Source organism: Vibrio qingdaonensis (assembly GCF_026191675.1).
GTDB lineage: Bacteria > Pseudomonadota > Gammaproteobacteria > Enterobacterales > Vibrionaceae > Vibrio > Vibrio qingdaonensis.
In genome coordinates, this window is the sequence record NZ_JAKRRY010000012.1 from 1 (window position 1) to 57,671 (window position 57,671).

Annotated in this window: 45 protein-coding genes and 1 pseudogene (1 of these 46 running past the window's edge); 27 read left to right on the forward strand and 19 right to left on the reverse strand. The window is 44.6% G+C overall.

Annotated features, from left to right (window positions below; all coding sequences use genetic code 11):
- Positions 1-267, reverse strand: a pseudogene (locus MD535_RS10630) (diaminopimelate decarboxylase family protein); the annotation flags it as partial.
- Between the two features lie 709 nt (positions 268-976).
- Between MD535_RS10630 and MD535_RS10635 the strand changes: the two are divergent.
- The 3 genes from MD535_RS10635 (at position 977) to MD535_RS10645 (ending at position 4,525) form a co-directional block, all read left to right on the forward strand.
- Complete coding sequence (locus MD535_RS10635) at positions 977-1,912, forward strand: bifunctional enoyl-CoA hydratase/phosphate acetyltransferase (RefSeq protein ID WP_250616992.1); 936 nt, start codon at positions 977-979, stop codon at positions 1,910-1,912.
- 38 nt (positions 1,913-1,950) lie between these two features.
- Positions 1,951-3,015: a butyrate kinase gene (gene buk, locus MD535_RS10640; RefSeq protein ID WP_265675017.1), complete on the forward strand. Its 1,065-nt coding sequence runs from the start codon at positions 1,951-1,953 to the stop codon at positions 3,013-3,015.
- A 133-nt stretch (positions 3,016-3,148) separates the two neighbouring features.
- Positions 3,149-4,525, forward strand: coding sequence for an aldehyde dehydrogenase (locus MD535_RS10645; RefSeq protein ID WP_265675018.1), 1,377 nt, complete (start codon positions 3,149-3,151; stop codon positions 4,523-4,525).
- A gap of 141 nt (positions 4,526-4,666) precedes the next feature.
- Here the strand turns inward: MD535_RS10645 and MD535_RS10650 are convergent, their stop codons facing one another.
- Complete coding sequence (locus MD535_RS10650; RefSeq protein ID WP_265675019.1) at positions 4,667-5,548, reverse strand: LysR family transcriptional regulator; 882 nt, start codon at positions 5,546-5,548, stop codon at positions 4,667-4,669.
- Positions 5,549-5,895: 347 nt separating this feature from the next.
- On the opposite strand from MD535_RS10650, the gene MD535_RS10655 reads away from it, so the two are divergent.
- Both MD535_RS10655 and MD535_RS10660 read left to right on the forward strand, forming a co-directional pair.
- Positions 5,896-7,149 (forward strand): MFS transporter, encoded by a 1,254-nt coding sequence (locus tag MD535_RS10655; protein ID WP_265675020.1) that lies wholly within the window; start codon positions 5,896-5,898, stop codon positions 7,147-7,149.
- Between the two features lie 400 nt (positions 7,150-7,549).
- Positions 7,550-8,782 (forward strand): MFS transporter, encoded by a 1,233-nt coding sequence (locus MD535_RS10660; RefSeq protein ID WP_265675021.1) that lies wholly within the window; start codon positions 7,550-7,552, stop codon positions 8,780-8,782.
- A 111-nt stretch (positions 8,783-8,893) separates the two neighbouring features.
- Here MD535_RS10660 and MD535_RS10665 read toward each other — a convergent pair whose 3' ends face one another.
- Complete coding sequence (locus MD535_RS10665; protein WP_265675022.1) at positions 8,894-10,066, reverse strand: DUF1887 family protein; 1,173 nt, start codon at positions 10,064-10,066, stop codon at positions 8,894-8,896.
- A 287-nt stretch (positions 10,067-10,353) separates the two neighbouring features.
- Positions 10,354-12,345 carry a methyl-accepting chemotaxis protein gene (locus MD535_RS10670; protein WP_265675023.1) on the reverse strand — a complete coding sequence of 664 codons (1,992 nt, stop codon included), beginning with the start codon at positions 12,343-12,345 and terminating at the stop codon, positions 10,354-10,356.
- Positions 12,346-12,734: 389 nt separating this feature from the next.
- Here MD535_RS10670 and hinT point away from each other — a divergent pair, with 389 nt between their 5' ends.
- From hinT to MD535_RS10705, 7 genes are all read left to right on the forward strand, one after another.
- On the forward strand, positions 12,735-13,085 hold the full coding sequence (gene hinT, locus MD535_RS10675; RefSeq protein ID WP_265675024.1) for a purine nucleoside phosphoramidase: 351 nt from the start codon (positions 12,735-12,737) through the stop codon (positions 13,083-13,085).
- Positions 13,086-13,176: 91 nt separating this feature from the next.
- A complete protein-coding gene (locus MD535_RS10680; RefSeq protein ID WP_265675025.1) occupies positions 13,177-14,574 on the forward strand; it encodes a COG3014 family protein in 1,398 nt (465 codons plus the stop codon).
- On the forward strand, positions 14,574-14,966 hold the full coding sequence (locus MD535_RS10685) for a YcfL family protein (protein WP_265675026.1): 393 nt from the start codon (positions 14,574-14,576) through the stop codon (positions 14,964-14,966). Before MD535_RS10680 ends, MD535_RS10685 begins: the two co-directional genes overlap by 1 nt.
- A gap of 108 nt (positions 14,967-15,074) precedes the next feature.
- Complete coding sequence (gene lpoB, locus MD535_RS10690) at positions 15,075-15,665, forward strand: penicillin-binding protein activator LpoB (protein WP_250617003.1); 591 nt, start codon at positions 15,075-15,077, stop codon at positions 15,663-15,665.
- A 15-nt stretch (positions 15,666-15,680) separates the two neighbouring features.
- Positions 15,681-16,580, forward strand: coding sequence for a phosphotransferase (locus MD535_RS10695; protein ID WP_265675109.1), 900 nt, complete (start codon positions 15,681-15,683; stop codon positions 16,578-16,580).
- Between the two features lie 97 nt (positions 16,581-16,677).
- A complete protein-coding gene (gene ycfP / locus MD535_RS10700; RefSeq protein WP_265675027.1) occupies positions 16,678-17,217 on the forward strand; it encodes an alpha/beta hydrolase YcfP in 540 nt (179 codons plus the stop codon).
- 456 nt (positions 17,218-17,673) lie between these two features.
- Positions 17,674-18,963: an NAD(P)/FAD-dependent oxidoreductase gene (locus tag MD535_RS10705; RefSeq protein WP_265675028.1), complete on the forward strand. Its 1,290-nt coding sequence runs from the start codon at positions 17,674-17,676 to the stop codon at positions 18,961-18,963.
- A gap of 103 nt (positions 18,964-19,066) precedes the next feature.
- Here MD535_RS10705 and MD535_RS10710 read toward each other — a convergent pair whose 3' ends face one another.
- From MD535_RS10710 to MD535_RS10725, 4 genes are all read right to left on the reverse strand, one after another.
- Positions 19,067-19,612: a GNAT family N-acetyltransferase gene (locus MD535_RS10710; RefSeq protein WP_265675029.1), complete on the reverse strand. Its 546-nt coding sequence runs from the start codon at positions 19,610-19,612 to the stop codon at positions 19,067-19,069.
- Positions 19,613-19,665: 53 nt separating this feature from the next.
- Entirely contained in the window at positions 19,666-20,508 is an 843-nt protein-coding gene (locus tag MD535_RS10715) for a peptidoglycan binding protein CsiV (RefSeq protein WP_265675030.1), read from the reverse strand.
- A 149-nt stretch (positions 20,509-20,657) separates the two neighbouring features.
- Positions 20,658-24,116, reverse strand: a complete 3,459-nt coding sequence (gene mfd / locus MD535_RS10720) for a transcription-repair coupling factor (RefSeq protein WP_265675031.1) — start codon at positions 24,114-24,116, stop codon at positions 20,658-20,660.
- 5 nt (positions 24,117-24,121) lie between these two features.
- Positions 24,122-24,706 carry a PilZ domain-containing protein gene (locus tag MD535_RS10725; RefSeq protein ID WP_265675032.1) on the reverse strand — a complete coding sequence of 195 codons (585 nt, stop codon included), beginning with the start codon at positions 24,704-24,706 and terminating at the stop codon, positions 24,122-24,124.
- A gap of 173 nt (positions 24,707-24,879) precedes the next feature.
- Between MD535_RS10725 and lolC the strand changes: the two genes are divergently transcribed.
- From lolC to lolE, 3 genes are read left to right on the forward strand one after another with little or no spacing between them, the layout of a single operon-like run.
- The gene (lolC, locus tag MD535_RS10730; protein ID WP_265675033.1) at positions 24,880-26,088 is read left to right on the forward strand and encodes a lipoprotein-releasing ABC transporter permease subunit LolC; all 1,209 of its coding nucleotides are present in this window, start codon (positions 24,880-24,882) and stop codon (positions 26,086-26,088) included.
- Entirely contained in the window at positions 26,081-26,770 is a 690-nt protein-coding gene (gene lolD / locus MD535_RS10735) for a lipoprotein-releasing ABC transporter ATP-binding protein LolD (RefSeq protein ID WP_265675034.1), read from the forward strand. The genes lolC and lolD overlap by 8 nt, the downstream gene beginning before the upstream one ends.
- A gap of 3 nt (positions 26,771-26,773) precedes the next feature.
- Positions 26,774-28,018 carry a lipoprotein-releasing ABC transporter permease subunit LolE gene (gene lolE, locus MD535_RS10740; protein ID WP_265675110.1) on the forward strand — a complete coding sequence of 415 codons (1,245 nt, stop codon included), beginning with the start codon at positions 26,774-26,776 and terminating at the stop codon, positions 28,016-28,018.
- Between the two features lie 167 nt (positions 28,019-28,185).
- Here lolE and MD535_RS10745 read toward each other — a convergent pair whose 3' ends face one another.
- Positions 28,186-28,695 carry a DUF2062 domain-containing protein gene (locus MD535_RS10745; protein ID WP_265675035.1) on the reverse strand — a complete coding sequence of 170 codons (510 nt, stop codon included), beginning with the start codon at positions 28,693-28,695 and terminating at the stop codon, positions 28,186-28,188.
- Between the two features lie 8 nt (positions 28,696-28,703).
- On the opposite strand from MD535_RS10745, the gene MD535_RS10750 reads away from it, so the two are divergent.
- The 5 genes from MD535_RS10750 to kdsB are packed head-to-tail and all read left to right on the forward strand — an operon-like array spanning position 28,704 to position 34,785.
- Positions 28,704-31,058, forward strand: coding sequence for a DNA internalization-related competence protein ComEC/Rec2 (locus tag MD535_RS10750; protein ID WP_265675036.1), 2,355 nt, complete (start codon positions 28,704-28,706; stop codon positions 31,056-31,058).
- 32 nt (positions 31,059-31,090) lie between these two features.
- The gene (gene msbA, locus MD535_RS10755) at positions 31,091-32,845 is read left to right on the forward strand and encodes a lipid A ABC transporter ATP-binding protein/permease MsbA (protein ID WP_265675037.1); all 1,755 of its coding nucleotides are present in this window, start codon (positions 31,091-31,093) and stop codon (positions 32,843-32,845) included.
- Positions 32,842-33,843 (forward strand): tetraacyldisaccharide 4'-kinase, encoded by a 1,002-nt coding sequence (gene lpxK / locus MD535_RS10760; RefSeq protein WP_265675038.1) that lies wholly within the window; start codon positions 32,842-32,844, stop codon positions 33,841-33,843. Before msbA ends, lpxK begins: the two co-directional genes overlap by 4 nt.
- Positions 33,833-34,012: a Trm112 family protein gene (locus MD535_RS10765; protein ID WP_250617016.1), complete on the forward strand. Its 180-nt coding sequence runs from the start codon at positions 33,833-33,835 to the stop codon at positions 34,010-34,012. The genes lpxK and MD535_RS10765 overlap by 11 nt, the downstream gene beginning before the upstream one ends.
- Positions 34,012-34,785 carry a 3-deoxy-manno-octulosonate cytidylyltransferase gene (gene kdsB, locus MD535_RS10770; protein ID WP_265675039.1) on the forward strand — a complete coding sequence of 258 codons (774 nt, stop codon included), beginning with the start codon at positions 34,012-34,014 and terminating at the stop codon, positions 34,783-34,785. The genes MD535_RS10765 and kdsB overlap by 1 nt, the downstream gene beginning before the upstream one ends.
- Before the next feature lie 43 nt (positions 34,786-34,828).
- Here kdsB and MD535_RS10775 read toward each other — a convergent pair whose 3' ends face one another.
- Positions 34,829-35,542: a pseudouridine synthase gene (locus MD535_RS10775; protein WP_265675040.1), complete on the reverse strand. Its 714-nt coding sequence runs from the start codon at positions 35,540-35,542 to the stop codon at positions 34,829-34,831.
- Between the two features lie 309 nt (positions 35,543-35,851).
- On the opposite strand from MD535_RS10775, the gene MD535_RS10780 reads away from it, so the two are divergent.
- Complete coding sequence (locus MD535_RS10780) at positions 35,852-38,074, forward strand: NADP-dependent isocitrate dehydrogenase (RefSeq protein ID WP_265675041.1); 2,223 nt, start codon at positions 35,852-35,854, stop codon at positions 38,072-38,074.
- Between the two features lie 98 nt (positions 38,075-38,172).
- Here MD535_RS10780 and MD535_RS10785 read toward each other — a convergent pair whose 3' ends face one another.
- The 5 genes from MD535_RS10785 to pflA all read right to left on the reverse strand — a co-directional run bounded on the left by MD535_RS10785 (position 38,173) and on the right by pflA (position 44,703).
- Positions 38,173-39,705, reverse strand: coding sequence for a SpoVR family protein (locus MD535_RS10785; RefSeq protein ID WP_265675042.1), 1,533 nt, complete (start codon positions 39,703-39,705; stop codon positions 38,173-38,175).
- A 12-nt stretch (positions 39,706-39,717) separates the two neighbouring features.
- Positions 39,718-40,989 carry a YeaH/YhbH family protein gene (locus MD535_RS10790; RefSeq protein WP_265675043.1) on the reverse strand — a complete coding sequence of 424 codons (1,272 nt, stop codon included), beginning with the start codon at positions 40,987-40,989 and terminating at the stop codon, positions 39,718-39,720.
- Between the two features lie 79 nt (positions 40,990-41,068).
- Positions 41,069-43,003, reverse strand: a complete 1,935-nt coding sequence (locus MD535_RS10795; protein WP_265675044.1) for a PrkA family serine protein kinase — start codon at positions 43,001-43,003, stop codon at positions 41,069-41,071.
- A gap of 276 nt (positions 43,004-43,279) precedes the next feature.
- Complete coding sequence (locus MD535_RS10800) at positions 43,280-43,780, reverse strand: YfbU family protein (protein WP_265675045.1); 501 nt, start codon at positions 43,778-43,780, stop codon at positions 43,280-43,282.
- A 182-nt stretch (positions 43,781-43,962) separates the two neighbouring features.
- Positions 43,963-44,703, reverse strand: coding sequence for a pyruvate formate lyase 1-activating protein (gene pflA / locus MD535_RS10805; protein WP_265675046.1), 741 nt, complete (start codon positions 44,701-44,703; stop codon positions 43,963-43,965).
- 258 nt (positions 44,704-44,961) lie between these two features.
- Here pflA and MD535_RS10810 point away from each other — a divergent pair, with 258 nt between their 5' ends.
- Positions 44,962-46,842 (forward strand): methyl-accepting chemotaxis protein, encoded by a 1,881-nt coding sequence (locus MD535_RS10810; protein ID WP_265675047.1) that lies wholly within the window; start codon positions 44,962-44,964, stop codon positions 46,840-46,842.
- 78 nt (positions 46,843-46,920) lie between these two features.
- On the opposite strand, the gene MD535_RS10815 is transcribed toward MD535_RS10810, so the two are convergent.
- From MD535_RS10815 to MD535_RS10825, 3 genes are all read right to left on the reverse strand, one after another.
- Positions 46,921-47,925 carry a lipid A deacylase LpxR family protein gene (locus MD535_RS10815; protein WP_265675111.1) on the reverse strand — a complete coding sequence of 335 codons (1,005 nt, stop codon included), beginning with the start codon at positions 47,923-47,925 and terminating at the stop codon, positions 46,921-46,923.
- 271 nt (positions 47,926-48,196) lie between these two features.
- Positions 48,197-50,473 carry a formate C-acetyltransferase gene (gene pflB / locus MD535_RS10820; protein WP_265675048.1) on the reverse strand — a complete coding sequence of 759 codons (2,277 nt, stop codon included), beginning with the start codon at positions 50,471-50,473 and terminating at the stop codon, positions 48,197-48,199.
- A 265-nt stretch (positions 50,474-50,738) separates the two neighbouring features.
- The gene (locus MD535_RS10825) at positions 50,739-52,286 is read right to left on the reverse strand and encodes a DUF3360 family protein (RefSeq protein ID WP_265675049.1); all 1,548 of its coding nucleotides are present in this window, start codon (positions 52,284-52,286) and stop codon (positions 50,739-50,741) included.
- Between the two features lie 466 nt (positions 52,287-52,752).
- Here MD535_RS10825 and MD535_RS10830 point away from each other — a divergent pair, with 466 nt between their 5' ends.
- The 3 genes from MD535_RS10830 to hisIE all read left to right on the forward strand — a co-directional run bounded on the left by MD535_RS10830 (position 52,753) and on the right by hisIE (position 56,227).
- Complete coding sequence (locus tag MD535_RS10830; protein WP_265675050.1) at positions 52,753-54,306, forward strand: hypothetical protein; 1,554 nt, start codon at positions 52,753-52,755, stop codon at positions 54,304-54,306.
- A 524-nt stretch (positions 54,307-54,830) separates the two neighbouring features.
- A complete protein-coding gene (hisF, locus tag MD535_RS10835) occupies positions 54,831-55,604 on the forward strand; it encodes an imidazole glycerol phosphate synthase subunit HisF (RefSeq protein WP_265675051.1) in 774 nt (257 codons plus the stop codon).
- The gene (hisIE, locus tag MD535_RS10840) at positions 55,601-56,227 is read left to right on the forward strand and encodes a bifunctional phosphoribosyl-AMP cyclohydrolase/phosphoribosyl-ATP diphosphatase HisIE (RefSeq protein WP_265675052.1); all 627 of its coding nucleotides are present in this window, start codon (positions 55,601-55,603) and stop codon (positions 56,225-56,227) included. The genes hisF and hisIE overlap by 4 nt, the downstream gene beginning before the upstream one ends.
- 216 nt (positions 56,228-56,443) lie before the next feature.
- Here the strand turns inward: hisIE and cspD are convergent, their stop codons facing one another.
- On the reverse strand, positions 56,444-56,665 hold the full coding sequence (gene cspD / locus MD535_RS10845) for a cold shock domain-containing protein CspD (protein ID WP_265675053.1): 222 nt from the start codon (positions 56,663-56,665) through the stop codon (positions 56,444-56,446).
- Positions 56,666-57,201: 536 nt separating this feature from the next.
- On the opposite strand from cspD, the gene clpS reads away from it, so the two are divergent.
- Both clpS and clpA read left to right on the forward strand, forming a co-directional pair.
- A complete protein-coding gene (clpS, locus tag MD535_RS10850) occupies positions 57,202-57,522 on the forward strand; it encodes an ATP-dependent Clp protease adapter ClpS (RefSeq protein ID WP_265675054.1) in 321 nt (106 codons plus the stop codon).
- A gap of 41 nt (positions 57,523-57,563) precedes the next feature.
- Positions 57,564-57,671: the 5' portion of an ATP-dependent Clp protease ATP-binding subunit ClpA gene (clpA, locus tag MD535_RS10855; protein WP_265675055.1), read on the forward strand. It continues 2,169 nt past the right edge of the window; the window shows 108 of its 2,277 coding nt (coding positions 1-108); its start codon is at positions 57,564-57,566; its stop codon lies beyond the right edge, outside the window.

Consider the following 57,671-nt stretch of genomic DNA (forward strand, 5'->3'; position numbering starts at 1 on the left):
TTTAACACGACGTAGGTTGTTACGCAGTGTGTCTTCGCTTAGCACGAAAAGCGGGCTACCGTATTGCTCGATAAGGTCAGTGGCTTTACAGCCTCCGATTAGTAGGTCGTCGCCTTGAGTGCTTAGCTCGTCAGTAGGAGTAAGGATGTTCTCTAGACGCTCAGCGTAGTTCATTGTTGCTTTTTGCTCTGCAAGCAATTGTTTTTGCTCTTCAAGAACAGTGCTTAGGCGATTTACGCTTTCTTCTAGGCGGTTTTGATATTTCATCTTCGACCCTTATTGGTAGTCAACTTTATATGTAATGAGATTCAGGCACTTAAGGCCGAACGCTCTTTATTGTTTCGTTGATATTCAGTCTAGAGAAAGTCGCGTTTAAAGCACTTCACTGAGCGTCAATAAATCTTACGCTAAAAGGGGAATTAGAGTTGCAAACAAGAGGTGGGTCATTCACGAGGTGAATACTTGTGTCGCCTAACACTGAGGTGGCACTAATAAAAGTGGTGAGCATAATAGGTATTGGCGGTAAAAGTGACGAGGTAAATAGCACAAGGGTTAAATACTCTAATAAAGTTACTAGCGTGTTACCTTTATTTATAAGTAACTTACCACCAGTGCTATTGCTCTTACTGGATCGAACCACGTTAATTCTTGTTTTAATATTAATGACGTCATATCGCTTTAATTCAGTGAAAGTGTGACTTGAATAACGATATATAACAGTGATCAATGTTGATTCACCTGAATTATAACGGTTCAAGTGAAGTTACGGTAAAACGTTCAAAAAAATTGACTCTCAGTGAAGTTAAAACCGATACCAAGTGGGCTAAATTAATTCCATCCTTTGAAAGGAATGAAAATTAAGCCGATATATTGCTCCACAGTATTAAGCGCTTTATTCCTGATAAGAATCTATCGAAATAGATAAATAGAGAGCTACATATTGAGCTCGTCTATCTAATTAAAAGGTATCGCCCCTATGTACAATAAAGACTTCTTTATTAAGCAAGCTCAGAAATTCGGTAAAAAGCAACGCATGGTTGTTGCAGCAGCTCACGATGATGCAACATTAGATGCAGCGAATAATGCATTTAAAGAAGGTATGGCTGACGTCATCCTTGTTGGTGAGCGTGCGCTAATCAATGCAGCGGCTGAGAAAGCGAACGTTGACTTGGCTAATTTCGAAATCATTGAAGCTGACGGCCTTGAAGCAACTGCAGCAGCAGCTGTAACAGCAATTGCTGAAGGTAAAGGCGACTTACTAATGAAGGGTCTAATTGACACTTCAATCCTTCTTAAAGAAGTACTTAAAAAGGAACACGGTCTACGTACCGGCAATGTTCTTAGCCACGCAGGCGTACTTTTCAAAGAAGGCGGCGATAGCTTCCACGTATTTACTGATGCAGCAATGAACATTGCTCCAACACTTGAGCAAAAGAAAGGCATCATTAAAAACGCCGTTCAACTTGCACACTCTGTTGGCATCGAAGAGCCAAAAGTAGCGAACCTATGTGCGAAAGAAAAGCCGTACGACAAAATGCCAGCAACGATGGACGCCGCTGAACTTCAAAAAATGAACCAGAATGGTGAAATTGAAGGCTGTATCGTTTCAGGTCCTATCTCTCTAGATATCGCCGTATCTCAGTATGCAGCAAACCTCAAAGGTTGTACCGATGCGGTTGCCGGTCAAGCTGACATTCTAATGGTTCCAAACATCGAAGTAGGCAACGTGTTTGCTAAAGCACTTCAGTACATGGCTGGTTTCAGCATGGCGGGTGTTTTACTTGGTGCTCGTATCCCAGTTGTTCTCGTTTCGCGTGCAGACGGCGAAGCTGAGAAAACCGTTTCTATCGCGCTTGCGTGTTCTGTTGCTGCTCTAAGCCAACAGAAAGAAGCTGCAGAAGTCTCTGCGTAATTACAAATAGAAAGTCACTAATTCAGGTTAACGAAGAAATGAAAATTCTAGCTATCAACCCAGGTTCTACCTCTACAAAAATCGGTGTTTTCGAAGGCACTACTGAGCTTTTCGAAAAAACGCTACGTCACAGCGCTGAAGAATTAGCGCCATTTGGTGCGGTTGTTGCACACCAAAAAGCGTTCCGTAAAGAAGCAATTCTAGCGGCACTTGAAGAAGCTGGCGTTAAAGCGTCTGAGCTTGCAGCGGTAGCATGTCGTGGTGGCGTACTTAAGCCAATCGCTGGTGGTACTTACAAAGTTGAAGATGCCGTAATCGCAGACCTTCTAGAAGCTCAAATCCAACATCCAGCTAGCCTAGCTGCGATCATTGGTAAAGAGATTGCAGACGAGAACGGTATCGACGCGTTCTTCACTGATGCGCCTGTTACTTACGAGCTATCTGAGCTTGCATCTTTCTCTGGCCACAAAGCGATTAAGCGTAAGGGTCGTTTCCACGCACTTAACCAAAAAGCTATCGCTCGCCAGTTCGCTGAAGAGCAAGGCAAAAAGTATGAAGACGTAAACGTCATCGTATGTCACATGGGTGGTGGTATCACTGTTGGGGCTCACATGGGCGGCCAAACTGTTGATGTAAACGACGCAGTTTCTGAAGGTCCTTTCACTCCAGAGCGTTGTGGTGACCTTCCTACTCGTGAGCTTATCGACCTTTGTTTCAGCGGCGAGTACTCGCACGCAGACATGAAAGCATTCATCCAAGGTAAAGGCGGCGCATTTAGCTACACAGGTAGCATCGACATGCGTGAAATCGAAGAGAAAGCAGAAGCTGGCGATGCTGAATTCAAGCTTGTTACTGACGCAATGGCTTACCAAGTGTCTAAGCAAATCGCTTCTATGGGTGCAGTGTTCGGTGGCGAAGCTATCGACGGTATTTTGCTAACGGGCGGCATTGCTTACAGCAAGTACATTACGGCTGAAATCGCTAAGCGTGTTGCTTTCGTAGCACCAGTGAAAACGTACCCAGGTGAAGTAGAGCTAGAAGCGCTTGTACTAGGTACATTGCGTGTAGTAAACGGCGAAGAAGCTGCTCAAACTTACGCGTAATAAAAACTGACGCTTAATAAAATGGCAGCGCTTAATGATTGAGCGACGCCTAACTAAATAAAGATTAGAGCAGGCTCTAGTGCCTGCTCTGCGAAAGTGGACAACCACTTAATACTTTACAGAGGTAATAAACATGTCTTTTGATATCGATAATGCACAAGGTGTATTCACAACTGTTGAAGCTGCAATCGCTGCAACTCACAAAGCTCAAGTAGAATTCTACGCAACTTCAACTAAAGAAGGTCGTGAAGCAATCCTGACTGCTATGCGTGGCGCGGTTCTAGCTAAAGCTGAAGACTTCGCAAAAATGGTTCGTGAAGAAACGAAACTTGGCCGTGTTGAAGACAAAATCGCTAAGCACCAACTGACTGCTGCTAAGACTCCAGGTACTGAAGTTCTAGAAACTAAAGTATGGTCTGGCGACAACGGTATTTCTCTAGAAGAGCGCGCACCATACGGTGTGATTGGCGCGGTTACTCCAGTAACTAACCCAACTGAAACTATCGTTAACAACGCTATCTCTATGCTAGCATCTGGTAACGCAGTAACGTTCAACGTTCACCCATCTTCAAAAGTTGTTTCAGCGGTTATGATTGACATGCTAAACAAAACTATCGTTGAAGCTGGCGGCCCTGCTAACCTAATCACTATGGTTAAAGAGCCGACTCTAGAAACGCTTAACGAAATCGCTAAATCTCCACTAATCAACATGCTTGTTGGTACAGGTGGCCCTGGTCTAGTGAAAGCTATCCTACAATCTGGTAAAAAAGGCATCGGCGCTGGCGCTGGTAACCCACCAGTAATCGTTGATGCTTCTGCTAACCTAGACCTAGCAGCTGCTGGCGTATACGGCGGCGCATCTTTCGATAACAACCTACTTTGTATCGGTGAGAAAGAAGTATTCGTTGAAGACGCAGTGGCTGACGAGTTCCTAGCTAAGCTAGAAGCGACGGGCGCATACGTACTTTCTGCTGAAGAAGCTGAGAAGCTAACGGCACAAATCCTGACTATGGACGAAATTGACGGTGCTAAGCCTTGTACTGCTCAAGAAATCGCTCGCGTATGGCACCCAGTTAAGCAACACGTAGGTCAAGACGCTGGTGAAATCCTGAAGTCTATCGGTGTTGAATCTGACACTCGTCTAGCGGTAATGGTTGTTGAGAACGATCACCCACTAGTACACGTTGAGCAAATGATGCCAGTACTTCCAGTGGTTCGTTGTGCAAACATCGACGAAGCTATCGAGCGCGCAGTAGCGGCAGAGCGTGGCAACAAGCACTCTTCTTGCATCTACTCTGGTAACATTGAGAACGTGACTAAGTTTGGTCGTGCAATCAACACAACTATCTTCGCTCACAACGGCCCAACACTATCTGGTGTAGGTTACAACGCTGAAGGTACGTCAACGTTCACTATCGCTGGTCCAACTGGCGAAGGCATCACGAACGCACTGTCTTACACTCGTGCACGTCGTTTTGCTATCGCTCAAGGCGGTCTACGTATCGTTTAATCAATTTACCCCGATTGATGACAACGAAAAAGCCGAAGCATTTTGCTTCGGCTTTTATCGTTTAAGAGGGGAAGAGCGGTTCTATGGTTCTAGGTTCTAGGTTCTAGGTCAGAGTGGTGCCTGGTTCCTAGGTGGTGTCATCTAGAACAAATCGTAAATGCCTTCTTCTATTCCGTCGATCAGTGATTGGCGTGTCTCAACTGTGTGATCATTCGGGCGCGACATCTCGCCAAAACTTTCGAAATACATTCCGTTGGGGTGTTTCACCACAACTAAGTGTTCTTGCCTTAATTGATGCTTTACCAATGTTTCAGGAATAATCGCCCATCCTAAGTTATCAACAACGGCTTCTAATACCTCTTGGTGGTTAGAAAAGCTAATTGTGCTACTTGAAATTGGTCGGAAGTCCTCGTGGATCTCTTCAAATAAATGCGACAAAACGATTTGGCGATGAGCACTAATGTCAGTAGACGTGACGTTATTTAATTGCGCTAAGGGGTGCTTAGGAGAGCAGACCGCCATCATTCGAATTCGATGTAACGAGCGAACTTTGATTTGAGGATCATCACCAGAGCTAAAGACTAACCCGTAGCCAAGTTCGACATGCCCATCTTTTACTAGCGTTGGAATATCCGCGCTTGACGCTTTGATGGCCGTTAGTGATAAATGGGGAAAGTTGTCCGATAGGGCAACGAGCTGCTGACGCCAAAAGGTAGAGGGTAGCGTATCGTCATAGGCAATACGTATTTTGTCGCTGTCCCCTTGGCGAAACTGTTCTGCTTTGGAATATAGGCTTTCCGCCATGTTTAATATATTACGGCAGTCGGGAAGTAAGGCTTGTCCGGCGTCGTTGAGCACGAGCCTATTACGGGTTCTTTCAAATAGTTCAACACCAAGCTCATCTTCTAGACTAGATAGAGCCATGCTTAGTGAAGTGCGGGTCTTGCCCATCATGGTGGCAACTTTGGTTAACGAGCCATGTTCGGCAGTTAATGCAAATACGCGCAGTTTAGTTAGGTTCATAAGGTAGGCTCCAGCCTTAAATGTAGCGATATTCTGATCCGCTACTATTATTTTTATCATCTCTTTTTAGAGTATAGCAATATTGGCACTGAGTGAAGCGTTATGTTGACAGTGGCGTCCGGACCCTATATCACTTTATAGGTAGAGTCACTATGATGAATTTGATTAATAAGCTTACCAATTAAATGGCTATTAATTTGGCTTTGATGATAACGATAAGCGCCAGATTATAAGTTCAAAAAACGAAATTGTTAAGCTTACTTATAAAGTGTAAAAAATGGATTTTTTTTTGCGGTTTATTTTTGTCTATTCACACTACATAGTGATTTACCTACGAGGTCTGTAATATGTTGAAAAAACTTGGCTTAGAAGGCTGGTTCTCAGCGCATTTTGCTTATGGCATAGTTCAAATCGTATTTATACCAATGATGGTGCCGTCTTTTATTCTTGCGCGCACGGGGAGTGCGACTCAAGCCGGCCTTGCAATGGGGTTATTTGGTATTGCGGGGTTATTAGCGCCGTTAATTGGTTTAATGGCTGATAAATTTAAAGCACACCGACTCACACAGGCATTAGGCTTGATTGCTTATATGCTAGCGGGTGGTTGTTTTGTCATTGCTGGCGAAAACTTCACATTAATGGCGGCCGGTTCTGTACTTTTTGGTGCTGGCTCTGCGATTATGCTGATGCTTAACCCTGTATTTATTACCTTTGCTGGTCATGATGCGAAAACAGAAGCTATGAAGCTGGGGCGTATGTCTCAGGTTCTGATTGTTGGCTCTTTGCTTTCTGGTATCGGGCTTGCAGCAGTCACTGACGCAGGCTGGACGTACGAAGCACGTTTCATTGCGATGATTATTGCGGTAGCGGTACTTTTCGTCATCACCATTGCGACTAACAAGGCCGCCGCTCAACGCATTATTGATAATGCAGATGCGATGGCAGCAGAGGCGGCGAAAGAAGACGCACCGAAAGTGAGCTTATTTAAAGTCCTATTTTCTAACTTCGGTCTGTTTTTAGTTGCGGTTGGTATTTTATGTGCTGGCCAAGGGGCATTTCAGGCTCAATATCCAAACTTGATGGAAAATGGCTACGGTGTAGCACAGTCTCTATCTGCAGCAACCTTGTCTGTTGCCGCTGTACTTGGTTTGTTCGTTCTAGTACTTGCTGAAAAATTTGTTGCCAAATATGGCTCTATTAGCTTGTTTAAGCTGTGTGCTGTAATTTCTATCGCGGTGATTGGTGCGCTTTACTTCATTGCTGAAGCCGCTATGGTTCTACCGTACCTCATTCCACTGGCTTTGGTGTTAGTGTACTTACAAGGCATTACTATTACAGATATGATTTCTCCTGCAATCGCAGCTCGTTTAACACTTGTTGGCGGTGGTTACACTCAAGGTTTGATGATGTTCTTTATCTCACTAGGTTTTGGCTTAGGGAGTGTGGTAAGTGGTGTAGCCGTTGATGGTTACGGGTGGTCAGCGCTTCCTCTTGCTATATTAGGATTGACGGTCATTTCTTATGTTTGCATCTTGATCGTTGCTAGTAAGCAAAAAAAGCAATTGGCTGATGAGCAAGCAAGTCACCAAGCTACGGCTTAATACTTAATACTTAATACTTAATACTTAATACTTAATACTTAATACTTAATAGCTAAGTAGCTTGTGAGAGAAAAGCGTGGTCTTATGACCACGCTTTTTTTTTGATCTAACGAAGGCATATGCACACCGTTAGGTTAGCAAAGTGTTTTTAGTGTGCGGTTAGTGTTAATTTATCGTTGGATTATGTTGTGTCGGGGTTGTGGGTTATGTAGGTAACATACTAATCGTACTAGCGCGCTTCCCTCGTGTTACTTCTATGGATAATAAAGACAATTATAATCGCGATCATATAGAAGATGGACCGCTTTGATAGTGGGTCTGAATTAGTATTGTTCGTCATTTTTGTTGTGCGGTTTATTCGCCGTTACCTAAAGTGGACAATGACATTAGAGGTCGTAACATGTTGAAAAAACTCGGTCTAGAAGGGTGGTTTTCTGCCCATTTTGCATACGGTATTGTTCAAATCGTATTTATTCCTATGATGGTTCCATCATTTATTCTGGCCCGGACAGGTAGTGCCACTCAAGCTGGTCTTGCTATGGGCTTGTTTGGTCTCGCGGGTCTATTCGCTCCTCTTATCGGAATTCTCGCCGACAAATTCAAAGCACATCGTTTAGCGCAAGGTTTAGGCCTAGTGTCCTACCTACTGGCAGGTGCAGCTTTTTTGGCAGCAGGTGAAAATTTCGCATTTATGGCGGTGGGTTCGGTGCTATTTGGTACAGGCTCTGCGATTTTGTTGATGCTTAATCCTGTGTTTATCACGTTTGCTGGCTACGATGAAAAAACGGAAGCGATGAAATTGGGCCGAATGGCGCAAACGCTTATTTTTGGTTCTCTGATTTCTGGAGTTGCGTTGGCTGCGGTTACGGGAATGGGTTGGAGTTTTGAATTACGTTTCATTGCGATGATGGTTCTTGTCGCGGTATTGTTGGTTGTAACAATGATGAGCAATAAGCAAGCCGCTCAGCGTATTGTTGATAACGCGGAATTAGTTGCTCAGCAAAATCGTGAAGATGAGGCTGAAAAGGTCGGTTTCTCTAAAGTACTATTTTCTAACTTTGGTCTGTTTTTATTGGCGGTTGGACTGCTATGTGCAGGTCAAGGGGCCTTCCAAGCCCAGTATCCGAATTTGATGGAAAATGCATACAGCGTTGCACAATCAATGTCGGCTGCGAACCTTTCAATTGCATCTGTGCTTGGTCTAATCGTTTTAGTCGGTGCAGAAAAATACGTCACCAAGTTTGGGGCGTTGAGCCTGTTTAAGCTTAGCTGCGTAGTATCGATTGTTGTGATCGCAGGTCTGTACTTTATTGCGGAAGCTGGATTGTCTATTGGTTTTATTATCCCACTGGGTCTCGTTTTAGTGTACCTGCAAGGTATTACTGTGACGGATATGATTTCGCCAGCTATTGCCGCTCGACTGACGTTTGTTGGAGGCGGATTTACTCAAGGGTTGATGATGTTCTTCATCTCGCTTGGCTTTGGTTTAGGTAGTGTCGTAAGTGGTATTGCTATCGACGGTTGGGGATGGTCGGCGTTACCTTTCGCCATTCTTGCGCTTACGGTTGCCGCTTATGTGTGTATTCTTATTGTTGGCATTAAGCACAAAGCGACCGCAAAAGTAGAATCTTAAGGTAATCTATTTAAGGCTTAGCCGAGAATCGATGCTTAAAAGTGAAAAAGCTTGGTGATATCACCAAGCTTTTTTATTTGGAGCTTTTTTATTTGGTAATAGATGAAAACATTACGACAACGCTGTTTGTTCGTCTGCACCACCCGCGCCTTTAAACCATAGGCTTAAATGGTGTTTAAGTGACTTGAGTTCGTCAGGGCCAATAAGCGCCAAACCAAGATCTTCTGCTCGAGTAATGTCGTTGTGTCGCAACGGGCGGAAGCTCACCAGCATTGCTCGTGCTTGCAACCCGCCTAATAGATCTCGTAAAGATTCAAGTTTATACAAGGTGTCATCACCATCATCGCGCATGCCTTTGGTTTTACATTCAATGATGTGCAACTTGTTGTTTACCACCGAGGCGACATCAAGCTCATTACGCACTTCTCGCTCGCCCAGTTGACGATAAACTTGAACGTTGAGCGAACGGTCTTGGATGGTTGGCATGTCATCTTGGATCTGCCTCACGGTGCTATGAACCAAGTTTTCTAGCCATTCCCCGTTAGAAAAACGTCTTGCATCTTCACTGATAAACGTGAGTACACCGTTCTCGTAAGAGGCGATTTCCAGATCAACCAGATCACTGATGAGCATGTTGAGTTCGCGATACCCTTGTTGTTTATCAGACAGTTCGACATCCAGTTTTTGTTCTTTGCGACATGTCGTCGCTAGGTAGTTAAGGGTGGCTAAGCCCGGGCCTAACTCAAGCGCGTTGCCTGCCCAACGTTCGCCAAGGGCATACAGTTTTTTATCCAGCTGAGGTGGAATATCGTATTCGGTGAACTCACCGCGAGCACCAAACACGGTGAGGTAATCTTTGATAGTGATATGGTCTTGAACTTGTGCGTCTTCCGCGCCTTCCGGGTATAGCCAACACATGCGGTCGCTACTCGGCTCAACAACAAAAATTGGCCAATGGTAAGTTCGGAATACTTCGTAAACAGACAGCAGTCGGTGCCTTAGCCCACAACTGGCATTGAGTTTTACTTCTACGTTTTTTTCTTTCAGTGTTCTCGCGAGTTCAAGTACTGACTGCTTGATTGCAGAGGTGTTGGCAACATTCGGTATTTCGAAAAACTCAGAGGTAATTTCGCGTTGTGCTAGTACGGAATGCAGCCGCTCAAACATGTCAAACTGCGACTTATCACCAATAAATATGATGTGCCGACTTACCGTTCTATCATCTAAAAGTGGGGTGACAAGACGGATAGGGTCTTGGTCAATGATGCCAACATGAACAGCCATAATAATTCCTTCAACGTTTGGCTTGCTGAAGAAGTAGGAGAGAATGACGCCTAAGTCATTAAAAAGTGGAGCAAGCCATACCCAAGATATAACGTCGCTTGATGCAAAAAACAAGGGCAGGCTTGTCGGAAAGCATGCCCTAGAACAATATTTAACGTGTTTCTTACCAAAATAAGTGTCGTTCTCGATTAAAACGGCGCAAACCTGGTGCGCTGTTGTGTGTTTAACCTCACTTTGGTCGTATCGTTTAAAACTAAAACTAAAACTAAAAGTTTAAAGCTTAAAGTTCAAAGCTTAAAGCGATGAACAAGCTCTCCTTGTTGGTTTGCAAGGCTTGTCAGGCTTTCGCTTGTCGACGCAATTTGCGACATGGCTTGATAGCTTTCATCGGCGATATGATTGATTTGTTCAATGTTTTGCGCAATGTCTGCTGTTGTTTCACTTTGCTCCGCGGCAGCCTGAGAAATGTGCGTGCTCATTTGGCTAATTTCCATAATCAGCGCCTGAATTTCTTCCATTGCACCATTGGCGCTAGAAGCTTGTTCAACTGAAAGCTCCATATCTTGCATACAACTTTCGATCACCTTCCCAGCACTTTTTGAGCTACTCTGCAAGTTGCTAATCATGGTTTCGATTTCACTGGTAGATTCGGTGGTTTTTTGCGCAAGCACACGGACTTCATCTGCGACAACGGCAAAGCCACGACCTTGCTCTCCTGCTCGTGCCGCTTCTATTGCTGCGTTAAGTGCGAGCAGGTTGGTCTGTTCGGCAATATTACGAATGACATCTAAGATGCTGCCAATGTGGCTGCTCATTTTTTGTAATTCGCCAACCGCTTCCACCGACTCGTTCAGTCTGACTTCAAGTTGGTTAATGGTGCTGATATTGGTGCTCATAATCTGGCGACCAGATTCAGATGCTGTTTCAACTTGGTGTACTTTTTCTAATGAACTTTGTGCGCTGTTTGCGACCTCTTGTACCGAATGGGACATTTCAGTCATCGCGGTCGCGACATTCGCGGTTTGTTCCCGTTGGGCACTTAATTTATTTTGTGCGTTACTCGAGGTGCTTTGATTGTCACTTGCTGTCACGGTAAGGTTATCTGAGGCGTCGTTTAGTTTAACCAACACATTATGTAGGCTATCCGCCAGTGTATTGATGTGGTTACCTAAACGGCGAAACTCGTTGTTATATTTCACATCTATGCGCTGGGTCATGTCACCTTCGGTCAGGCTCTCCAGTGCTTTCAATGTACTGTTGAGCGGTTGGCGAACGCTTTGTGCAATATGGTACCCAATGCCAATTGCGATGAGAGATACCAGCAAGCCAATGCCGATTGCTTTAATAACGCCTTCGTCGTATACCGTCCCAGCTTCAGACAGTGAATAGTTGAGGTTGGCGGTGGCGGTATCGCTAAAACCGTTGAGTGTGACCATAGCGCCGTCCACTTCTAGGGCGAGGTTCTCAATATTTTGATATAGAGCGGCGCGCGCAATCAGGTAGCTGTTATGCTGGTCAAGTACGCCCCCTTTTTTACCCACATCCTTACTAAACTGCTCGACAGATTCATCAAACACTTTTTTTAGTTCTGGCATTTGCGTCACGAGTCCGCGATAAGCGTAGTTTAGGTGCGTGACCGCTTTGCGGTTTTTATCAACGGCTTGCTGAACAAATTCAGTATCACTGCTTGCTAGTGCATCGGACGTAATCAACTCGGCGTCTTTTAATTTAATAAAGTAGCTTTTTGCCATGACTTTGACTGAGATACTTGAAACGTCGTCTACGTACTCTTTCATGCCAACGGACAAATCAGAATGAAGTTTTTGGAAGCGACGGGTTGATTGCTGAACCTGCTCCTGAGCGATAAACATGGATTGATAGTTATCCATGGCTTCTTGCGCTTCTTGTCCATAGCGGGTTTGTACATCACGTAATTCATCAATTCGCGTTTCTAGCTCGGGCACGTTAGCACTGGCTTGTGCGAGTTGCTCTAGTACAGAGCCAAAGACTTCCATGGATTCAGAAAACTCGCTACGTCGCATTGCCATGCGCTCTTCATTTTGTGTGGTGAGAAAGTCTTTAAACGACTTATCGGCAGAAAGCAGCTGAACGCTGGTTTGGTTGGAAAGGGATACCAAAGGTAAAGATGTTTTGGATACGGTGCCAAAGTATTGGTGTATTTGACTCATTCCATTGAGCATTATTGCGATAGTTATAACAAAAAGAATGACGATGAGTGTAAACCCAGCGTACATCCGCCTAACAACTGAACCCTGCATACCTGTTCCCTCTTAGTGTCTTGCAGCAAGTTAAAATAAACAACCTTGGACGCGTTACCTGATGTTCGATTCCCGAACAGAAAGGTACTTGTCTCTCTGTCTCTGATATCTTTATCGTTAGAAATAACAAATACTGAAATATAAATGAGATGCGGTGCTACGTTTTATGACGCACATTGCAAAAATATAACAAAGTGCCGTTTTGTTTACGTTTGTTTGGCGATTTAGCCAATAAATAAGTGCTTTAGAAGCGAATGAAATACAGTAAAAACAATTCCCTATCGATTCGCTTAAAATTGTGATTCTACCGCCCTTAGTGCATACTTCGTTGTAACGGTAAAAACGATAAGCCGAAGCGGCATAATCAGTAATCAATTTGGAGCGTCTTCATGGCTGAAGAAACGATTTTTAGTAAAATAATTCGCAAAGAAATTCCGGCAGATGTTGTTTATCAAGATGACCTCGTTACCGCCTTCAGAGACATCAATCCTCGTGCTCCAAGTCACGTATTGATCATCCCAAATAAGCTTATTCCAACGGTGAATGACGTTGAAGCTGATGATGAAGCGATGATGGGGCGAATGTTTACGGTGGCGAAAAAAATTGCACAAGATGAAGGGATTGCGGAAGATGGTTACCGTCTTATCGTTAACTGCAATGCTCATGGTGGGCAAGAGGTTTACCATATTCACATGCATTTAGTGGGTGGCCGCCCGCTAGGCCCGCTGCTACTGAGTTAATTCTTTTAGGCTAAAAGGTTGTGGTGCTTGTTAACTTAATGATCAAGATAGCAAGCACTTGTTGAAATCTAAACTTCATTTGAACGTGTCTATGCTAAAACGTCGTGTTAAACACACTTTGGTTGCTCTCCTCTCTATTAGTCTAACTGCCTGTGCTGGCCTTAGTGCTGGTAACCTATTTAGCCACTACTCCCAGCAAAATGCGGTGGTGTATCAGTCGATAAAAGCCGGGCAATATCAAGATGCCCAAGCGGCATTACCACAAGATATTGTTGCTGGCGATATTCTTGATAATTTTGAAAAAGGCCGTGTCGAGTTTTTAAATGAAGCGTACCCGCAAAGTAAGTCTGCATTGGAGCTCAGTGATAAAGCGGTACGTGTACAGCAAGACAAGGCATTGATTTCTATTTCTGATGCGGCGACAAGTGTTGGGGCGTTAGCGGTTAATGACAATATCACTGAATATGTGCCATCAGACTATGAACTCGGCTTTTTGCATCTTTACTTGGGTTTAAACTATATTCAAAAGAATGATTTAGAAGGTGCTTTAGTTGAAGTTCGCCGTGCAAATCAGGTGCAAGAGCGGGCTAGGCAGTCCAGAGAAAAAGATCTGAGATCGGCTGAAAGCGAACTGAAAAATAAAGGGTTATCGCCAAACCTTGGTTCAGTGCTTTCTCGTTATCCCGATGCGGGCAGTAAACTGCAAGCCGTACAGAATGGATATCTACTGTTTCTCTCTGGCCTTTTATACGAAGCGTCGAATGACTTAAATGGCGCGTACATAGATTATACGCGAGCCTTAGCGGTTGCACCGGATAACCAAGCGGTCGTTGACGCCGTGATGCGTGTGGCAAAGCGCGCCGGAAGAAATCAAGCATTAGCAAAACTGGAAAAACAGTACGGCAAACAAGCGACCATGAAAAATGGAGAGGGCCGAATTGTGGTACTTGAAGAGCGTGGCGTTGTGGCAGCAATGCGAGCTTGGAACTTGTCTTTGCCTGTTTATGACAGTCAAGGTAACACAGCAATATACAGTATTGCGTTGCCTCATTATGTTCCAGCGGTGCGGGCTAAATATTCGGCAATGAGTCTGGATGGTCAAGCGATTAATGGTGATCAATTGGTTGATGTAAACCTGATGGCTCAGCAGCAGCTGACAGAAAATATGCCGAGTATCTTGTTGCGCCAAGCTTTGCGTGTGTATGCCAAAGACCAGATTCGTAAGAACACAGCTAAAGATGACGATGTGGGTAATTTGTTGTTTAATGTATGGAATACGCTAACTGAACAGCCTGATACAAGAAGTTGGCAAACGTTGCCGAATACTGTGAATAGTCATAGTCGCTTTGTTAAAGCAGGAGCGCATACCATCGTTGTCGATGGTCAAGACTATACTTTTGATGTACGAGATAAACAAACCACACTTGTTTGGGTGTCGCGCCAAGGTGGGAATGCCACCATTTGGCATAAACAATTAGGAAGGTTGTAATGAAAAAATGGCTATTGAGCATGGGTATTCTGCTGGTATTGGTAGGCTGCTCATCAAGTAAGACTGCGGGCATCAAAATCGAAGGACAGACTCAAGCTGTGCTCTATGGTGATGAAGCGATGGGTAGCAAGTTTTCTATTGATGATATTTCAACGATCGATACTAATGGGCATGCTCGCGGTATCGTTAAGCTTGCCAATAAAACATCGACTGACCAGATCATTCAATATCGTTTTTATTGGTACGATGAACAAGGTTTAGAAGTGAATACCAAGCAGGCACCTTGGAAGCGGGCAATCTTACGCGGTGATGAAACCATTACCCTGTCTGAGGTGTCTATTAATCCAAATGGCAAAGATTTCCGCGTACAATTGCGCGGAGCAGACAAATAACGTCACTCTAGTTCGTTGGTGAATAGGTTATTGATGAATAGCTCATGAATGACGAGTTCGGCAACGAATAGGTAAACGTTGTAAAAGTAGCAAGACTAAGGAAAAAACATGAAAAAAAGTATTATTGCTTTGTTGGGTTTAGCCGTGATTCTAGGCGGTTGTTCAAATAAAGTAAGCTATGGTGACTCACAGGCAACAGAAACAACAACGATTGATTTTGGCTCGACGGATCTGCAAAAGATTGCCGGTGATATGGTCGATAGCATGTTGATGTCCGGCTCTGTATCCGCAATCACAAGAGATTCACGTCCGATTGTATTTGTAGAAAGAATTAAAAACAAAACGACTGAGCACATTGATACAGAATCTATTACCGATAGCATTAGTACCAAAATGTTGAATTCAGGTAAGTTCCGTTTTGTGGATATGGACCGCGTAGAATCAGTTCGCGAACAGCTGAACTTCCAAAATAATGACGAATTAGTGAATCAAAGCACTGCGATTCAATTTGGTAAAATGGTCGGCGCGCAATACATGCTTTACGGAAATTTAAGCAGTATCGTAAAAGAAGCGGGTAGCGACAAAGATGTTTACTACAAGATGACAATGCGTCTAATGGATTTGGAAACGGGTCTTATTGAGTGGGCGGATGAAACAGAGATTCGTAAACAAGAATCCCGCTCTGTACTTGGCTTCTAAGTCGCGCTCTTGTCGATGTTAGATTGGCAGCAGGCTTTACAACAACAGCCAGAACTTGCCCATGCGCAAACTGTGCTTAATGAAGTGCCCTTAGGGGCACTTCAGCTTTCTGGCGGGTTAACCAACCGGACATGGAAGATAGCGACCAAAACGCATGGTTGGACGGTTTGGCGTGGTCATACAAGCATAAGTGCTGCATTTGATATCTGCCGAGTCAATGAGCGAAACGTCCTGCAGGCTGTACAAACGTTGCTACCCACTAGCCAAGTCCTTGGTGACAATGCGCACGGAGTGTTGTTGTCGTGGTTAGAGGGGAGGCCGATTTCCTGTGCAGAATTGTCTGCGGAGAGGGTTATCTCGCTATTGGCTCATATTCACACTTTTAGTGGTGATAGCATAGATGGTGACACCATCGGTATCCGGCGATTTGATTACACGGAGAAGGTTGATCACTATTGGCAGCAACTCAATCCAAGTATCTATAAGTCGCGTTATCAAGAGCTATACGTTAAGTTACGAATTCCTCCCACGTTCCATTGCAATCACAGTGCGTTATGCCACTTTGATTTTGCTCACCACAATCTCATACATACCGATCAATCAATCGGCGTGATTGATTGGGAGTATTCAGCAATAGCAGACCCAAGGCTCGACCTCGTATTGACGCTTGATATGCTGGATATGGATTATCCCCAAGGGCTTAACTGTTACTTACAGGCGTATGGTCTTAGTGACTCCAATGCGGTGATCGACCGTGAGCAATGGTTAAGTGATATGAAGGCCTGGTCGGCTCACGCTCAGATGATGGCATTGCTTTGGTACGTATTAGCTGCTCAGCTTTGGGGTAATGATGACTTTCTAATCGATGCCGAGTCGATTTATCAACGATTATGCAGAAGTGATCACTGTTTGTAATTTCTCTTTTCTTAAACAACGGAAATTCACTTTTAAATTAGGATGGAAGTGGTAGATTTAAGGAAAGCGTACCAGTAAGGAATGATTGAGAGGTACTATGATTATTTATCTTCATGGCTATGATTCAAGTAGCCCGGGCAACCACGAAAAAGTGTTGCAACTGCAATTTATCGATGATGACGTACGGTTCGTCAATTACAGTACTTTGCATCCTAAGCATGATATGCAGCACTTACTTAAAGAAGTGCATAAATTGGTTGAGCAGTCTGATGACAGTACGCCATTGATCTGTGGTGTTGGGCTTGGTGGCTTTTGGTCTGAGCGTATTGGTTTTTTATGTGGCATTAAGCAAGTCATTTTTAATCCCAATTTACGTCCAGAAATTAACATGCAGGGGCGCATTGACCGCCCAGAAGAATATGAAGACATTGCGACGAAATGTGTAGAAGAGTTCCGCACTAAAAACCGTGGTCAATGTTTAGTGATTCTTTCTAGAAATGATGACATTCATGATAATCAAAAGTCGGCAGATGAACTCCAAAGTTACTACGATGTGATTTGGGATGAAAACGAGCCCCATAAGTTTAAGAAAATATCACAGCACTTACAGGCAATGAAGGCATTTAAAGAGGCATAATACTTCAAAAACTTGTGTCTTAAGAAGATTAGAGCTTAACAACAACCTGGTGTTTACAATTAAAAAGCAGCGATATTCGCTGCTTTTTTTGTGCCCGTTGCATCGATAACCGCTGATAAAGTTCACAGCGACACCCAAATGACTAATAACTCAGCGAATGGAAGTGGAATTGAAAAATAATTCCATTCAATAGTTGCGGACATTAATTTGCTCTATATAATAAATTCACTCTACATTTGTTGATAAATGTCAAAAAAAGTTTAGAGCAAGAAGAAAACTTGCCCGTAAAAACCAGTTTTGTTGGAATTTTAGCCAAAAACGTGAAGTGAAACGGCTGTTGTACCGAATTAGGGTCGCTGAAGACCATGAGCAATTCGCTCATAATGAAAGAATTTTTAGTCGTTCGAGTGACTCGGGCGACTCGCCCCATTTTTCACTTTTTAGAGGATAGCCATTTTGACAAATATTGTTGTTGTAGGCGGAGGCGCAGGCGGATTAGAGCTTGCGACTAAATTAGGCCGCACACTAGGCAGAAAGCGACGAGCGAATATCACGTTAGTGGATCGCAAAGCGAGCCACTTGTGGAAGCCGCTTTTACACGAAGTGGCAACGGGCTCACTAGATGAAGGTGTGGATGCGTTGAGTTACCGAGCGCATGCCAAAAACCATCACTTTGATTTTCAAATGGGGAGCCTAAAAGCCATCGATCGTGAGCAAAAGCGTATTGAGCTAGATGAACTAAAAGACGAGCATGGCGCGTTGCTGATGCCAGCCCGTGAGATTGACTACGACATTCTAGTACTTGCTATTGGTTCTAAATCCAATGATTTCAACACGCCAGGTGTACGTGATAACTGTATTTTCCTCGATAGCCCAGAGCAAGCACATCGTTTCCGTACGGAAATGAATAACGAATTTCTGAAGCTGCACGCCAAGAATGGTCACGGTACCGTGGATATCGCGATTGTTGGTGCGGGTGCAACAGGCGTGGAGCTATCAGCAGAGCTTCATAATGCGGTGAAAGAGCTGCGTACGTACGGTTTTGGTGATTTAGATTCGAGTAAGCTCAATGTTAACCTTATTGAAGCGGGTGAACGTATTCTACCTGCTCTACCACCACGAATTTCATCGGCAGCGCACTCGGAATTGACCAAGCTTGGTGTTACCGTTCGCACCACCACTATGGTGACACAGGCAGACGAAACGGGTCTGACAACAAAAGATGGCGAGCATATCCCTGCACAAATTATGGTTTGGGCTGCGGGTATTAAAGCACCAGATTTTATGAAAGATATTGCGGGTCTTGAAACGAACCGAATTAACCAGCTAGTGGTGAAAGATACATTACAAACCACCCGTGACGATGATATTTTTGTGATCGGTGATTTGGCGCAGTGCACTCAAGCTGATGGTTCGTTTGTCCCGCCTCGTGCACAAGCGGCACATCAAATGGCCAGTCGAGCGTTTGGTAACATTGTGGCTAAGCTTTCTAGTCGCGAATTAAAAGCTTATCAGTATAGCGATCATGGCTCGTTAGTGTCTCTGAGCCGTTTCTCTACCGTGGGTAGCTTGATGGGTAACCTGACCAAAGGCTCGATGATGGTTGAAGGTCGTATCGCTCGTGTGGTTTATATTTCATTGTATCGTATGCATCAGGTGGCGCTACATGGTGTAATCAAGACAAGCTTGATGATGCTAGTCGGTCGTATTAACCGCGTGCTTAGACCTAATCTCAAGTTACACTAGAGTTGTCGTGGCATAAAAATGTACCGCGTGTCTATTTACATTAGACATGCAGCAATACGATAACCTTGATAAGGCAGTTCATGCACCTGATGCATTGGCTGCCTTATTTTTTGGGCGGAATAATGGAGTAGACCTTACCTTGCCTTGGTTGACCATTAAAAATAAAACGGTTGTCGGCGAGGCACTCGTAGGTTGCGCCGACTCTTGTTGCTAATGCTTGGCTCGGTTCATTATAAGGGTCGCAGACAATTTCTAACCGCGTCAGTAATAAGGTTGCAAAACTAAATTCAATTAACGCTTCAAGGCCTTCTTTTGCATACCCTTTAGAGTGCGCTGCATCCGCTAACCAGTAACCTAAGCTACCCATATTAAAGGTATGGTAAAACTCGTTAAGCGCCACCATCCCCACAAATGTATCCGTTTCTCTTTCAAAGAGAGCAAAACCAAATGCGTTGGCTTTTACCCAGTTGAGTCTTGTCGCGGCAATAAAGTCGTGAGCGTCGATATCACTAAACTCACTGTGGCACCAGTCTATCCATTGATGTAGAGAAGGGGAGCGGCGAACGACGTGGGCAAACTCAGCAGCATCACTTAGGGTGAGTAAACGTAAGGCGAGGCGAGGGGTATAAATGGCGTAGTTTGTGTTCATAATTAGGCACGTCACAAATAATAAAAGGCCCAGTTATTGGGCCTTTTATTTCGTTAATTGGTGACTCTTCTTACTTGGATAATCATGCCCAATAGTGGGTGATCCAAGTAGTGAGTTTCGTTACTGCGCATGCGTCGTTTTTGATCAAGGCGGTAGTCTTTCAAGAAGGTTTGCACTTCTGTTTGTACAGCAACGTCTTGTAAGTTACCTGCAATGACATTGCTTTCATCAGCATTCGCGTCGTTTGTTTCAGCAGTAGATCCTGCGACGGCATTTGTCTCAGATGCAACAATGTCACGATTACCTGTGCTAGATTCGGCGATTTGTGTCGGCGCGGCAATAATAACTTCTTTGCTGCTAGGCGCTTTTAAGTCAAGTTGAGTTTCAGCGTATAAGTAATGCTGAACATAGACTTGTAGCTTACCATCAAGCTCATACAGCGGTTTATCAATCGCAACTTCTGTTACACCGTCCACAGGAGAGGAATAACTGTCGTTACTGCCTTTTTCGCTGCCATCAACATTAAAGGTTGAAGAATAGTCTTTACCAGCACGAATGTGGAAGGTGGGGGCATAGGCTTTACTTTGGTCGCCTTGACGCCATGCTTTATGGAAAAGCACTGAGTAACCTGCGTGCTTTTTAAGTTTTTCCACTTCACCTGTCAGCTCATAAGCCGAATAAGGCAACATTTTGACGCCTTTTGATGCACGATAATTAGCGTCACTAATTGCACCACTGCGCTTAAAGTCGATTTGGGCAATGTCATTAGGCCAAGATTCGTTTACTTTTTCAGGATTCACGGCGCGCTTGAAAATGATCACTTCAATATCAAATTGTCGCTGTGCCAAGCTCGGCATAGAGACTAATAGGAGCAGCAGTGGTATCAACTTTTTCATTCTTTCTCCATTGATTAACGCTATCATTGCGTTTAATCACATTATATCAACTAATGTCGGGTGTTGCCGAGACAATTCATGGCTTGTTTGCATACACCCATTAGGCTCTAGCGATCGGCTTACGTATCAATCTAGTTGGCGCTTTAGTACTAGCGACTTGGGGCCTGATTTTTTTCAAACTCTTCCAACATATTATTTAGGAAATTAAGTCGCTTACGACGATCCGTCAAGCTTTCTATGAACTTGAACTTGGTTGGCCCTTCCATGGCAAACTTATTAGGCTGTGCTTGTAGCAGTTTAACTAAGAAGGTCGGATCTATGTCAGCATCAGGATAAAATTCAATGTATCCTCCTTTATCGTGCGCTTCCAGTTTTCTGACTTTGAGACCGGCGGCGCGTAATTTCATTGCTGAGATAGCCAGAAGATGTTTTGCAGCGTCTGGTAGTAAGCCGAAACGGTCAATCAGTTCAACTTTCAGTTCACTTAGCTCTTCAGCATCAGAGACGCTGGCAATACGCTTGTACATGGAAAGGCGCATGTTGACATCAGGAATGTAGTCATCAGGTAGTAGAGCTGGGATACGAATTTCGACCTCTGTCTGTTCACGCAGTAAATCGTCCAGTGAAGGCTCTTTACCTTCTTTCAGCGCTTCTACGGCTTGTTCAAGCATTTCCATATAAAGCGAGAAACCCACCGATTGAATCTGCCCACTTTGTTCATCGCCAAGTAGTTCACCCGCCCCTCGGATTTCTAAATCGTGGGTGGCAAGGGTAAAGCCAGCCCCCAAATCTTCTAGTGATGCAATGGCATCTAAGCGCTTAATCGCGTCTTTAGTGACGGCTTTTGGATGCGGGGTTAGCAGGTATGCGTAAGCTTGATGATGAGAGCGCCCAACACGGCCACGCAGTTGGTGCAATTGAGCGAGCCCTAAGTTGTCAGCCCTATCCATAATAATGGTGTTGGCGGTTGGAACATCAATACCCGTTTCAATGATCGTCGTACACACCAACAGGTTAAAGCGTTGGTGGTAAAAGTCGTTCATGATGCGCTCAAGTTCACGTTCGCGCATCTGACCGTGAGCGACAGTAATGCGCGCCTCTGGGATCAGTTTTGCTAAATCTTCAGCGACTTTATCGATGGTTTCGACTTGGTTGTGCAGGAAATAGACTTGCCCACCACGCATGATTTCACGCAAGGCGGCTTCGCGCACAATACTGTCATCTTTTTCACGAACAAAGGTTTTGATAGCCAAACGTCGTGCTGGTGGCGTGGCAATAATTGAAAGATCACGCATGCCACTCATTGCCATATTGAGGGTTCTTGGTATCGGTGTCGCCGTTAGAGTAAGAATGTCGACATCGGCACGCATGGCTTTGACTTTTTCTTTTTGGCGTACCCCAAAGCGGTGTTCTTCATCAACGACTAATAGTCCAAGATCATTAAACTTAATGTCATTAGACAACAGTTTATGAGTGCCGACAAGGATATCAATTTTGCCTTCTTTGACATCTTCTAGAATCACTTTTTGTTCTTTCGCCGTTTTGAATCGAGACAACACCTCAACACGAATTGGTTGGTTGGCGAATCGGTCACGGAAGTTTTCAAAATGCTGCTGGGCAAGCAACGTAGTAGGCACCAACACGGCGACTTGCTTATTGTTGTCGGTACAAACAAACGCCGCGCGCATCGCAACTTCCGTTTTACCAAAGCCGACGTCACCACATACTAATCGGTCCATTGCTTTAGGTTGGCACATGTCAGACATCACCGCATTAATCGCCTGCGCCTGGTCTTCAGTTTCCTCGAATGGGAAGCCTGCTTTGAATGTTGCGTATTGGCCTCTATCGAGGCGGAATTTATAGCCCGGTTTAAGTTCGCGTTTGGCATAAACATCAAGCAGCTCGGCGGCGACGTCACGAACTCGCTCAGCCGCTTTACGTCGCGCTTTTGTCCAAGCTTCGCCACCCAACTTGTGAAGCGGGGCGCTGTCTTCTGCTCCACCTGAGTAGCGTCCAATGAGGTTTAGTGACGCGACTGGCACATAGAGTTTTGCTTCATTTTGATACTCTAAGGTCACGTATTCGGTTGTTATACCACCGGCTTCAAGCGTTTGCAGTCCAAGGTAGCGGCCAATGCCATGATCAACGTGCACGACAGGTTGACCCGGTTTTAGTTCGGCAAGATTACGTATGATGGTGTCGCTGTTGACCGAGCGTTTTTCTTTTTTACGGCGCTGTACTACACGGTCACCCAGCATGTCGCTTTCGCAAACGAAAGCGAATCGCTGACCTTGCATAAAGCCGTATTCACAATGACCAATGATTAGGCTGAATTTATCACTGCTGGTCAATGCTGACTGGAGGCTATCGTGCTCTTGAGGGCGCAGTTTAATGCGATGCAATAATTCGTTAAGCGCTTCTCGGCGTCCCTCGGACTCGACAGAGAACACGACCTTACCTGCGTATTGTTCAGTAAATTGACGCACTTGCGCCATGGGTTCTTTTAATTGGTGTTGAACGCTAATGTCTGGTAGTGGTGTAATGTCCGCATTTTGGCGTCCCGCTTTGGCACTGATTGCGTCGTTACAACAAATAAGTTGAGGATGCTGCTTGAGGTGAGAATAGAACTCATCCTTTTGTTGCCATAGCGCAACAGGCGGCAATAGAGGGCGTAATGGGTCGACTTTTCTCTGCTCATAGCGCTGTTCAACATCTGCAAGGAAATGGTCGATGGAGGCGTCAATGTCACCAACCATAATAAGTTGGGAGTCTTCATTGATGTAGTCAAATAGGGTTTCAGTATGATCAAAAAACAGCGGTTGCCAATACTCGATACCAGCAGGCCAAACGCCTTTAGAGACTTGACTATAGACCGACTCCGGCTCTCTTCTTGCTTCAAATTGTTGACGCCACCTCACTCTAAACGCTTCTATTGCCTCTTTTGTGGTAGGAAACTCATGAGCAGGCAACAGGCGTATTTCATCGATATCATCGATAGAGCGTTGATTTTCTGGATCAAAGGTACGGATCGTATCGATCTCATCATCAAAGAAGTCTATCCGATATGGGGCAGTACTTCCCATTGGATAGAGGTCGAGGATGGATCCTCGGCTGGCGTACTCTCCGGGGCCAAAGACTTGGTCAACTTGGCGGTAGCCTGAGCTTTCAAGTTGTAGGCGAAGCTTCTGTAAAGAGAACAAGTCACCGACTTTGACCATCAGTGTGTACTGAAGTAGAAAGTCTCGCGGCGTTTGTCGTTGTAGTAATGTACTTACAGGAACGATAGTGATACCGGCGCTTTGTTGTGGCAGGGTGTAAAGCTTGGCAATACGATCCGAAATAATATCTTGATGCGGAGAAAAGTTGTCGTAAGGCAAGGTTTCCCAGTCGGGAAATAACCCCACACTTCCCGAGTAAAACTGTTCGATTTCGCCTTGCAATTTAATGGCAAGCTGAGGGTCGGGAACCACCAGTAACGTATGGCTGCTATGCGCTTGCGCATGTTCGCTGATCGCGAGGGCAAGAGATGCACCACGAAGGTTACCGAGTATTTTTTTGTCGCCAGCACCTGACGGCATATTTAGGGGAAGCATAGGAGTTTTGGTCATAGTGATTAGCTTTTGTCTCGATCAAGCGAGCGCTGTCTTAAGAGTTTTTGTTGATGGTACAACGCGGCTTTAATGAGCATGTCTTGATGCTCTTCAAGAATGCGAACGAAGGACAGAGTGATAGTGTAATCTGATTCCGGACGTTCTGAATCTGAGCGTTGTACGTCAGTGACTTCACCGTAGCAATAAATACCGGCGGGTGGTGCGTCTAAAAATAGTTTTACTATTGCTAACTGCCCAATGGTGAGGGGCGTATGACTGCAGTAGGCGACTTCTCCGGCGCCAAATCGCGTCGTGACTTGACGGAAAGCAGGCTCATCTTGTTGGGCTATCATGTAATTAAGCAGCAGATTGAGTTTGGTATTTTGCTGGTCTATGAGCTCTGCAACGTGTTTAAGGTTTTGCTGCTGCAGCTCATGTTTTGCGGCTTCTCGTTGCTGATTGAGCTGGCTAAATTCACAAGAAGCCACAAACGGCGCAGGGATCTGTGCCAGATAACTGTCTAACTCAGGTAGTGTTGCGCCGATTTCCATCGGTTCGATGTTGGCTCGAATTGCGCCGTTTACGGTAAAGAAGTCATTCTGTGACATAGGTAATCCCTGATTAATAGCCTTAATTATCTCTGTGTATCACTGAGTTATCAAGAAATTGCCCTATCAAATCGTTAAAAGTCTGTCATTTAAAACGAAAATCACATTCAGGGCTACAACCTCAGCGCGTTTCTCGTTACATTAGCCTTAGATTTCATTCTTTGGTTGTGTCTATGTTTCACCCATTACCCGTTTTTATCGGATTACGCTACTTACGAGGTCGGTCTGGTGACCGTTTTAGCCGCTTCGTGTCTTATATATCAACCGCCGGAATTACCATCGGGGTGCTGTCTTTGGTGACAGTGCTATCCGTGATGAATGGTTTTGAGGCGCAACTCAAGGGGCGTATCTTAGGCGTGCTTCCTCAGGCGGTTATCACCCATTCAAGTGGTACGATAGCTTCAGACCAGGCACCTCCAGCCTTTCTTGGTGACTACCCAACGAGCCAGCCCCCCGTTCCTATTGTACGAAGTGAGGCCGTGGTTCAAAGTCATCAAGGTTTGGCGGCGGTGATGATGCTGGGTATTGAACCTGAGAGTAATGATCCCATTCGGCACCGAATGGTGAGTGGCAGTGTCAATCAACTTAAGGCCGGAGATTATCGGGTGTTACTTGGTCACACGTTGGCACGAGAGCTTGATGTCCAAGTTGGTGACAAAATTCGATTGATGGTGACGAGTGCCAGTCAGTATACGCCACTAGGTCGAATACCGAGTCAGCGAATGTTCACCATCGCGGGCTTGTATAGCACAGGGTCAGACATTGATAGTTCATTGGTGGTCACTCATATATCAGACGCGGCGAAACTTATGCGTTTTAAGCCGGGAGAAGCCAGTGGCTGGCGACTCTTTTTCCAAGACCCATTCGTCGTTTCACGTTTAAGTCAAAACGAACTTCCGGAATCATGGCATTGGAGCGATTGGCGTGAACAGCGCGGAGAGTTATTCCAAGCGGTAAAAATGGAAAAAAATATGATGGGATTGATGCTAGGGCTGATTATCGGTGTGGCTGCTTTCAATATTATTTCTGCTTTGATCATGGTCGTCATGGAAAAACAAGCTGAGGTAGCGATACTTAAAACCCAAGGCATGTCAGATAGACAAGTGTTGGCGATTTTTATGGTGCAGGGTGCAAGTAGTGGCGCCATTGGTGCGGTCGTGGGAGGGGTTTTAGGCGTATTGATGGCTCAGAATCTAAACGCGTTATTAGATGCGATGGGCGTTGCTCTGTTTAGCTTTGGCGGCCAGTTACCCATCATGATTAACCCGAACCAAATTATTATCGTTGTTGTTGGCGCCGTGCTATTAAGCTTGGCTGCCACTTTATTTCCTTCTTACCGTGCGTCATCCGTAAAACCAGCTGAGGCTTTAAGATATGAGTAGTCCTTTAATCGCTTGCCAGAATATTCGCAAAACTTATCACGATGGCGCGGTGGATACCGAAGTCTTGAAAGGGGTCAGTTTTGAGATTGCTAAAGGGGAGCTGGTATCCATTATCGGTTCATCGGGATCGGGTAAGTCAACCTTGCTTCATGTGCTAGGGGCGTTGGATGATGCTTCGCAGGGTGAGGTTGAATTCTTAGGTCAATCCTTGTTGACGCTTAGTAGTAATCAACAAGCGAAGATCCGCAATCAGCATTTGGGTTTCGTTTACCAGTTTCATCATCTATTGAGTGACTTTACTGCCCTAGAGAATGTGGCGATGCCATTGTTAATTGGTGGCATGAATGTGAAACATGCAAAAGCAGAAGCTCATGACTTATTGGAGCGTGTTGGTTTAGGTCATCGTGTGACGCACCGCCCTTCGGAACTGTCTGGTGGTGAGCGACAACGTGTGGCGATTGCACGAGCATTGGTCAACAAACCTTCGCTGGTGCTAGCTGATGAACCTACGGGTAACTTAGATCATAAAACAGCGCTCGCTATTTATGATTTGATGCGTACTTTAAATAAGGAATACGGCACGGCCTTCTTAGTGGTCACCCATGATAACGAATTAGCGGAAAAAATGGATAAACAGCTTCACATGCAAGATGGTTTATTAATTGATATCGCGCAGAAGTAAGGAATAGACGTGTCATTATCCTTTTTTATTGGTAAACGTTTTAGCCAAGCCAAGCAGCGCAATAGAATGGTGTCTTTTATTTCGATATCGTCAATTGTGGGTATTGCTGTGGGTGTCGCGGTGATTATTGTTGGTTTATCAGCGATGAACGGCTTTGAACGAGAATTAAAAAACCGAGTACTGTCAGTCATCTCTCATGGTGAGTTTGAAGGCGTCAACCAACCGATTGAAGATTGGCAAAAGATGGTCGCCGCTTCAAGTAAGCATGAGCGTGTTGAAGCCGCAGCCCCGTATATTCGTGTTACGGCTCTCGTTGAAAAAGGCAGTCAACTAAAAGCCGTTGAGGTACGTGGGGTCGATCCTAAATTAGAGCAAACCGTGTCTTCATTACCGAGCTTTGTGAACCAGGAAAGCTGGCAAGCGTTTCGTGCCGGAGAGCAGCAAGCTATTTTAGGTAAAGGGGTAGCAGAGCAAGTCAACGCTAAGGTGGGGGACTTTGTGACGTTAATGATCCCGTCGACGAGTGATGCAACCAAAGTGCAGTCACCAAGGCGCGTGCGGGTAAAAGTGACAGGCTTACTGGAGCTTAACGGTCAAATTGATCACAGCTTGGTGATAGTACCGTTGCAAGATGCCCAAAAGTACGTCCGAATGGGGGATAAAGTCACTGGGGTATCGATAAAAGTCGATGATGTTTTTGATGCGCCATTGATTGTTAGACAAGTCGGAAACTCTTTGTCTGAATATGTGTATTTACGAAGTTGGAAGCAAAAATATGGCTTTCTTTATCGTGATATCGAGTTGGTGCGAACCATCATGTATTTAGTCATGGTATTAGTGATTGGCGTGGCTTGTTTTAATATTGTTTCAACGCTGATGATGGCAGTAAAAGATCGCTCTGGAGAAATCGCGATTTTACGAACTATGGGCGCAAGCGACAGTTTGATAAGACGAATTTTTATTTGGCAGGGCGTGTTTTCAGGTGTGGTGGGGAGCATTGTCGGGGGAATGGCGGGCGCCTTACTCGCGGTAAATCTAACGCCAATCGTATCTGCTCTCGAGACGCTCGTTGGCCATCAATTCTTGTCTGGTGATATCTACTTTGTTGATTTCTTACCATCGCAGTTAGTTTGGAGTGATGTGGCATTAGTATCAGGAACCGCGATTGCGTTGAGCCTTGTGGCAACCTGGTACCCAGCATCGAAAGCCAGCCAGCTAAATCCAGCGACGGTGTTAAGTGCCAAGTAATAACAGCGAATAGAGTAGCGAATAAAAAAGGACCTAAGGGTCCTTTTTTGCTAACTGATGTACTTCACAGTTTCATGTTTTTGCTATTTGGCTCATAGGTTGTCGCCACGATTTTGCATCCTAGAGAGCAACGCATTAATTTAGCCCAAATAAACACGCTTTAGAGACTAGCGTAATGAGCGTTGTTGCCAACTTCTCACGACAGAATAACGCCATAAACCGCGGATACCAAAATACCCTGCAATTGACGCGAGCACTGCGCAAAGTAGGCACCCTAAAAGGAATGGAGGTCCAATGGTCGACATTTGCTCAGAAAGGTACTGCCATGACAATTCAAAATGAAACGGCTGCGTGGGTGTGCTTAAGCAAAATGCACCGACTTTATACGCGAAATAAAATAGCACAGGCATAGTGACTGGGTTACTAATCCAAACCAGCGCGACGGATAACGGTAGGTTTACACCGAATAGAATTGCAAGGCCTGCAGCCATAATCATTTGGCTCGGCAATGGAACGAAAGCCATAAACAAACCAACGGCAAAAGCACCCGCTGCAGAGCGGCGGTTTAAACACCACAGGTTGGGGTTATAGAGGACATTGCCGAATATTTTCAAAGCCTTTTGTCGCTTGATCACTTCGTGATTTGGCATGAAACGTTTGATGAACTTTCTTGGCATAGGGAAACATGACTCTCTTTACAAGCATCACTGTACCTTTGGTTTACACCCTAACTTTAATAAGTGCAACTTTTTGGCCTGTGATGCCGACTATCTATTGGTTGATTCCTGTATCCTTAATCAGTTTCGCCTTGCTGATAAAGCGTCGATTTATATTGTTGACGGGATTCATCGCACTATCCGTGGCATTAATTCAAGGGAATCTTCTCAAGAGCCAAACAGAGGCGCTTTTTCGATTCGGCACAGATATTACCATAAAAGCGCGAGTTGACAGCTATTTTAAACAAATAAGTCAAGGTTATGAGGCGGACGTGACGGTTTTTAGCGTCAACGGTGAGTCGATTAACTTGGTTTATCGACCGAAAATAAAACTTAAGTTTTCTATGCCAGTAGACGTCGGCGCTTGGGTGGTGGCGCCAGTGAGGTTAAAGCGTATTATTGGTGTTAAGAACAGGGTGGGATTTGACAAAGAAAAGTACTATTTTGCTCATGGCTTGCTTGCCCAAGCTAGGGTTGATGATTCGGCTCATAGTATGGTGTCGAGTAAGCGTCACTGGCAGTCGAACATTTACAACCATATATACCGCGCAACATCGACGAGTCATTATCAAGGTTATTACTTAGCGTTGATATTTGGCGACCGTTCTAAATTAACCGCCGAAGATTGGGCCAGTTTGCGCGAAAGTGGACTGTCGCACCTAATGGCGATATCTGGGCTTCATATCGCCATTATTTTTTCCATTGGCGTCTTCGTTGGCCGGGCCGTTGTACTGTTATGTGGTGTGCTATCACGGCAAAGCCAAATTGAGCGTCGAAGTGGCAAGAAGCGATGGTTTGAACAAATAGTGTTATTCATTGCCTCACAACCTTGGCTAGCGGTTGTCAGTGGTTTTATTTTTGCTGGTTTCTATGGGGCGTTAGCGCATTTCCCCATTCCGACGGTTAGAGCGCTGCTGATGTTGTTGGTGCTCTATATTATTTGCTCTCGAAGCATCAAAGCCGATGCCGTCGCCATGTTACTTTTTAGCGCGGGTCTGGTCCTGACAGTGTTGCCATTTTCATCCGCAAGTATGAGTTTTTGGTTGTCGTATTATGCGGTGAGTGCGTTAGTGGTGTTAGCGGCTTACTTAAGACAACCTCAGTATATTGAAGCAGGGAAGATACGCAGTGGTTTGTTATTTCATATCGGACTGGCGGTGTTGTTTTTGCCATTGTTGATTATTGTGTTTAATGGCGCGTCACTGGGGAGTGCGCTATACAACCTCATTTTTGTGCCCTGGTTCAGCTTTATTGTTATGCCTGCCTTATTGCTAATGACAGTATTTAGCGTAGTCGCAGCAATGATGGGAATCGACGATATTGGCCTCTATGACTTGGTGATGGACCCATTATTATCCGTGGTGATTAAGGCGATGTCTTATTCCAGCTGGTTCTGGGTAGAGTTGGAACCTCATTATGTACTGCCTATTCTATTCGTCATTGCAGCGGGTTTATGCTGGCAATGGGTAACGGCGCGTTGGGTAGCCATCATTGCAGTGATGGCGCTCTTTTTATGGATAGAGGCAGAGAAAAAGCATCATTTTCGAGTAGTTGTGTTAGATGTCGGTCATGGGCTAGCCGTCATTGTTCAGCAAGGCAATGACGCGGTTGTTTATGATACTGGTATAGAAATGGCGGGGTTTAGCATTGCTCAGCGTCTAATTACCCCCACACTTGCTCAGTTAGGGGTGAACGCACTAGAAGGCATTATCTTGAGTCATGCCGATAATGATCATGCTGGTGGCACCGTAAATTTACAACGGCAATGGCAACCAAAGTGGGTTCGAAAATCTGATGCTGATGCGACGGAGCAACCATGTATCGCAGGCGAGAAGTGGCAATGGAAGGAGGTAACGTTTGAGGCGCTTTGGCCACCTAAGCTAGTATCACGTGCTTATAATCCACACTCTTGTGTTGTGCTCATGACTTACGCACCTAAGGGGCAATCTCGTGAGCACCAGGTGCTATTTACCGGTGATATTGATCAAATTAGTGAAATCCTGCTCGCTCGTAATCTGCCTTTGCTACATCTAGATGCGATGCTGGTTCCGCATCATGGCAGTAAAACATCGTCGTCGGAATGGCTGTTAAATCGAATTAATACTCAACATGCTATTGCGTCGACGCGTTTTGCTGGGCGATGGAATCTACCCAATCCAGATGTCAAGGCTCGATATTTACAAAATGGCGCCAAATGGTACGACACGGGTTCAGCGGGACAAGTGAATTTGTCATTTAGTGCACAAGAAGTGAGCGCTTTCACTCTCAGAGGCGATAAGCTCGCCCCTTGGTATAGGCAGATGTTAAGAAGCGGAGTAGAATAAAAGAAAATTAAGATGAAAATGATTGAAGAATTATGTCACTAAATCAAGATGAAACCACGCTGCAGACCTTTAAGCGTTTGTGGTTGTATATCCGTGAGTACAAGACTGGGTTGACGGTTGCCATTATCGCGCTTGTGATCAACGCGGCGGCAGATACTTACATGCTTTCTTTGCTGAAACCACTTCTAGATGAAGGGTTTGGTGATGTTGAATCTAATTTTCTTAAAGTATTACCACTGATCATTATTGGCATGATGTTTATACGGGGTTTGAGTGGCTTCGTATCGACGTACTGTTTAAGCTGGGTATCCGGTAATGTGGTGATGCAGTTACGTAGAAAGATATTCAGTCATTTTATGCATATGCCGGTTTCCTTTTTTGATAAGGAATCAACGGGTGGATTACTTTCACGTATTACTTATGACTCAGAACAAGTCGCAGGTGCAACGAGCCGCTCTTTGGTGAGTATTGTGCGAGAGGGTGCCAGTATTATTGGGTTGTTGTTCCTGATGTTTTGGAGTAGCTGGCAGTTATCCTTAGTACTGATTGTTGTTGCCCCAGTTGTCGCTTGGGCGATTGGATTTGTATCGAAACGCTTTAGAAAAATCTCCCGCAACATGCAAACCTCGATGGGAGAAATGACCACGTCCGCAGAACAAATGTTAAAAGGGCATAAAGTTGTTTTGACCTATGGTGGTCAAGAGGTTGAAGGCCAACGCTTTGACAGTATGAGCAACCAAATGCGTCAGCAGACCATGAAAATGGTGGCGGCCTCAGCGATTGCCAACCCTGTAATTCAAATGATCGCGTCATTGGCTTTGGTGTCGGTATTGTATTTGGCGAGCTTTGATTCGGTACGCAGCGAATTAACACCAGGTACGTTTACGGTTATTTTTTCGGCCATGTTTTCACTGATGCGCCCACTAAAAGCGTTAACAGGCGTGACCGCTGAATTCCAACGAGGCATGGCAGCGAGCCAAACATTATTTGCGTTGATTGATCTTGATACTGAAAAAGATAACGGCACAACAGAATTACAATCTGTTAAAGGTGACATTAGCGTAAATGATATTACCTTTACCTACCAAGGCACCGAGAAGCCAGCGCTGCGCAATGTCAGTTTTGATTTACCGGCAGGTAAAACTATCGCATTAGTGGGGCGTTCAGGATCAGGCAAAAGTACCATTGCCAATCTGTTCACTCGTTTCTACGATGTTGATAGCGGACATATTGCGCTCGATGGTCACAAAATCGATGACATTAAGCTCACTAATTTGCGTCAACATTTTGCGCTCGTCTCGCAGAACGTCCACTTATTTAACGACACGATTGCTAACAATATCGCTTATGCGGCGCAAGGGAAATATAGCCGTGAAGAAATAGAGCACGCCGCAAAACAAGCCCATGCCATGGAATTTATCGATGGCTTAGAGCATGGTTTGGATACAGTGATTGGTGAAAATGGTGCTAGCCTTTCTGGAGGTCAGCGTCAGCGAATCGCGATTGCACGAGCATTGTTACGGGATGCGCCAGTTCTGATTCTAGATGAGGCGACGTCTGCACTCGATACGGAATCTGAACGTGCGATTCAATCGGCTCTTGATGAATTGCAAAAGGACAAAACGGTCTTGGTCATTGCTCACCGTCTTTCAACTATTGAGGAAGCGGATGAGATTTTAGTTGTCGACGAAGGCGAAATCATAGAGCGCGGCAATCACGCGACATTGATCGCTCATCAAGGCGCTTATGCTCAGCTACACCGTATTCAGTTTGGTGATCATTCGTGATTGAAAAACTTTGGTTCGAACAGCACCCACTGCGTTTTGTTTTGTGGGTGTTGCTATGGCCATTGAGCCACTTGTATGGCGTGATCACGGCAAGGCGCAAGCGGGCTTATCATCAAGGCAAGAAACCGGTTTACCGTTCATCCTTACCTGTTATCGTGGTGGGTAATATTACCGCGGGTGGGAATGGTAAAACACCGATGGTGATCTGGCTGGTAGAGCAGCTTGCCAATCTTGGTTTTAAACCCGGCGTCGTGTCGCGTGGCTACGGTGCTCAGTCCCCACGGTATCCTCTGCGCGTTGATAAGCAGACGTTGACACAGCATTGTGGTGACGAACCAAAATTGATTTTTGAGCGTACTGGTGTACCCGTTATCGTTGATCCTGTTCGATCACATGCCGTGCAAGAATTAGAACGTTTGGGTGTGGATGTGGTGATTACCGACGATGGTTTACAGCATTACGCATTAGACAGAGCATTCGAAATTGTTGTCGTTGATGGACAGCGTCGCTTTGGTAACGAGGCGTTATTACCCATGGGTCCTTTGCGAGAACCGCTTTCTCGACTGCAAGATGTCGATTTGATCGTAACCAATGGCGGGGGCTCACAGCAGGCGAATGAGAAAGTCTTTACCTTAGAGCCAACGTTGGCGGTGAATCTACTATCTGGAAAGAAAGTAGCAGTGAATGAATTGGGTACTCTGGCGGCATTCGCCGGTATTGGACATCCACCACGGTTCTTTGCTACGTTAAATCAATTGGGGGCAAATCTAGCGCGCGAACAGGGTTTTGCCGACCATAAAGATTTTGATAAACAACAGCTTGTTGCATTAGAGCAAGGTGTTGATAATGTCATTATGACAGAAAAAGATGCAGTAAAATGTCGACACTTCGCTCATGAAAATTGGTGGTACTTACCAGTATCTGCAAATTTTACCAACCACGATAGCGAAGAAATACTGATAAAAATTAGAAAGGTTATAGAGAGTTATGGATCATAGACTTCTGGAAATTGTAGCGTGCCCTATTTGCAAAGGTAAGCTGACGTTCGATAAAGACAAACAAGAACTGGTTTGTAAGTTAGACCGACTAGCGTACCCAATTAAGGAAGGCATTCCAGTATTGTTGGAGCCAGAAGCACGAACGATGGCGATGGAAGAGGGGCGATAATGTCATTCACAGTCATTATTCCAGCGCGTTACGAGTCGTCGCGATTACCGGGCAAGCCTCTGGCGGATATTGCGGGTAAGCCGATGATTCAGCATGTTTATGAAAAAGCGATGTTGTCGGGCGCCAAGCGAGTCATTATTGCTACCGATGACCCGCGTGTTGAGCAAGCTGCAAAAAGTTTTGGCGCAGAAGTGTGTATGACCTCTCCAACCCATGAGTCAGGGACAGAGCGTTTGGCTGAAGTGGTTGAATTAATGGCAATAGAACCGGAGCATATTGTTGTTAATGTGCAAGGGGATGAACCTTTAATACCAGCCGAAATTATTGCGCAAGTTGCGAATAATTTGCAGCAAAGCACGGCACCAATGGCGACGTTAGGTGTTCGTATTGAGACCGAGCAAGAAGCGTTCAACCCTAATGCCGTTAAGGTTGTCACGGATGAACAAGGCTATGCGCTGTATTTTAGTCGCGCCACTATTCCGTGGGATCGCGACGCTTATAGCCAAGATCCTAAACAATCACCAGCTCACCCTCTACTTAGACATATTGGTATTTATGCCTATCGTGCTGGGTTCATTAACACTTATGTGTCTTGGGCACCAAGTGTATTAGAGAAAGTGGAATGTTTAGAGCAGCTGAGAGTACTTTGGTACGGTGAAAAAATTCATGTTGATGTGGCGTTACAAGCGCCTCCGGCAGGGGTGGACACACCGGAGGACCTTGAGCATGTTCGTCAGTTAGTGGCTTCGTTAACGGCGGGCGATTCAAACTAAACATTTACACCGTTATGACGTCGTGCCGTTTTCTACGACGCAGTTAACGAATCAGCGCTGGGTGATCGGCAGGAAGTAATTCCCATTCACCCGGCTGCAAATTACTCAGCGTAAACTGCCCCATAGAAGCGCGAATTAGGCGAAGTGTTGGAAAACCAATATTAGCCGTCATTCTACGAACTTGGCGGTTTCGCCCTTCAATTAAGGTAATCGAAAGCCATGTTGTTGGGATATTCGCTCTAAATCTTACCGGCGGATTTCGTTCCCAGACATCGGGCGCATCCATACGTGTCACTTTAGCGGGTAGTGTTGGTCCATCTTTAAGTGTCACGCCATCTCTTAGTTTTTGAATATCATCTTCTGACGGAGCCCCGTCAACCTGAACCCAATAAGTTTTTTCCGATTTCGAATTCGGTTGAGTTAAGCGAGCCTGCAAGATGCCGTCGTTAGTTAAAATAAGCAGTCCTTCACTGTCTCGGTCCAGCCTTCCTGCTGCATAAACATCTTTAATAGGGATAAAGTCAGCCAGTGTTTTTCGTCCATCACCATCGGTGAACTGGCTGAGCGTATCAAAAGGCTTGTTAAAAATGATGACCTTTCGCTCAGCAATAGACACTTTTGGTTTCACGTCTTCCGTTTTTCGGCGACGCGATGGTCGACGATGAGAGGATGTCGATTGCCCAATGGATTGTTTGAAACGTGTTGATTTAGTCGCGGCACGTGACTTAGATGGTTCACGTGTTGTTTTAAATGTCATGTTAACTACCCTGCAAAAATGTAAACAAACTGTGTGCTTTAGTTTTGTCTACCGCTGTTTTGAGCTATCATGAGCGCGCTCAAAAACAGGATTAATGCACAAGATAATAGACTAATTGCTCATTTTTGTTTAATTATAGTTGCTTAGGATTTCGTTTAACTGAACTAAAAGCCTCTGATTGCTTATTTATGCACCACATTGGGTGCAGTATGAGGCTTGTTGGTACAGTTACAACGTTTACGCTGCCTTTTTCGGTATGCGTTAATTGATAAGGGTAACCTTGCCCAATTAGAACGATAGGGAAATTTCATGCCTACAGAAAAGCCGACCATTATTTACACGATTACTGATGAAGCGCCAGCGCTTGCGACGTACTCACTACTACCGATTATTCAGTCATTCACAGCGTCTTCTGGGATTGACGTTGAAACGAGAGATATCTCATTAGCAGGGCGCATTATTGCAAACTTCCCTGACTATTTGAAAGAAGAGCAGCGAATTGGTGATGCGCTTAGTGAGTTAGGTGAATTGGCGACGACGCCAGAAGCAAACATTATCAAACTGCCTAATATCTCGGCTTCTATTCCGCAATTAAAAGCAGCCATTCAAGAGCTACAAGCCAATGGTTATGCGCTACCAGATTACCCAGAAGAGCCAGGCTCAGCTGAGCAAGAAGCGGTGAAAGCAACCTACGATAAGATTAAAGGCAGTGCGGTAAACCCAGTACTCCGAGAGGGTAACTCAGACCGTCGCGCACCATTATCAGTAAAGAACTACGCCAAGAAAAACCCGCATTCAATGGGGGCGTGGTCAAAAGATTCAAAATCCCATGTTGCTAGCATGGCAGATCAAGATTTCTTCGGTAGCGAAAAATCAGTCACGATTGATCAAGCAACGGATGTCAAAATCCAGTTCACCTCTGCTAACGGTGAAGTGTCGATTTTAAAAGAGAAAGTATCATTACTCTCTGGTGAAATTATTGATGCGTCGGTGTTAAATAAGAAGGCACTGGTCGCGTTCTTTGAAGCGCAAATTGCAGAAGCAAAACAGCAAGGTGTTTTACTTTCTCTACACTTGAAAGCGACAATGATGAAGGTGTCAGACCCTGTCATTTTCGGTCATGCAGTTGAAGTGTATTACAAAGAAGTATTCGCAAAGCACGGTGCTCTATTTAATGAGTTAGGTGTCGATGTTCGAAATGGTATTGGTGATGTGTACGCTAAGATTGCGTCACTACCAACGGCGCAAAAAGCAGAAATTGAAGCCGATTTAGCCGCCGTCTACGAGACACAACCCCCGTTAGCGATGGTTGACTCTGATCGAGGTATCACGAACCTTCATGTGCCAAGTGACATCATCGTTGATGCTTCTATGCCCGCAATGCTTCGATCTTCTGGTCAAATGTGGGGACCGGATGGTAAACAGCAAGATACCAAGGCACTGATTCCTGACCGCAGCTATGCAAGCATTTATCAAGCTGTGATTGACTTCTGTAAAGAGAACGGTGCGTTTGATCCTACTACCATGGGTAGTGTGCCAAACGTTGGTTTGATGGCGCAAAAAGCAGAAGAGTACGGTTCGCACGACAAGACGTTTATTCTTGATGGTGAAGGCACTGTGTCTGTTGTTGACGCACAAGGTCAAGTATTGATTGAGCAAGCAGTAGAAGCGGGCGATATTTTCCGTATGTGTCAGGTTAAAGACGCTCCGATTCAAGATTGGGTTAAGCTAGCTGTGACACGTGCTCGTGCGACAGGTGTACCTGCCGTATTTTGGCTAGATGAAGCGCGCGCTCACGATGCAGAGTTGATTAAAAAGGTAAACCAATATTTACCTGACTACGATACGAATGGTTTGGATATTCGCATTCTTGCACCTCTTGAAGCGACCATTTTCTCTCTTGACCGAATTAAACTAGGCCAAGACACCATTTCAGTAACTGGTAACGTGTTACGTGATTACCTGACGGATTTGTTCCCAATTTTAGAATTGGGCACGTCTGCGAAGATGTTGTCGATTGTTCCATTAATGAATGGCGGTGGTTTATTTGAAACTGGCGCTGGCGGTTCCGCGCCTAAGCACGTACAGCAGGTTCAAAAAGAAAATCACCTACGTTGGGACTCTTTAGGTGAGTTCCTCGCGCTAGCAGCGTCTCTAGAGCACTTGAGTACAGTCAGTGGCAACGAACGTGCGAACGTACTGGCTAAAGCGCTGGATCAAGCGACAGGGCAGTTCTTAGACATGAACAAGTCACCGTCACGTAAGGTGGGTGAGTTGGACAACCGTGGTTCACATTACTACTTGGCTCTTTACTGGGCTCAAGCACTGGCGCTACAAACTGAAGATGCAGCACTGGCGAATGAATTTGCTCCAATTGCAGAGCAGCTGGCTTCTAACGAAAGTGTGATTGTTTCTGAACTGAATGCCGCGCAAGGCGTTGTTGGCGATTTAGGTGGGTATTACTTACTTAATGATGCATTGGTCGCACCATTGATGCGACCAAGCGCAACGTTGAATGCTATCGTTTCGTAACCATTTAGGTTCATTAACGATTTAGACAGTTAACGTTCAGCAGTAAAAGCGGCTCCTTTATAGGAGCCGCTTTTTTATTTTGCTGTAATTAATGGTGGTCAAATACTCGAATTGTAAGCCTCGCGTTTTGGACAAGTCGCCAGGATCTCTCGTCGTCCAGATTCTTTTACTTCTTCTAAAATGACATCAAAGCCCCAAAGTCGATAGAGGTGCTTAAGCACTTCGTCGTACCCTTTATCTAATGGAATTCGATTGTGGGGGACATGTTGTAGAGTGAGAGAACGATCACCACGAACATCGACATTATAGACTTGGATGTTGGGCTCTAAGTTGCTGAGGTTATATTGCGCCGCTAACTTTTCACGTATTTTTCGGTAACCCGATTCATCGTGTATAGCCGAAATTTCAATAAAGTTCTTTCTATCATCATCAAGAATAGAAAACAGTTTAAACTCTCGCATTAACTTTGGTGACAGATACTGGCTTATGAAGCTTTCATCTTTAAAGTTATGCATGGCGAAGTGTAAGGACTCCAGCCAATCACTGCCTGCCAAGTCAGGGAACCATTCTTTGTCTTCATCTGTTGGCTCTTCACAGATGCGCTTTATGTCTCTAAACATGGCAAATCCAAGGGCGTATGGATTGATACCGCTAAAGTAAGGGCTGTTATAGGCAGGTTGTGCGACCACACTGGTGTGACTATGCAGAAATTCTAGAATAAATTTGTCGCTGACCAAGCCTTCATCATAGAGATGATTAAGAATCGTGTAGTGCCAGAACGTTGCCCAGCCTTCATTCATAACTTGAGTTTGCTTTTGAGGATAGAAATACTGACTTACCTTTCTGACGATACGAACAATTTCACGTTGCCATGGCTCAAGCAAAGGTGCATTTTTTTCAATGAAATAGAGGATGTTTTCTTGTGGCTCGCTTGGGAATAGAACTTTTTGTTCGGATTCTTTTTCGCGGTTTTTCGGCACAGTGCGCCACAGCTCGTTCACTTGAGATTGTAAATAAGCCTCACGTTGTTGCTGGCGAATGGTTTCTTCCGCCATTGAAATCTTTTCAGGACGCTTATAGCGATCAACACCATAGTTCATTAATGCATGACAAGAATCGAGCGTTCTTTCTACATCTTCAACCCCATACTTTTGTTCGCATTCAGAAATGTAGTTTTTAGCAAATAGTAAATAATCAATAATGGAACTGGCATCCGTCCAAGTTTGAAATAGATAGTTTCCTTTGAAGAATGAGTTATGACCGTAACACGCGTGTGCCATGACTAACGCTTGCATGGTCACTGAGTTTTCTTCCATCAAATAAGCAATACAAGGATCAGAATTGATGACGATTTCATACGCTAAGCCCATTTGACCATGTTTGTAACCTTGCTCAGTCTGTATGAACTTCTTACCGAATGACCAGTGGTTATAGTTGATGGGCATACCAATACTCGAGTAGGCATCCATCATTTGCTCAGATGTGATGACTTCTATTTGATTAGGGTAGGTATCAAGTTTATAAAAGGCCGCGACGCGCTTTATTTCGGTGTGATAGCGTTCAAGCAAATCAAACGTCCAATCTGGACCGTCAGGCAACACTTTTGATGATGTTTTGGCTTTAGTTGTCATAGATACATCTCCCTATGTTGTCTCTTTCTGAAACAATTCCCTAAACACTGGGAAGATATCTTCGACAGAGCGAATATTTTTCATTGCGAAGTTGTCGAAGTCATTTTCGAGTTTTTCATATTCATGCCACAAGGTTTGATGCGTGCGGCGAGTGATCTCGATATAAGAGTAGTACTGGCATGCGGGTAGTAGACTATTGACGAGCAATTCTTTACAGCGTGGCGAGTCATCTGCCCAGTTATCCCCATCAGAAGCTTGAGCGGCATAGATGTTCCATTGTTCAGTAGGGAATCGCTCCTGTACGATTTGTTGCATCAGTTTAAGTGCACTGGATACGATGGTGCCACCTGTCTCTTGCGAGTAGAAAAATTCATGCTCGTCGACTTCTTTGGCTTGTGTGTGGTGGCGGATGAATACCACTTCAACGTTTTCATAAGTGCGAGTAAGGAATAAATAGAGCAACACATAAAAGCGCTTAGCTATGTCCTTTGTGGCCTGATCCATCGAACCTGAGACATCCATCAAACAGAACATGACGGCTTGGCTAGAGGGCACTGGGCGTTTCTCGTAGTTTTTAAAGCGCAAGTCGAAGGTATCAATAAAGGGAACACTTTCAATTTTCTTGCGAAGCTGAGCAATCTCTTCTTTGATACGACGTTCTTCGATGGGCTGAGCGGGTTCGCTCATTTTAATGCTATCGAGTTGCTCGTTTAATTCGTCGATTAAGCGACGTTTACCCGCCGTCATTGCAGTGCGTCTTGCGAGTGATTGCTGTAATGAGCGCACGATGGCAATATTAGAAGGCATCCCGGCAGTTTGATAGCCCGAGCGGTGTGTTTTCCACTCTTTGATTTTGTTAATTTGGTTCTTTTTAAGGTTTGGAAGCGCTAGATCCTCGAAGAGAATGTCGAGATATTCATCTTTGGATATTTGGAAGATAAACTCATCTTGACCCTCACCATCTTGGCTCGCGTCGCCTTGACCTGCACCGCCTCCTTGTCCGCCTTGCGGTGGGCGTTCTATTTTGTCTCCGGTAATAAATTGGTCGTTACCAGGGTGGACCCGCTCCTTCAAGCCGCCTTGGCCTTGATGAAAAATAGGCTCATTGATATCAGTATTGGGGATCGAGACATCTTCACCCGTTTCAGTGTTAGTGATAGAACGGCGGTTGACCGCGTCTGTGACGGACTCTTTGATTTTTTGTTTATGTCTGCGTAGGAATCGTTGTCGATTCACCGCGCTTTTATTTTTACCATTTAGGCGTCTATCGATAAATTGCGACATGAGCTGTTACTCCCTGTATTCCTCTCACCAAGCAGAACCCGAGCTTTAGCTCGGGGCTGCGTCATAAAGCTCGGTGTATTTAAGAGGACTTACGAACGCGCAAGTACCACTCAGATAGTAACCTTACTTGTTTCTCGGTGTAGCCTTTTTCCATCATACGATTCACGAAGTCATCGTGTTTTCGTTGGTCATCTGATGACGTTTTGGCGTTGAAAGAGATGACGGGAAGGAGTTCTTCAGTATTGGAGAACATTTTCTTCTCGATCACAGTGCGTAATTTTTCGTAACTCGTCCATACCGGATTCGAGCCGTTGTTATTTGCTCTTGCACGTAGTACAAAATTAACGATTTCGTTCCGGAAGTCTTTTGGATTACTGATCCCCGCCGTTTTCTCAATTTTTTCAAGCTCTTCATTAAGAGAAGAGCGGTCAAATAGTTGGCCAGTTTCTGGATCGCGATATTCTTGATCTTGAATCCAGAAGTCAGCATACGTCACATAGCGGTCGAAGATATTTTGACCATATTCAGAGTAGGATTCTAAATAGGCGGTTTGAATTTCTTTGCCGATAAATTCTACGTAACGAGGTACCAAGTAACCTTTCAAGAACTCGAGATATTTTTCTCCCACTTCTTGTGGGAACTGCTCTCGTTCAATTTGCTGCTCAATCACGTAGAACAGGTGAACGGGGTTTGCTGCCACTTCAGTCTGGTCGAAGTTAAATACACGTGACAGTATCTTAAACGCAAATCGCGTCGACAGTCCGGACATCCCTTCATCGACACCAGCATAGTCTCGATATTCTTGGTAGCTTTTGGCTTTTGGATCGGTGTCTTTTAATGTTTCACCATCATACACGCGCATTTTAGAGAATAGTGAAGAGTTCTCAGGATCTTTTAGTCGCGAGAGAACACTGAATTGACCCAGCAATTCGAGTGTGCTTGGTGAGCATGGTGCTTTTGTTAACTCACTGTGTTCTAGAAGTTTTTGATAGATTTTTACTTCTTCTGAAACCCTTAAACAGTACGGAACCTTAACGATATAAACCCTATCTAAAAAGGCTTCGTTATTTTTATTATTTCTAAAGGTTTGCCACTCGGATTCGTTTGAGTGGGCGAGAATCATGCCATCGAAAGGCAATGCTGATAGCCCCTCAGTACCGTTATAATTGCCTTCTTGAGTAGCGGTTAGTAAGGGATGAAGCACCTTAATTGGTGCTTTGAACATCTCTACGAACTCCATCAGACCTTGGTTTGCTCGACATAAAGCGCCTGAATAGCTGTAGGCATCGGGATCATCTTGTGAAAAGTGCTCAAGCTGTCGAATATCAACCTTACCCACAAGTGATGAGATATCTTGGTTATTCTCGTCACCTGGTTCGGTTTTAGCGATAGCGACCTGATCGAGAATTGAAGGGCGGACTTTGACGACTTTGAATTTGGTAATATCGCCACCGAAGTCATGCAGTCGCTTAGCGGCCCACGGGGACATGATCGAGCGGACATAGCGCTTTTCAATGCCGTATTCGCTCTTGAGTAAGTCTCCGTCTTCATTGACATCAAAAAGGCAGAATGGATGATCGTTGACGGGGCTGCGTTCACCATTTGCAGACAACACATAAATAGGCATTTTTTGCATTAGTGCTTTGAGCTTTTCTGCTAGTGAAGACTTACCACCACCTACGGGACCGAGAAGATATAGGATTTGTTTGCGTTCTTCTAAGCCTTGGGCTGCATGCTTGAGGTAAGACACGATTTGCTCTATGGCGTCTTCCATGCCATAAAAGTCTTCGAATGTTTTGTACCGCGATATAATCCTATTTGAGAATAGGCGACTTAAATGTGGGTCTTGAGCAGTATCGATGATTTCAGGCTCTCCAATAGCAAGCAATAGACGTTCAGCAGCGTTGGCATAAGCACTTTTGTCGTCTTTACATAGACCTAAGAATTCCTGAATTGATAGCTCTTCATCTTTGGCGGCTTCATACCGCGATTGATAATGGTCGAAAATACTCATAGCTGATTCCCCTTAAACCTGCAAAACTGACCGATAACACATAATTAATGCGACTCCATGTCAATTTAAAGACTAGTAGGCTTTTCAGATTTTTGCTTTGCAATTATGTGTTTATTTGTAAATCTTCGATGATGAAGGTAGGAAATGAATAAAAGTCTCAAGTTTGAACATGGGTCTTGATTGTAGGAACGGAAGCTAGGGTAGGAGAACCTAAAACGCCCAGAAATAAGCATTCTGGGCGTTGGCAACGACAGCTTATGTCATTTAAATATGGAGCTAGGCGTTAAAAATCTGCTTAAACTCAGCACTCGACAGGTGATATTGGCGAGGGCAATTTTTCCATGTGACAAGCATACGACGGTACTTTTCAAGCATCGGCATTTGGCTGTTAAAGTGATGGTCGGCTTTATCAAATTGTGGGTATAGACCTTCTGAGTCGACTAAAAATCGAACATAATGAACGAGCTGCGCTTCACTTGCGATGTCAAAGCCCAAGAACTGTAAGCGACGTTGGTCAACATCTTTACGCTCGTTCTCTGCCAACATTTTATTGGATTCTTGCATCGCATGGTACATTTCTAGGATGTCGATAATCTCACGACATTCATCTTCAACTAAGCAGCCAAATTCTTTGTCCATCTCACGCATTTGCAGCGCGTAGCCACGTTCGACGATAGTTTGCAGTCTTTTGTACTTATTCTCACTCTCAGGGCTCAGTTTTGCCATCAAGTAATATTGGTTTGATAAAATTAGACGTTGAGCGTTAGTCATTTCCATCTTTGGAGCCTCACTAGAATTTGTCTTTATTATAGGTGGCTGAACAAGGTTAGTTCTCTGAATAGCCACATTTGAATGATAGTTAGATTACCAGTTTCCCCCCAAAGAGGAACATGATCTGAGCACGAAATTGAGATAAAAAAACGCGCTTTACGCGCGTTTTTATTGGGGTAGGTCTGTCGTTAGTACTTAACCACATCGGTATATTGCAAAAGAATATTTTGGATAGTGTCCATGACTTCTTTTGATGGTGGCTGAGTGCCTTCAAGAGGGTAGTCGTAGCCAAGTGCTTCCCATTTATGGGCACCTAATTTGTGGTACGGCAATAGCTCAACTTTTTCGATATTATCCATATCCTTAATGAATTCGCCTAACAGATGCGCTGACTCAGGATCGTCAGTGTAGCCAGGGACGATAACGTAGCGAATCCACGTTTTTTGATTGATTTTGTGTAGGTAACGAGCAAAATCCAGCGTGCGACGGTTGGAAACACCGATGAAGTCTTGGTGTATCTCATCTTTCATATGTTTGATGTCGAGCATGACAAGGTCAGTGGCATCGAGTACTTCGTCAACCACATCAGTGTGCTTACGAATATAACCGTTGGTGTCCAAGCATGTATGAATACCTTCTGCTTGTGCTGCTTTAAAAAAGTCACGCACAAACTCTGGTTGCAGCATTGCTTCACCACCAGAGCAGGTGATACCACCGCCAGAAGCATTCATAAAGTGACGGTACGACTTCGCTTCAGCAATCAATTCATCTACTGAGACTTCTTTACCACCATGTGTATCCCATGTATCACGATTGTGGCAATACATGCAGCGCATAAGACAGCCTTGTAAGAAGACAATGAAACGGATTCCCGGTCCATCGACCGTGCCACAGGATTCGTATGAGTGAATGCGACCAGTAGTTGACATATGCTCTCTCTAATAACTATTTTTACCCGTTATTTTATTACAAAACCCACTTTCACAACAGCAAAACTGGCGATGACATTCATACTCTTGAGCGATGAATGGATCTGCTTGTTGCTCATTGAATAAATATGTTATAGCGTTGTTAACGAAAGTGTCAGTTGTGGTCGCCGTTTTCCAACAAGAACAAAATATGCTGGATTTATCGAGTGTTATACGGTTCGCCACCATTATAGAAACGGTTGCTGTAAGGGGAATAACATGGAAGTTGCTTTATCTCAAAAACAAAAAACGTCGCTGGCAATGCTCACCCTTTGGGCAGGGTTCATCATATTGGTGAGCTATATTTTTTATGCGCTTACTAGCTTAAACAATAAATATGACAGTCGCTCCGGTATGGAGCGGGCAAGTGCACACATGGCATCGACACAAATATTGTTGCTCGATACCGTTAATAGGCGCGCAACGTTGACAGCCGAGGGCAGAGGTACTTTTGAAACGAGCTTAGCGATGTTGGAACAGAGCGCCGATGTGGATCGTGACTTTCTACAGCGTCACGGATTTGGAGACCAAAATCAGCTAATGACGGTCGCGTTGGCGCGGTTTATTCAAGATCTCGGTCCGTGGATTACGCTCAAATCGGAATTTGGCTTTTCTATGGATGACGGCTTACTGGGTCAGATGCATCAGTATAATGCCAAGATTGATGCTGCGATTAAAGAAACAGGCATGGTAACGTTGACGGCAGACTTTCAAAAGGTGGTGACCAGCATGCAGGACTTTCTGATTGAGTCTAGTGCTGAGAATGAAAAAGGCTTCAAGCGAGCACTGGCTAGCTTTATTAATGCATCGAATGCTTACGCCATGTTGGAGTTGTATGAAAAGGAAGTTCAAGCACTTGAGCTTGGCTTTACACGTATTGTGGAATTATCCGCGGGCTTGAATCAATTGGAAGGGCAGTTAGGCGTCGCTCAAGTAGCAACACTAGCGGCTTTTTCAGATGCAGCTGAACTGCTTGGGCAGCAAGCAACCAGTCTTGCCAGTGAGGCTGATAAGGTGTCTGGCATGACACGCATGTCTGTTGGTATCGCTTGTGCGTTATTAGCATTATTCACAACGGCGATCTTTCTCGCCCTAAACATCTCTCTATCTCGCTCACTTAAGCAAACTTTATCAGCACTTAAACAAATTGAGCAGGGAGATTTAACCACTCGGTTGACGATCACTCGTAATCATCGCGATGAATTTAATCAGCTCAAACAAGCAATCAATATTAGCTGCAACAATCTCGGCACATTGGTGGACGGGGTGAAAGAGAATAGTCAGTCATTATCAGCCAGCTCAGAATTACTTGATAGCAGCATCACGCAGCTTGGGCAACATCAGTCTCAAGTGATGGCGCAAACTCAGCAACTTGCATCGGCAACTGAAGAGGTAAGTGTCACGACTCAAGAGATCTCGGGCTCTTTAGAGTATGTCGCCTCGATCAGTAAATCATCGGCAGAGTCGGCACAAGCTGGTGGAGAAGTGATTGTGGAAACGATCGCTTCGTTTGAGCAGGTGGCGAGTATATTGGATGAGGCAGCGGCACATATTGGCCAATTAGAGCAAGCGTCGCAGAAAATCGACTCCGTGATGGACATCATTAATGGGATTGCAGAGCAAACCAACTTATTGGCGCTTAACGCAGCCATTGAAGCAGCAAGAGCGGGTGAGCAAGGACGGGGTTTTGCGGTAGTGGCTGATGAAGTAAGGAGCCTTGCGGTGAGAACCGTTCAAGCGATCGAAGAAATTTCAGACACGATTAACACCATGAAACGTGAAAGCTCGGAGGTCATTCAGTTTATCGCGCAATCCGGTACTTCAATGCAGACCGGGCGCGAACAAGGTAACCAAGCCAAATCGGCACTTGAAGAGATTATGAACAAAGCGCAAGAGGCGAGTGCCCAGACGGAAGTGATATTTTCGTCCGTGAAAGAGCTCGCGATGACGTCTCAGTCGATGGCAAGCAATATGTCGCAAATTAGCGAGTCGATGAGTGACTTAGAGCTGAGCAATCAGCACCTGAAGCAAACCAGTGATGTGGTGGATAAACGTTCTACTGAACTCTATCAAGATTGTGAGCGCTTTAAGACGGTGTAGTGACAACATTTAAATGGGTGACTATTGTCACTATAAAAAATGAGCGCGAACAAATGTGTTCGAGCTCATTTTTTTGGGCTAGAAAAAAGCAAACAGAGATACCCCACCATTGCCGTAAATCGACTTTTTTGCTTCGTTGTATTCGGCTGACTTAGAGGCGATAAAGGTACTTACACCAACGTATTGGTTATACCATGCGATACCCAACGTCGCTTCTGCTTGCCATGGTTGTAGAGTGATGTCGTATGCCTCACTAGGCTCTGGAATGCCAGGGCGATTCCCTTGAATCGTCATATCGTTGAAACGGTATCGAGCTTTTATGCCAAAGTAACTAAACCAGCCGCGCTTAGAAGCGCCAATCATGCCAGCTTTAAACGGGTTTTCTGAATGAATATTCGCTGAGCCAAAATTTCCGCCTAGGTCGGTTCCCCAACGAAACATCGCACCGGTGGAAATATCACTTCTAAAATTGCCAATATTGGCTTCGGTTACATTGGATATCTCCCAAGATGTCAAACCAACGGCGGGGGCTCGCTTCCAGTTTAGGTGAGTGAGGTAACCAAGACTGCCAGCAAATCTGTCCTCGATTTGATACTCCCATCCCTGCGGTTCAGTGGAACCCACAATAGAATGTACGAGTTGTTGAGCTTGATCGGCAAAGGAACTCTCACCCGTTGCACCAACTGTGAGATTAACGCGTTGTGCTTGCTGAGGGTGAAGGCTGATGTAGTTAAATTCGGTATGGAAATAGCCCGCATAAGGCCGATCATTTGCAACGGGCTCTGTGGCGTTAATATCTGATGGTGTCCACATTTTGTGACCGAGTTGAACTTCAAATTTGTCCAGTGATGACGCCCCCCAATAGCTAATACTAAGAGGGCGAAAAATTGAATAGGGCGTAATGGAACCAGAGGTATAAGAGAGGAAAATACCATTGGTATAATCTTCATCGGTGCCAAAGACACCGTCGTTGTCGATAGAAAATGAAACGGTTGAGCGTTCGGAAGATAGCGCATGAGTGCTGACTAATAACGGAATGCTCGTCGTTAACAAGGCAAAAGGTATGGCTTTGAGGTAGTTCATCATCGGTCACTCTCTTCAAATACGACGTGTAGAGATGTAATAAGTTAAGACGATAGTGACACGTTTGTGAAGAGGCGGTCAGTGATCATGTAGTGAAAACGTTATCAATGACATAGAGGAAATTGTAAACAATCCTTACTCAATGAGATTGACAGGTCATATCGATCATGATGAGACGACGGGCATAAAAAAACCTCGCCGAAGCGAGGTTTTTATCTCAATCACTATAACACTTATCTATACAGGCTTAGCTGCACAGACAGAGACGTAGTTATAGAGATTCAGTAAACGTACGTGCGATTACGTCTGCTTGCTGCTCTGGTGTCAGAGAGTTAAAGCGAACGGCGTAACCAGATACACGGATGGTTAGCTGAGGGTAATTCTCAGGGTGCTTAACTGCGTCTTCAAGAGTACCGCGGTTAAGAACGTTCACGTTAAGGTGTTGACCACCTTCAATGCCAGCTTCGTGGTGGAAGTAACCATCCATTAGGCCTGCAAGGTTAGCACGTTGGCTGTCTTCTTCTTTACCTAGCGCGTTAGGAACGATAGAGAAAGTGTAAGAGATACCATCTTGTGCGTCAGCGAACGGCAGTTTACCAACAGAAGTCAATGACGCTACCGCACCTTTTTCGTCGCGACCGTGCATTGGGTTAGCACCAGGAGCGAAAGGAGCGCCAGCACGACGACCATCTGGAGTGTTACCTGTCTTCTTACCGTATACCACGTTTGAAGTGATAGTTAGGATAGATTGAGTCGGGATTGCGTCACGGTACATCTTAAGTGAACGAATTTTGCCCATAAACGTAGAAACAAGCTCACATGCGATGTCATCAACGCGTGCATCGTTGTTACCAAATTTAGGGTAATCGCCTTCGATTTCGAAGTCGATTGCAATACCATCTTCGTCACGAACTGGTTTCACTGTTGCGTATTTAATTGCAGACAGAGAGTCAGCAGCAACAGAAAGACCTGCGATACCACATGCCATAGTACGACGAACGTCACGGTCATGTAGTGCCATTAGAGACGCTTCGTAGCTGTACTTATCGTGCATGTAGTGGATGCTGTTTAGCGCAGTCACGTATTGCTTAGCTAGCCAATCCATGAATGTGTCTAGACGACCCATTACGTCATCGTAGTTAAGGACTTCGTCAGTGATCTTGTCGCCAACTGGACCAACTTGCATTTTCAGCTTCTCATCAACACCACCGTTGATTGCATAAAGCATGGTTTTAGCAAGGTTAGCACGAGCACCAAAGAACTGCATTTGCTTACCAACGATCATTGGCGATACACAACAAGCGATCGCGTAATCGTCAGAACCTAGGTCAGGACGCATTAGGTCATCATTTTCGTACTGGATAGAAGACGTATCGATAGATACTTTCGCACAGAACTTCTTGAAGCCTACAGGCAGTTGCTCAGACCAAAGAACCGTGATGTTTGGCTCTGGAGAAGGACCCATAGTGTATAGGCTGTTTAGGAAACGGAAGTTAGTACGTGTTACTAGTGTACGACCGTCGATACCCATACCACCCATTGATTCTGTTGCCCAGATTGGGTCACCAGAGAACAACTCATCGTATTCAGGCGTACGTAGGAAACGAACCATACGTAGCTTCATTACGAAGTGGTCAATCATTTCTTGAGCTTCAACTTCAGTGATTTTGCCAGCAGCAATATCACGCTCGATGAAGATATCTAGGAAAGATGAAGTACGACCTAGAGACATTGCCGCGCCATTTTGTGATTTAACTGCAGCTAGGTAGCCGAAGTAAGTCCACTGGATAGCTTCTTGAGCAGTTTGAGCTGGCTCAGAGATGTCAAAACCGTATTTCTCAGCCATAACTTTAATTTGGCCAAGTGCGCGATGTTGCTCAGAGATTTCTTCACGAAGTTGCATGGTTGCCGCAAGGTCTTCGCCGTTTTCGAAACGCTCTTGAAGAGAAGCAAATTGAGCTTGCTTGTCTTTCATTAGGAAGTTGATACCGTAAAGTGCCACACGACGGTAGTCACCAATGATACGACCACGACCGTATGCATCAGGAAGACCAGTCAGAACACCAGACTTACGACATTTTAGGATATCAGGCGTGTAGATATCGAAAACGCCAGCATTGTGTGTTTTGCGGTATTCAGAGTAGATTTTTGAAACCATAGGGTCAAGAGTACGACCGTATGCTTTACAAGAACCTTCAACCATGCGTACGCCACCGTTAGGGATGATTGCACGCTTAAGTGGCGCTTCAGTTTGAAGACCAACGATAGTTTCTAGATCTTGCTCAATGTAGCCTGCATCGTGTGCAGTGATGGTAGAAATAACAGAAGTATCGAAATCTACAGGCGCTTTAGTTGCGTTCTCCTGCTTGATACCTTCCATTACTTTAGCCCAAAGCTTGTTAGTTGCTTCAGTACCTTCAGAAACTAGGAATTCTTCGTCACCTTCATAAGGTGCATAGTTCTTCTGGATGAAATCACGAACGTTTACTTCGTTTTGCCACTCACCTGCCGCAAAACCTTCCCAAGCTTTAGCAAATTGCTCTGCCATGACATACCTACCTTGTTAGTAGAAAAAACACGTACTGTTCTCGGATATCGAGTGCTCTCCGAATGGAGAGCCAGTACACACATTAATAAAAATATTTATGGTCAATCATAGTACCGGATTAATCATAGATATTGTTATTCATCACGTTGAAATCAAGACTACACTAAAAATTTATTGTAAAACTTAAACTAAATCAATAAAACTTAAAAAAGTTTGATAAAAATTTGGGTAGTGACGCTCACTACCCAAATAAATCACTATATTTTTACAAGAATGCAGGGATTCCGTACTGACCTTCTAGCATACCGACAGCAAGCATTGCTACCAAACATACGACGAATACGCCAACAGGGATCACGATTTTGTCTACAAAAGATAGACGAGATGCACGCTCTTTGTCACCAATGAGTCCATTATTATCTAGGAACATGGTGAGTGCCCAAGCTAGAACAGGGTTAGCAACCACAGCGGCAAAGATACAGATACCGGCCGCTTGCGAGTCTTTAGTTTCTCTTACCATCTGCATGCCGGCTTCAAGTAGCGGAAGGAATACACCTACCAACAACGCAACCCGCATAACAGGAGGCCATACCGCAACGTCCATTGGGAAGCCAAGGATTGCTACGATGATACATAAAGAACCAAGTAGAATCGCACCCGCTGGGATAGGACGCTTAGCGATAGCTGCTGGGATCATATAAGTACCCCACGATGATGTGATGTTACCACCACCAACCGCTGTACCGACCATTTGACGAACCGAACACATAGTCATTGTGTCATCAACGTCCATCAGTACTTTTTCAGTCTTACGTGGGTAGTTAAGCTCTTGGAAGATACGGTGACCTAGGAAGTCAGGCGACCACATAGCAACGGCTAGGATTGCAAATGGAAGAGATGCAATGAAGTGCTGCAGATTTGGAAGACCAAGCATCCAACCTTCAGTTTCGCTGCCCCACCAGTAAACAGGGTTTAGATTCGGAAGACCCATTTCAGTTTCAAACGTCAGGTCGAAACCAGCACCTAGACCAAGCGCAATTAGAAGTCCGGTAACGGCACACACTGGGATCGCTAACCAACGCATGTTGATCTTAGCAAGGTAAGCGTAAACGGCGATATTGATACCAAGCACAATCAGACCAACATAACCCATGCTGCCCGCATCAACCGTTGCAGATTGAAGACCGACTGCCCATTCTTGAATTGAACCAATTTGGCTCATGGTTCCGGTAAAACCTAAGAAAATGAGCAAGCCACCGGCAGTACCTTGAGAGGTGAGGTTAACCAGTTTTGACCCGCCCTTAAAATAGCTTAAGAGCAAACCAAACACACCAAGAAGGATTGCTAGCGCAAGTGGGTGAGCGCCCGCAAGTGCAATTGAACCAATCAGAGGAATCATTGGGCCGTGGTTACCGGCTAAGTTGGCTCTTGGGTTAAAAAAGCCAGAAGCGAGAATACAGAATAGCAAGGCAGGGATAAGCATCTCTACACGAGCGACTTCGATGGCAAATTCTTTACCAAGGTTCACGTGGTCCCATGCTGCGGTTAAACCATCAGCCCAAGACATCATTACCGCAGAATACATTGCGATAATACCAATAGTACCTGCCAAGGCAGGTACTAAATCTTCGAGTTCAAAACGGAAATCACGGCCAGGAAGGTTTAATCCATAGCGGCGTGGCTTCATGATTTGAAGTTCGTGGTCTAGGTATTCAGAGCGGCTGGCAAACTCAGAAGCAGGACGATGAAGCTCTTGATAGCTTTTGGTCTCAATATCTGAATCAGAATGCGCTTTATTGACGGCGTCTGACATAGATTCCTCATATATAAAAAGTTAGTCGTTTGGTGTTTTAGTCGTTTGGCTTGATAGAAGAATACATTCGCTGAATATGAAAATGGATACTTGCACGCGACTCGCGTGCTTAAGAATAGACGATATCCATTGGTAATAGGCGAATTATTCGTGCTATATCAATGGAGCTGAGTCTAGCAAGCAACGCTAACAGCTTGATTGATCTTGATCACTTTAAGAAATAATGTGAAAGAAAATTACAATCGGCGTGTGAATCTGCGCACTTGGTTAACATTCACCGTAAGTCAATTTCATAACTTAACAATATGAGTCAGGTTTACTAAGTCGAAGTGAAAATAAACGCAAAATAATCTCGTCATTTGGCATATTCCTTGCTTTATATCAGGTAATAGAACGGCATGGCAGCGCTTTGCCGCACAAAAAATCAGCTAGGAAAGAATGATGAAAAAAAGAGTAATGTTGCCGCTTGTTGCCGCTTGTTGCCGCGATTTCTACAGCAATGGTTGGGTGTGGCGGTGGAGGCGGTGGAGGTTCAAATCCAGGGCCGTCACCAACTATATATACCGTATCATTCGTTAAGCTTGAGAGAAACTTGGGGAAAAATATTCCTGCGACTTGCGCAATATATGGTGAGTATGAACAACCTTCGGTCGTTACGAATATGCTCAGTGCGATGGATGCTGCTGACGATAAAACGTATGTTTACGGCGTTATTGCGGATAGTAATTTTAATGTTCTCATTCATGATAAAAACGGAAAGATAACGGATAAATCGAGTTATAGGCCAGATGGGAATGGCCAAATAAGACTCAATATGTCTAATGTTCCCACTGATGGATACCTGACTATCGAAGAGGAAAATGGCACAACTGTCGATGACTTAGCTGTTCACTCTGTGTCAATACACAGAGATCTTATTACAAATATGACTATCGCAGTTAGAAACAATCAGCACTCATCGAATAAATGTGTCACTGGTAGTGGCGACGACTTATTTAGAAGTGCAACGCTTGATGACACGGCCGCGTCAAATGTTGTAATTGTTGATACGACGAAAGGCTATCTATCAAGTGGGTCTCGCTTGGGTGAGAAGCTAAGCCATACTAGCTCTGCCCGTGATATTCCTATGGTTTCGAGAAACCCAAATGACCAGAGCGTATTATTAACAGCGTATTCTGAAAGTACAGAAAGTAGTGCAGGGAACGGTGAGTCTTCCCGTCTTACTGGTATGAATGGGTATGCGTTTGTTAAGTCAAACTCAATCTATTTTAACGGAAACTCTACTGGGAAAGACGCCGTTACAATGTTAGAAGTAAACACTCCGGAAGTTGACTTTAATATGAATGGTTTACGGACATTTAACGGTGGTCGGGTTGTCGTTCAGAATGATGGGGATCTATTTAAGTGGCAACCTATATACCAAGATAGTAGTTCTTATGTTTATGCAGACGATGCTTCGGTAAAAAAATGGGCTTTAGACGTAGACGGCATTACAAATAATAGTTGGAAGTATAGTGGTCTTTACGCTCTAAATGGAACAAGCACTACGATTACAATACCACCACATGGTCTTAAAACTGAACTTTCAGTTTCGACGTGTTCTAGTTCTACTTATGGGTACTGTTTTGTACAGGCTTCTTTTGATGCAGCCTACAAGCTAGCGCGTTATCAAATTCGTACCCAGACAACTAATGCTCGCCCGTTTAGCCAAACTATATACAGTGATGCTAGTGATAGTCAGCCGATGATGGAGCCGTCAAACAGTAATGTATCGATTAATTATAATATGAATACTGATATTGTAGAAATTTCGATGCTGGCAACGTCGATTGTCTCATCCGATGTTGGACAATTCTTCATGGAAAACCATACTGATTACGAAAAAATGACTGACTTGTATGACTTCCAGTCTGATGAGTTTATAGATTATACAGGCGTCGTTCCTTTGTTTAGCGGTGCGATTAAATCTTATGATCGTGTGATGAGCGGAGAGCTTACTCAAATCCAAGGACGAAATTAATTATATCCCACAAGTACAAAGCCTTTTTTCAGAGGCTTTGTACTTTTATATCATTGAACTATGACAAAGTTTGTTGATATTTCCCCCCTGAACTGATGACAGCTAACTATAAAACTAACTCCTTTTATAAGCGAAAGCGTTTCATTTTGAATTTTCCACTACACCAATAGCGACCAATTAGCTTAAATCTGTGAAAGGCATATTCTCATCCGGGACTCCCTCCTGAACACATGGCGAAATATATTGAAAAATAGGTACGCCTAAGGAGTGCAAGTGATCCCTTATGATTGTTCGCATGCTCTAAACATACTGATTTTAAGAGTCATCTTTTCAATGAAATGTAAAAAAGGTTGTTATATAGTGGTTTGATGTAGGATTGAGTGACACAGCTGTGGTGGAAGGATACACCCGCATTAGAGCGAGCTCTAGTCGGTGTGAAGCGACGGTGTTAAATCACATGAAGGTGAAGTTTTGAAGGTTGTAAAGGGAACAATAACTCCGTTTTATGCCGTAGGGAGTAAGTGGTGCTAGCAAAAAGAATAATTCCTTGTTTGGATGTCAGAGATGGTCAGGTGGTAAAGGGCGTTCAGTTCCGCAACCATGAAGTCATCGGCGACATTGTTCCTCTGGCGGCGCGTTACGCCGAAGAGGGGGCTGATGAGCTGGTTTTTTATGATATTACCGCGTCAAGTGACGGTCGCGTTGTGGATAAAAGCTGGGTGGCACGAGTTGCAGAAGTCATCGATATTCCATTTTGTGTGGCTGGTGGCATTAAGTCCGCGGAAGACGCGGCGCGTATTTTGGAGTTTGGTGCGGACAAAGTGTCAATCAACTCTCCTGCGTTGGCAAACCCTGGTTTGATAACTGAGCTCGCCGATAAGTTCGGTGTGCAGTGTATTGTTGTGGGTATTGATTCGTATTTTGATAAAGAGACGGGGAAATATCAGGTCTATCAGTTTACCGGAGATGAGTCTCGTACCAAAGCCACTCAATGGGAAACACGCGATTGGGTGCAAGAAGTTCAAAAACGTGGTGCCGGTGAAATTGTACTGAACATGATGAACCAAGACGGCGTACGCAGTGGCTATGATATTACGCAACTCAATATGGTTCGTGAAGTGTGTAAGGTGCCATTGATTGCCTCGGGCGGTGCGGGTGCAATGGCGCACTTTGCTGAAGTCTATCAACAAACTAATGTGGATGGTGCGCTGGCCGCTTCCGTTTTCCACAAGCAAATTATTAATATTGGTGAACTAAAACAGTATTTAGTTGGCCAAGGTGTGGAGATCCGATTATGAGCGAAACAACAGCCACGCTAAACGAGCGTATTGACTGGGAAAAGATCGACGGAATGGTACCTGCGATTGTTCAGGATTTTCAGTCAAGTCAGGTATTGATGATGGGCTATATGAACCCAGAGGCATTGGATAAAACGCTACAAACGCAACAGGTAACCTTTTTCTCGCGCACCAAGTCTCGTCTTTGGACTAAAGGTGAAACGTCGGGTAACGTATTACAGCTCAAATCGATGTCTTTAGACTGTGACAATGACACCTTATTGGTGAAAGTTGATCCTATCGGTCCTACTTGTCATACAGGAACCACAACGTGTTTCGATGCTGATCAGCAAGAAGAGTCACAAATGGTGTGGCTTCATCAACTTGAGCAGTTGCTCGCTGAACGAAAACATGCCGATCCTGACTCCTCTTATACCGCAAGCCTCTATGCTAGTGGTACCAAGCGTATTTCGCAAAAAGTTGGCGAAGAAGGCGTTGAAGTCGCGCTTGCGGCAACGTCGGGTGACAAGGCGGAGTTAGTCTGTGAATCTGCGGATTTGATTTATCATCTAATGGTTCTGCTTCAAGACCAAGGCCTATCAATGAACGATGTTATTAATAAGTTAAAAGAACGACATAAGTAACAGGTGTGATGTTTCTCAATAAGTCGTGATGGGCGAGTCAATATCATTAGCAGCGTAACCCATTAAAAAAGCCCTCTTCAGAGGGCTTTTTTAATGGGTTACGCTTCGTCTTAGCTAGTTTCATCCAGAAGAATGAATATCAGTCGCTATACCTTATAAGAAGGGGGGGTGGTGTGTATGTGTCTTCGAGAAATTAATGTCGGCGCGTCTAGTGCGCTATTTTGCCACGTCACCGTCTACAGGAGTGACGGAACTGGCGTGATAGCCCTTTGGGCCTTCTTCTACTTCGTAGGTGACTTGTTGTCCTGCTTTAAGGGTTCGGTACCCGTCCATGTGAATCGTTGAATAGTGTGCAAATATATCGTTGTCGCCGCCTTCTGGACAAATGAATCCAAATCCCTTGGCATTGTTAAACCATTTTACTGTACCTGTAGCCATGCTATACATCCCTCATGCATTTTACTGAAGTCATTCGAAGACACGGTTCACCACTTCACCGTCGACGCTTCTTTGTATGTGACCCAAATCCTTCCTCATCCACAAATCTTGCTCTAGGCGGTTATAAAACCCTGTAAGCCTTTTCCTATGAGCAAGGTTGAGACGAGACAAACTTGTTAAATTTTAGTCACTAATTAACCACTTTAGTCAATCATTAAACTTAGTCAATAAGAATGTCGCATAAATAACCACATATTCTAAACATATGCACTTTGGTTTTAACAATCTCGCAAACTGGTGCTTTTGTTTAGATTTTGATGCTGTATTCTTAATAGAGGAGGAATTGTTTTTGCTACTTGGCTCATATGTGACACACATTAATAGCATTGTTTTGTTTGCAGCGATACAATTGGTGCATTAGTCTCTAATATAGAGATGCTTTTCGAGTGTAAGCATAAAACGCCTTAACGATACTGGGTAATTTTGGGTTTATACAGTCTTTTGAATATTAACGAAAACTCTCAAACATTCTGGCCATGAGTAAAAATTTTGAATGGGTGACTCCAGACTCAGACTTACTGGAGAAAGAAAAAACTAAGGTTAAGCCACCGGGTATGTACCATGTTGTACTTAATAACGATGATTACACCCCGATGGACTTTGTTGTAGAAATCTTGGAACGCTTTTTTTCACTCAACGAAGATAAAGCGACGCAGGTGATGTTACAGGTACATTATGACGGTAAGGCCGTCTGTGGAACGTATACATCCGAAGTCGCCGAAACGAAAGTTGCTCAAGTGACCATGTATTCAAGGGAAAATGAACATCCACTTTTGTGTACCATGGAAAAAGCCTAATTTTCGAATGAATGGCAGCTGTCATTCCTTAGGAGGTACTTATGCTTAACAAAGAATTAGAATCGAGTCTCAACGGCGCATTTGCTCGTGCCCGTGATAAAAGACATGAATTCATGACCGTAGAGCATCTCCTTTTAGCTTTGTTGGAA

Bases quoted from the DNA above. Each gene is read 5' to 3' on its own strand.
- MD535_RS10795 (WP_265675044.1), bottom strand. From the start codon at position 43,003: ATGAGTATTTTCGACCATTATCAATCGCGGTATGAAGCCGCCAAAGAT.
- MD535_RS10685 (WP_265675026.1), top strand. From the start codon at position 14,574: ATGAAAAAATGGCTATTGAGCATGGGTATTCTGCTGGTATTGGTAGGC.
- MD535_RS10655 (WP_265675020.1), top strand. From the start codon at position 5,896: ATGTTGAAAAAACTTGGCTTAGAAGGCTGGTTCTCAGCGCATTTTGCT.
- clpS (WP_265675054.1), top strand. From the start codon at position 57,202: ATGAGTAAAAATTTTGAATGGGTGACTCCAGACTCAGACTTACTGGAG.
- MD535_RS10670 (WP_265675023.1), bottom strand. From the start codon at position 12,345: ATGCAGGGTTCAGTTGTTAGGCGGATGTACGCTGGGTTTACACTCATC.
- pflB (WP_265675048.1), bottom strand. From the start codon at position 50,473: ATGGCAGAGCAATTTGCTAAAGCTTGGGAAGGTTTTGCGGCAGGTGAG.
- MD535_RS10645 (WP_265675018.1), top strand. From the start codon at position 3,149: ATGTCTTTTGATATCGATAATGCACAAGGTGTATTCACAACTGTTGAA.
- MD535_RS10765 (WP_250617016.1), top strand. From the start codon at position 33,833: ATGGATCATAGACTTCTGGAAATTGTAGCGTGCCCTATTTGCAAAGGT.
- pflA (WP_265675046.1), bottom strand. From the start codon at position 44,703: ATGTCAACTACTGGTCGCATTCACTCATACGAATCCTGTGGCACGGTC.
- lpoB (WP_250617003.1), top strand. From the start codon at position 15,075: ATGAAAAAAAGTATTATTGCTTTGTTGGGTTTAGCCGTGATTCTAGGC.
- MD535_RS10695 (WP_265675109.1), top strand. From the start codon at position 15,681: ATGTTAGATTGGCAGCAGGCTTTACAACAACAGCCAGAACTTGCCCAT.
- lolD (WP_265675034.1), top strand. From the start codon at position 26,081: ATGAGTAGTCCTTTAATCGCTTGCCAGAATATTCGCAAAACTTATCAC.
- MD535_RS10775 (WP_265675040.1), bottom strand. From the start codon at position 35,542: ATGACATTTAAAACAACACGTGAACCATCTAAGTCACGTGCCGCGACT.
- buk (WP_265675017.1), top strand. From the start codon at position 1,951: ATGAAAATTCTAGCTATCAACCCAGGTTCTACCTCTACAAAAATCGGT.
- MD535_RS10725 (WP_265675032.1), bottom strand. From the start codon at position 24,706: ATGTCACAGAATGACTTCTTTACCGTAAACGGCGCAATTCGAGCCAAC.
- MD535_RS10780 (WP_265675041.1), top strand. From the start codon at position 35,852: ATGCCTACAGAAAAGCCGACCATTATTTACACGATTACTGATGAAGCG.
- MD535_RS10785 (WP_265675042.1), bottom strand. From the start codon at position 39,705: ATGACAACTAAAGCCAAAACATCATCAAAAGTGTTGCCTGACGGTCCA.
- MD535_RS10745 (WP_265675035.1), bottom strand. From the start codon at position 28,695: ATGCCAAGAAAGTTCATCAAACGTTTCATGCCAAATCACGAAGTGATC.
- MD535_RS10810 (WP_265675047.1), top strand. From the start codon at position 44,962: ATGGAAGTTGCTTTATCTCAAAAACAAAAAACGTCGCTGGCAATGCTC.
- kdsB (WP_265675039.1), top strand. From the start codon at position 34,012: ATGTCATTCACAGTCATTATTCCAGCGCGTTACGAGTCGTCGCGATTA.
- MD535_RS10680 (WP_265675025.1), top strand. From the start codon at position 13,177: ATGCTAAAACGTCGTGTTAAACACACTTTGGTTGCTCTCCTCTCTATT.
- MD535_RS10800 (WP_265675045.1), bottom strand. From the start codon at position 43,780: ATGGAAATGACTAACGCTCAACGTCTAATTTTATCAAACCAATATTAC.
- cspD (WP_265675053.1), bottom strand. From the start codon at position 56,665: ATGGCTACAGGTACAGTAAAATGGTTTAACAATGCCAAGGGATTTGGA.
- mfd (WP_265675031.1), bottom strand. From the start codon at position 24,116: ATGACCAAAACTCCTATGCTTCCCCTAAATATGCCGTCAGGTGCTGGC.
- MD535_RS10660 (WP_265675021.1), top strand. From the start codon at position 7,550: ATGTTGAAAAAACTCGGTCTAGAAGGGTGGTTTTCTGCCCATTTTGCA.
- MD535_RS10825 (WP_265675049.1), bottom strand. From the start codon at position 52,286: ATGTCAGACGCCGTCAATAAAGCGCATTCTGATTCAGATATTGAGACC.
- hisIE (WP_265675052.1), top strand. From the start codon at position 55,601: ATGAGCGAAACAACAGCCACGCTAAACGAGCGTATTGACTGGGAAAAG.
- hinT (WP_265675024.1), top strand. From the start codon at position 12,735: ATGGCTGAAGAAACGATTTTTAGTAAAATAATTCGCAAAGAAATTCCG.
- lolC (WP_265675033.1), top strand. From the start codon at position 24,880: ATGTTTCACCCATTACCCGTTTTTATCGGATTACGCTACTTACGAGGT.
- msbA (WP_265675037.1), top strand. From the start codon at position 31,091: ATGTCACTAAATCAAGATGAAACCACGCTGCAGACCTTTAAGCGTTTG.
- MD535_RS10790 (WP_265675043.1), bottom strand. From the start codon at position 40,989: ATGTCGCAATTTATCGATAGACGCCTAAATGGTAAAAATAAAAGCGCG.
- MD535_RS10665 (WP_265675022.1), bottom strand. From the start codon at position 10,066: ATGGCTGTTCATGTTGGCATCATTGACCAAGACCCTATCCGTCTTGTC.
- MD535_RS10710 (WP_265675029.1), bottom strand. From the start codon at position 19,612: ATGAACACAAACTACGCCATTTATACCCCTCGCCTCGCCTTACGTTTA.
- MD535_RS10650 (WP_265675019.1), bottom strand. From the start codon at position 5,548: ATGAACCTAACTAAACTGCGCGTATTTGCATTAACTGCCGAACATGGC.
- MD535_RS10815 (WP_265675111.1), bottom strand. From the start codon at position 47,925: ATGAACTACCTCAAAGCCATACCTTTTGCCTTGTTAACGACGAGCATT.
- MD535_RS10635 (WP_250616992.1), top strand. From the start codon at position 977: ATGTACAATAAAGACTTCTTTATTAAGCAAGCTCAGAAATTCGGTAAA.
- MD535_RS10715 (WP_265675030.1), bottom strand. From the start codon at position 20,508: ATGAAAAAGTTGATACCACTGCTGCTCCTATTAGTCTCTATGCCGAGC.
- ycfP (WP_265675027.1), top strand. From the start codon at position 16,678: ATGATTATTTATCTTCATGGCTATGATTCAAGTAGCCCGGGCAACCAC.
- MD535_RS10750 (WP_265675036.1), top strand. From the start codon at position 28,704: ATGACTCTCTTTACAAGCATCACTGTACCTTTGGTTTACACCCTAACT.